The sequence below is a fragment of the Treponema sp. genome, assembly GCF_045641405.1.
GTDB lineage: Bacteria > Spirochaetota > Spirochaetia > Treponematales > Treponemataceae > Treponema_D.
In genome coordinates this window covers 1-57,671 of sequence record NZ_JAZUGX010000062.1, presented here as the reverse complement: position 1 = coordinate 57,671, position 57,671 = coordinate 1, and the positions used below count along the sequence as shown (strand labels likewise).

General features: G+C 40.6%; 55 protein-coding genes. 41 read left to right on the top strand and 14 right to left on the bottom strand.

Features of this window, described 5'->3' with window-relative positions; genetic code table 11:
* The first annotated feature begins 148 nt into the window (after positions 1-148).
* Entirely contained in the window at positions 149-1,189 is a 1,041-nt protein-coding gene (locus ACKI39_RS09600) for a helix-turn-helix transcriptional regulator (RefSeq protein ID WP_407399956.1), read from the top strand.
* Positions 1,190-1,238: 49 nt separating this feature from the next.
* Here the strand turns inward: ACKI39_RS09600 and ACKI39_RS09595 are convergent, their stop codons facing one another.
* Together ACKI39_RS09595 and ACKI39_RS09590 are read right to left on the bottom strand one after the other, a co-directional pair.
* Positions 1,239-2,168, bottom strand: a complete 930-nt coding sequence (locus ACKI39_RS09595) for an Rpn family recombination-promoting nuclease/putative transposase (RefSeq protein WP_407399954.1) — start codon at positions 2,166-2,168, stop codon at positions 1,239-1,241.
* 149 nt (positions 2,169-2,317) lie between these two features.
* Positions 2,318-2,671, bottom strand: coding sequence for a helix-turn-helix domain-containing protein (locus tag ACKI39_RS09590; RefSeq protein ID WP_407399952.1), 354 nt, complete (start codon positions 2,669-2,671; stop codon positions 2,318-2,320).
* 106 nt (positions 2,672-2,777) lie between these two features.
* Between ACKI39_RS09590 and ACKI39_RS09585 the strand changes: the two genes are divergently transcribed.
* The 8 genes from ACKI39_RS09585 (at position 2,778) to ACKI39_RS09550 (ending at position 11,559) form a co-directional block, all read left to right on the top strand.
* The gene (locus ACKI39_RS09585) at positions 2,778-3,434 is read left to right on the top strand and encodes a RipA family octameric membrane protein (RefSeq protein WP_407399950.1); all 657 of its coding nucleotides are present in this window, start codon (positions 2,778-2,780) and stop codon (positions 3,432-3,434) included.
* A gap of 76 nt (positions 3,435-3,510) precedes the next feature.
* Positions 3,511-4,089 carry a leucine-rich repeat domain-containing protein gene (locus ACKI39_RS09580; RefSeq protein ID WP_407399948.1) on the top strand — a complete coding sequence of 193 codons (579 nt, stop codon included), beginning with the start codon at positions 3,511-3,513 and terminating at the stop codon, positions 4,087-4,089.
* Positions 4,090-5,655, top strand: a complete 1,566-nt coding sequence (locus ACKI39_RS09575; RefSeq protein WP_407399946.1) for an SEL1-like repeat protein — start codon at positions 4,090-4,092, stop codon at positions 5,653-5,655.
* A 160-nt stretch (positions 5,656-5,815) separates the two neighbouring features.
* Positions 5,816-9,238, top strand: a complete 3,423-nt coding sequence (locus ACKI39_RS09570; RefSeq protein WP_407399945.1) for an ATP-binding protein — start codon at positions 5,816-5,818, stop codon at positions 9,236-9,238.
* Between the two features lie 19 nt (positions 9,239-9,257).
* The gene (locus ACKI39_RS09565; protein ID WP_407399943.1) at positions 9,258-9,827 is read left to right on the top strand and encodes a hypothetical protein; all 570 of its coding nucleotides are present in this window, start codon (positions 9,258-9,260) and stop codon (positions 9,825-9,827) included.
* A gap of 297 nt (positions 9,828-10,124) precedes the next feature.
* Complete coding sequence (locus tag ACKI39_RS09560) at positions 10,125-10,442, top strand: hypothetical protein (RefSeq protein ID WP_407399941.1); 318 nt, start codon at positions 10,125-10,127, stop codon at positions 10,440-10,442.
* Between the two features lie 220 nt (positions 10,443-10,662).
* On the top strand, positions 10,663-11,238 hold the full coding sequence (locus ACKI39_RS09555) for a hypothetical protein (protein WP_407399939.1): 576 nt from the start codon (positions 10,663-10,665) through the stop codon (positions 11,236-11,238).
* A 114-nt stretch (positions 11,239-11,352) separates the two neighbouring features.
* Positions 11,353-11,559, top strand: coding sequence for a hypothetical protein (locus ACKI39_RS09550; RefSeq protein ID WP_407399937.1), 207 nt, complete (start codon positions 11,353-11,355; stop codon positions 11,557-11,559).
* Positions 11,560-11,675: 116 nt separating this feature from the next.
* On the opposite strand, the gene ACKI39_RS09545 is transcribed toward ACKI39_RS09550, so the two are convergent.
* Positions 11,676-11,819 carry a hypothetical protein gene (locus ACKI39_RS09545; protein WP_407399935.1) on the bottom strand — a complete coding sequence of 48 codons (144 nt, stop codon included), beginning with the start codon at positions 11,817-11,819 and terminating at the stop codon, positions 11,676-11,678.
* Between the two features lie 139 nt (positions 11,820-11,958).
* Between ACKI39_RS09545 and ACKI39_RS09540 the strand changes: the two genes are divergently transcribed.
* The 5 genes from ACKI39_RS09540 to rpsU all read left to right on the top strand — a co-directional run bounded on the left by ACKI39_RS09540 (position 11,959) and on the right by rpsU (position 14,169).
* Positions 11,959-12,402, top strand: coding sequence for a hypothetical protein (locus ACKI39_RS09540; protein WP_407399933.1), 444 nt, complete (start codon positions 11,959-11,961; stop codon positions 12,400-12,402).
* A 53-nt stretch (positions 12,403-12,455) separates the two neighbouring features.
* A complete protein-coding gene (locus tag ACKI39_RS09535; protein WP_407399931.1) occupies positions 12,456-13,103 on the top strand; it encodes a P-loop NTPase family protein in 648 nt (215 codons plus the stop codon).
* Between the two features lie 83 nt (positions 13,104-13,186).
* Complete coding sequence (locus tag ACKI39_RS09530; RefSeq protein WP_407399929.1) at positions 13,187-13,474, top strand: type II toxin-antitoxin system Phd/YefM family antitoxin; 288 nt, start codon at positions 13,187-13,189, stop codon at positions 13,472-13,474.
* Positions 13,471-13,893, top strand: coding sequence for a type II toxin-antitoxin system VapC family toxin (locus ACKI39_RS09525; RefSeq protein ID WP_318717891.1), 423 nt, complete (start codon positions 13,471-13,473; stop codon positions 13,891-13,893). The genes ACKI39_RS09530 and ACKI39_RS09525 overlap by 4 nt, the downstream gene beginning before the upstream one ends.
* Positions 13,894-13,962: 69 nt before the next feature.
* Positions 13,963-14,169 carry a 30S ribosomal protein S21 gene (gene rpsU, locus ACKI39_RS09520; RefSeq protein WP_318688974.1) on the top strand — a complete coding sequence of 69 codons (207 nt, stop codon included), beginning with the start codon at positions 13,963-13,965 and terminating at the stop codon, positions 14,167-14,169.
* 50 nt (positions 14,170-14,219) lie between these two features.
* Here rpsU and ACKI39_RS09515 read toward each other — a convergent pair whose 3' ends face one another.
* From ACKI39_RS09515 to ACKI39_RS09505, 3 genes are read right to left on the bottom strand one after another with little or no spacing between them, the layout of a single operon-like run.
* Positions 14,220-15,518, bottom strand: coding sequence for a uracil-xanthine permease family protein (locus tag ACKI39_RS09515; protein WP_407399926.1), 1,299 nt, complete (start codon positions 15,516-15,518; stop codon positions 14,220-14,222).
* 20 nt (positions 15,519-15,538) lie between these two features.
* Positions 15,539-16,129, bottom strand: coding sequence for a xanthine phosphoribosyltransferase (locus ACKI39_RS09510; RefSeq protein WP_318689925.1), 591 nt, complete (start codon positions 16,127-16,129; stop codon positions 15,539-15,541).
* A gap of 48 nt (positions 16,130-16,177) precedes the next feature.
* A complete protein-coding gene (locus tag ACKI39_RS09505; RefSeq protein ID WP_407399924.1) occupies positions 16,178-16,618 on the bottom strand; it encodes an META domain-containing protein in 441 nt (146 codons plus the stop codon).
* A gap of 118 nt (positions 16,619-16,736) precedes the next feature.
* On the opposite strand from ACKI39_RS09505, the gene purB reads away from it, so the two are divergent.
* Together purB and ndk are read left to right on the top strand one after the other, a co-directional pair.
* Positions 16,737-18,173, top strand: a complete 1,437-nt coding sequence (gene purB, locus ACKI39_RS09500; RefSeq protein ID WP_318689923.1) for an adenylosuccinate lyase — start codon at positions 16,737-16,739, stop codon at positions 18,171-18,173.
* A gap of 522 nt (positions 18,174-18,695) precedes the next feature.
* A complete protein-coding gene (gene ndk, locus ACKI39_RS09495; protein ID WP_318689922.1) occupies positions 18,696-19,142 on the top strand; it encodes a nucleoside-diphosphate kinase in 447 nt (148 codons plus the stop codon).
* Positions 19,143-19,261: 119 nt separating this feature from the next.
* On the opposite strand, the gene ACKI39_RS09490 is transcribed toward ndk, so the two are convergent.
* Both ACKI39_RS09490 and ACKI39_RS09485 read right to left on the bottom strand, forming a co-directional pair.
* Positions 19,262-19,645: a PIN domain-containing protein gene (locus ACKI39_RS09490; RefSeq protein WP_407399922.1), complete on the bottom strand. Its 384-nt coding sequence runs from the start codon at positions 19,643-19,645 to the stop codon at positions 19,262-19,264.
* A complete protein-coding gene (locus ACKI39_RS09485) occupies positions 19,642-20,043 on the bottom strand; it encodes a type II toxin-antitoxin system Phd/YefM family antitoxin (RefSeq protein WP_318689920.1) in 402 nt (133 codons plus the stop codon). Before ACKI39_RS09485 ends, ACKI39_RS09490 begins: the two co-directional genes overlap by 4 nt.
* A gap of 218 nt (positions 20,044-20,261) precedes the next feature.
* On the opposite strand from ACKI39_RS09485, the gene ACKI39_RS09480 reads away from it, so the two are divergent.
* From ACKI39_RS09480 to ACKI39_RS09440, 9 genes are all read left to right on the top strand, one after another.
* On the top strand, positions 20,262-23,069 hold the full coding sequence (locus ACKI39_RS09480; RefSeq protein ID WP_407399920.1) for a glycoside hydrolase family 3 protein: 2,808 nt from the start codon (positions 20,262-20,264) through the stop codon (positions 23,067-23,069).
* Positions 23,070-23,211: 142 nt separating this feature from the next.
* Entirely contained in the window at positions 23,212-24,846 is a 1,635-nt protein-coding gene (locus ACKI39_RS09475) for a class I adenylate-forming enzyme family protein (protein WP_407399918.1), read from the top strand.
* A 2-nt stretch (positions 24,847-24,848) separates the two neighbouring features.
* Positions 24,849-26,399, top strand: a complete 1,551-nt coding sequence (locus ACKI39_RS09470) for a sodium:solute symporter family protein (RefSeq protein ID WP_407399916.1) — start codon at positions 24,849-24,851, stop codon at positions 26,397-26,399.
* A 144-nt stretch (positions 26,400-26,543) separates the two neighbouring features.
* Entirely contained in the window at positions 26,544-28,634 is a 2,091-nt protein-coding gene (locus ACKI39_RS09465) for a methyl-accepting chemotaxis protein (RefSeq protein ID WP_407399914.1), read from the top strand.
* 91 nt (positions 28,635-28,725) lie between these two features.
* The gene (locus ACKI39_RS09460; RefSeq protein ID WP_407399912.1) at positions 28,726-29,418 is read left to right on the top strand and encodes an FAD-dependent thymidylate synthase; all 693 of its coding nucleotides are present in this window, start codon (positions 28,726-28,728) and stop codon (positions 29,416-29,418) included.
* Positions 29,418-31,163, top strand: coding sequence for an indolepyruvate ferredoxin oxidoreductase subunit alpha (iorA, locus tag ACKI39_RS09455; RefSeq protein ID WP_407399910.1), 1,746 nt, complete (start codon positions 29,418-29,420; stop codon positions 31,161-31,163). Before ACKI39_RS09460 ends, iorA begins: the two co-directional genes overlap by 1 nt.
* Complete coding sequence (locus tag ACKI39_RS09450; protein WP_407399908.1) at positions 31,160-31,726, top strand: indolepyruvate oxidoreductase subunit beta; 567 nt, start codon at positions 31,160-31,162, stop codon at positions 31,724-31,726. The genes iorA and ACKI39_RS09450 overlap by 4 nt, the downstream gene beginning before the upstream one ends.
* Positions 31,723-32,343, top strand: coding sequence for a polysaccharide deacetylase family protein (locus ACKI39_RS09445; protein ID WP_318689906.1), 621 nt, complete (start codon positions 31,723-31,725; stop codon positions 32,341-32,343). The genes ACKI39_RS09450 and ACKI39_RS09445 overlap by 4 nt, the downstream gene beginning before the upstream one ends.
* Before the next feature lie 52 nt (positions 32,344-32,395).
* On the top strand, positions 32,396-33,709 hold the full coding sequence (locus tag ACKI39_RS09440) for a cyclic nucleotide-binding domain-containing protein (protein ID WP_407399906.1): 1,314 nt from the start codon (positions 32,396-32,398) through the stop codon (positions 33,707-33,709).
* A 74-nt stretch (positions 33,710-33,783) separates the two neighbouring features.
* On the opposite strand, the gene ACKI39_RS09435 is transcribed toward ACKI39_RS09440, so the two are convergent.
* The 4 genes from ACKI39_RS09435 to ACKI39_RS09420 form a co-directional block, all read right to left on the bottom strand.
* Positions 33,784-34,713, bottom strand: a complete 930-nt coding sequence (locus ACKI39_RS09435) for an O-methyltransferase (protein ID WP_407399904.1) — start codon at positions 34,711-34,713, stop codon at positions 33,784-33,786.
* Positions 34,710-36,707 carry an EAL domain-containing protein gene (locus ACKI39_RS09430; protein WP_407399902.1) on the bottom strand — a complete coding sequence of 666 codons (1,998 nt, stop codon included), beginning with the start codon at positions 36,705-36,707 and terminating at the stop codon, positions 34,710-34,712. Before ACKI39_RS09430 ends, ACKI39_RS09435 begins: the two co-directional genes overlap by 4 nt.
* 94 nt (positions 36,708-36,801) lie before the next feature.
* Positions 36,802-38,043 (bottom strand): phenylacetate--CoA ligase family protein, encoded by a 1,242-nt coding sequence (locus ACKI39_RS09425; protein WP_318689902.1) that lies wholly within the window; start codon positions 38,041-38,043, stop codon positions 36,802-36,804.
* A gap of 133 nt (positions 38,044-38,176) precedes the next feature.
* The gene (locus ACKI39_RS09420; protein ID WP_318689901.1) at positions 38,177-38,611 is read right to left on the bottom strand and encodes an RrF2 family transcriptional regulator; all 435 of its coding nucleotides are present in this window, start codon (positions 38,609-38,611) and stop codon (positions 38,177-38,179) included.
* A gap of 227 nt (positions 38,612-38,838) precedes the next feature.
* Between ACKI39_RS09420 and ACKI39_RS09415 the strand changes: the two genes are divergently transcribed.
* The 13 genes from ACKI39_RS09415 to ACKI39_RS09355 all read left to right on the top strand — a co-directional run bounded on the left by ACKI39_RS09415 (position 38,839) and on the right by ACKI39_RS09355 (position 51,478).
* Positions 38,839-39,831 (top strand): uroporphyrinogen decarboxylase family protein, encoded by a 993-nt coding sequence (locus ACKI39_RS09415; protein WP_407399899.1) that lies wholly within the window; start codon positions 38,839-38,841, stop codon positions 39,829-39,831.
* A gap of 47 nt (positions 39,832-39,878) precedes the next feature.
* Positions 39,879-40,718: a transporter substrate-binding domain-containing protein gene (locus ACKI39_RS09410; RefSeq protein WP_318689899.1), complete on the top strand. Its 840-nt coding sequence runs from the start codon at positions 39,879-39,881 to the stop codon at positions 40,716-40,718.
* Between the two features lie 69 nt (positions 40,719-40,787).
* The gene (locus tag ACKI39_RS09405; protein WP_318689898.1) at positions 40,788-41,489 is read left to right on the top strand and encodes an amino acid ABC transporter permease; all 702 of its coding nucleotides are present in this window, start codon (positions 40,788-40,790) and stop codon (positions 41,487-41,489) included.
* Positions 41,486-42,214, top strand: a complete 729-nt coding sequence (locus ACKI39_RS09400) for an amino acid ABC transporter permease (RefSeq protein WP_407399896.1) — start codon at positions 41,486-41,488, stop codon at positions 42,212-42,214. The genes ACKI39_RS09405 and ACKI39_RS09400 overlap by 4 nt, the downstream gene beginning before the upstream one ends.
* 14 nt (positions 42,215-42,228) lie before the next feature.
* Positions 42,229-42,981: an amino acid ABC transporter ATP-binding protein gene (locus tag ACKI39_RS09395; RefSeq protein WP_407399894.1), complete on the top strand. Its 753-nt coding sequence runs from the start codon at positions 42,229-42,231 to the stop codon at positions 42,979-42,981.
* Positions 42,982-43,001: 20 nt separating this feature from the next.
* Positions 43,002-43,781 carry an SDR family NAD(P)-dependent oxidoreductase gene (locus ACKI39_RS09390; protein WP_407399892.1) on the top strand — a complete coding sequence of 260 codons (780 nt, stop codon included), beginning with the start codon at positions 43,002-43,004 and terminating at the stop codon, positions 43,779-43,781.
* Positions 43,782-43,877: 96 nt separating this feature from the next.
* A complete protein-coding gene (locus tag ACKI39_RS09385) occupies positions 43,878-44,924 on the top strand; it encodes a methionine ABC transporter ATP-binding protein (protein WP_407399890.1) in 1,047 nt (348 codons plus the stop codon).
* Positions 44,925-45,605, top strand: coding sequence for a methionine ABC transporter permease (locus tag ACKI39_RS09380; protein WP_407399888.1), 681 nt, complete (start codon positions 44,925-44,927; stop codon positions 45,603-45,605). It abuts the gene before it with no gap.
* Positions 45,602-46,564, top strand: a complete 963-nt coding sequence (locus tag ACKI39_RS09375; protein ID WP_407399886.1) for an L-lactate dehydrogenase — start codon at positions 45,602-45,604, stop codon at positions 46,562-46,564. Before ACKI39_RS09380 ends, ACKI39_RS09375 begins: the two co-directional genes overlap by 4 nt.
* 18 nt (positions 46,565-46,582) lie before the next feature.
* On the top strand, positions 46,583-47,428 hold the full coding sequence (locus ACKI39_RS09370; RefSeq protein ID WP_407399884.1) for an alpha/beta hydrolase family protein: 846 nt from the start codon (positions 46,583-46,585) through the stop codon (positions 47,426-47,428).
* 313 nt (positions 47,429-47,741) lie between these two features.
* The gene (locus tag ACKI39_RS09365; RefSeq protein ID WP_407399882.1) at positions 47,742-48,587 is read left to right on the top strand and encodes a MetQ/NlpA family ABC transporter substrate-binding protein; all 846 of its coding nucleotides are present in this window, start codon (positions 47,742-47,744) and stop codon (positions 48,585-48,587) included.
* 102 nt (positions 48,588-48,689) lie between these two features.
* On the top strand, positions 48,690-50,063 hold the full coding sequence (locus tag ACKI39_RS09360; RefSeq protein ID WP_407399880.1) for an FAD-binding oxidoreductase: 1,374 nt from the start codon (positions 48,690-48,692) through the stop codon (positions 50,061-50,063).
* A 239-nt stretch (positions 50,064-50,302) separates the two neighbouring features.
* A complete protein-coding gene (locus ACKI39_RS09355) occupies positions 50,303-51,478 on the top strand; it encodes a pyridoxal phosphate-dependent aminotransferase (RefSeq protein ID WP_407399878.1) in 1,176 nt (391 codons plus the stop codon).
* 20 nt (positions 51,479-51,498) lie between these two features.
* Here the strand turns inward: ACKI39_RS09355 and ACKI39_RS09350 are convergent, their stop codons facing one another.
* Positions 51,499-51,894 carry an RrF2 family transcriptional regulator gene (locus ACKI39_RS09350; RefSeq protein WP_407399876.1) on the bottom strand — a complete coding sequence of 132 codons (396 nt, stop codon included), beginning with the start codon at positions 51,892-51,894 and terminating at the stop codon, positions 51,499-51,501.
* A gap of 198 nt (positions 51,895-52,092) precedes the next feature.
* On the opposite strand from ACKI39_RS09350, the gene cysK reads away from it, so the two are divergent.
* Positions 52,093-53,028 (top strand): cysteine synthase A, encoded by a 936-nt coding sequence (gene cysK / locus ACKI39_RS09345; protein WP_407399874.1) that lies wholly within the window; start codon positions 52,093-52,095, stop codon positions 53,026-53,028.
* 82 nt (positions 53,029-53,110) lie between these two features.
* Here cysK and ACKI39_RS09340 read toward each other — a convergent pair whose 3' ends face one another.
* On the bottom strand, positions 53,111-54,439 hold the full coding sequence (locus ACKI39_RS09340; protein WP_407399872.1) for an MATE family efflux transporter: 1,329 nt from the start codon (positions 54,437-54,439) through the stop codon (positions 53,111-53,113).
* A 370-nt stretch (positions 54,440-54,809) separates the two neighbouring features.
* Between ACKI39_RS09340 and ACKI39_RS09335 the strand changes: the two genes are divergently transcribed.
* Positions 54,810-55,484, top strand: a complete 675-nt coding sequence (locus ACKI39_RS09335) for a hypothetical protein (protein ID WP_407399871.1) — start codon at positions 54,810-54,812, stop codon at positions 55,482-55,484.
* Between the two features lie 16 nt (positions 55,485-55,500).
* Positions 55,501-56,961, top strand: coding sequence for a chitobiase/beta-hexosaminidase C-terminal domain-containing protein (locus ACKI39_RS09330; RefSeq protein ID WP_407399870.1), 1,461 nt, complete (start codon positions 55,501-55,503; stop codon positions 56,959-56,961).
* Positions 56,962-57,671: the final 710 nt, after the last annotated feature.

The window sequence follows — 57,671 nt, the reverse complement described above, 5'->3', positions numbered from 1 at the left end:
AAACATATGACATAGCATTGCAATAATAAAAAATTAGAAAATTAAATTGGGAAATTTTGGGATTATAATTGCTCCAGTCCTAGGCTGGGGCTCTTTTTGATGAAAATCGATATGATGTATAATGTCAGCAGAAAATTGCGAGGCGCGTATGAATAAAGAAAAGAAAGGTAATGGTGAATTTGCGATATACAGAAGAATTCTCAGAATCGATGAACTTATAGCAAGCGGCTGCTATCCAACAATTGAAGAGTTGATGGAAGATCGTGAAGAACTTGGAAGTCGCGCCACAATCTACAGGGCAATTGAACTCATGAAATTAGAACTGAATGCGCCAATTAAAAGAGAACCAAAATCAAAAGGATTTTATTATACCGATAGAACCTATAGGCTACCAACGGTTTTTACCACGGAACAGGAAATGTTTGCCGTTTCAATTCTCCAGAATATGGTAAGCAATCTTAAAGGAACACCAGTCTATGAAAGTGCAAAAAAAGTTCTCGATACAATTCAGAAAAGTACGATAAAAAATCCAAATGAAGTAAAGTGGAATGCAGAGAACATATTCTCAGACGATACCGACCTGGAATGGACACACAACAAATATGTTTTTCTTGATGACTGTAGAATCGATATTTCGGAAAAAAACTGGAATATAATTGGAAAAGCATTAAAGGAAAACATAATCATAAAATTCGATTACAGCGGAATCTGGAAAACTGAAAAGATACAGCGCAGAGTTCAGCCGTATCAGGCAGTGTTTTCAAACGGAACCTGGTATTTGTGGTGCTGGGATCTTTCAAAAAAAGCATTTAGGCTTTTCCAAATTCCAAGGATGAGCAATATAAAACTCTCAAAGGATAATTTTACAGTTCCACCTGATGCGGATTTTAAAATGCATTCCTCTGGTGCTTTTGGTGCATTTAGCGGTGAAACAAAAAAGTCAGTTGAATTCAAGGCTCAGTTTTATGATGAAGCATGTGGATTCATCTGTGACAGAAAATGGGGCGACAATCAAAAAATTGAAGAACAGAAGGACGGCAGCATAATTCTTTCTTTCAGGGGCAACCAGCTGTATCCATTTTTAAAACTGATACTCGGTTTTGGCTGTAACGCAAGGCCATTGGCGCCTAAACAACTGGTTGATGAATGGGAAATTCATGTGAAGAAAATGGTAAAGAATCTGAAATAGGACCTGTGACAAACATATTGTGGTCGAAAAGTAAAGCTGTTCCTGTAGTTCAGATTTCTGTCTTACCTGTTTTTCTTAAAGCTTCTTCAAGTTCATTCAGGGAGATTCCAAAATCTGCGGCTGCGGTTTCTGGCGTCTGATTGTATTTTGTCACGAGGAGAACTGCACCTGCCAATGCAGATTGTTGGATTCCAGCTTCCTTACCTTCGTTGAAAGCTTCTTCCTTTTTTACTGCGATATCTTCGTCGTAATCGTACTCTGCAAGAAACATGTTCACCACCTCTATGGAATGAGTTTTCAGGTATTCAGGTAGATAGCCTTTGGAAATTGCGGTTTCAATTGCAAGCCTGTATGATTCAAAATCATTTGGAACTGCCAATTCCCTTATGCATTCAACAAAACCAACGTACTGTTTTAAAATATCACAGTCTTGAAAATTCTGCAATTGCGATTTGATCTGCATAAAATCTGAGGATAATGATTCTGTGGAATTATTTTTGCCTGCATTTGGCCCGATGTTGAATACTTTTACTTTCAGCTCCAGTGGTAGACATTCAAGCTTTTCAAGAAAAGCATCGCTTAGGTTAAGTGAGGTTTCCAGTGGGTATGATTTAAGTCCATTGTAAAATACATAGAATTCCGGCGTTGGTATTTTATAGATTGTATTTTGATATCTCGCTCTGGACGGAATCATCGCATTGTACAGTTTGACTAAATATTCAAGAAACCTGAGAGGCATGTTCTCGTTGATCGTAGACTGGTGTTCGACCATGACAATCAGCCTGCCGTTGACCAGCATGCTTACATCATTGTTGAAAGTCTTGTATACCGACTGTGGAATTTCTTTCAGTTCCATCTGTGTGTCTTCCAGCTTCAAATTTGTTTTATGAATTGAATTGTAAAGACTGAGGAAATTTTCCTTGCGCTTAAAAAGATCCACAAAAACTGAATCCTTGTATGTTCTGTTGAATAGAGCCATGTTTTTCTCCGCCAATAAATTTGTGACAAAGCTGTCATATATTTAATAATCGAAAAAAAACAAAAACATGCACTTTATTAAAAACTTTTTTATAAAATTCTTACTACATGAGACGGAAATGTTGTAGGTTTACCAGCATAGAAGGATTTCTATTTTGCGGCGGCTAGATGTTCAGCAAGGGAGACTATGGTTCCCTTGTCTCTGGAAGATAATTTAGAGAAGGCCTTGATGAGCTTTTTTTCTTCCTTTGAATCGAACTGCTGCAGGTGCTGCAATTCCGGAGGTGTGGGAGTAGGTTCAGATGTTTTTCCTGTCACAAGATATTCAACGGAAGTTTCAAGAACTTGTGCAAGCTTAACGGCAACTTCGGCACTGGGAATGCACCCCCTGTTGCCCACATAGCTGTCTATGGCCCGTTTTGAGATGCCTGCCTTGTCCGCAACTTCCTTGTCAAGAAGTCCAAGAAAATCAATCTGATCCCTAAGTCTTTCTCTAAAACCCATGAACTGAATGATATCACTATATTGGTACTGAAATTTTGACAGTGCTAAATTAGTGATATATAATTGGGAATACTAAAATAGTGGGAGTCAAGGGATTTTGAGGCAAATGGAAGACAAACTGTCTTATAAAGACATTTACAATGAATTGTGGAGATGCAGAGATTTTGAAATTACAAATCTATGGCAAAGATCAATATTTCTTGTAACTTTTTTGACTGCTTGTGCTGCTGGTTATGGCACTGTTGTTTTGAAATGCTTAGAAAACAGCGAGATTTTAACAAAATTATCCTTTAATTTCATTTGTCTTGGAATTTCATATTTAGGTTTAATTTTTTCTATCCTCTGGATTATGATGGCAAAAGGATCAAAATATTGGTATGAACGATATGAAAATTCAATTTGTGAAATGTTTGAATATCCTGATGAGTTACTGGAGGAAAATTTAATAGAAAAAATCAACTCTATCCCTTACTATGGAAATCTAAAACAGCCTAAAAAGACATCTTTTTTTCTCATATCTTCTGATCCAGGAGAATATTCAGTTTCAAGAATAAATTGCTTTATTGGAGTTATCTGTTTTATCTGCTGGTCAATCATTTCGATTTTTCATAGTACATTAATTTATCGAAATTCAAATTTCAGTTTTTGCCCTACTGTATACAAACAAATAATTTTTGCTCTTATCCAATATTTTGTTTTTTACTTGTTTATCAGACTGATCAGTTTTCTATTTTGTTATTCTGGGGATATAGATAATGAATAAGAAACTGTGTTTATTTGTTATTACTCTTGTAATTAGTTACCTTTTAATAATTTTCCTTTTAATTGAGGTTTTGTTTATGAAATCATTAACTTTAGGAAAAGTTTTTTTCATTCTTGTTGGTTTAATATTTATTTGTGCTTTATTATGTTCGCCAATCATTTGGGATTCTTGTTTCAATCGTAAAAAAATCACATCAAAGAATACTATACTCATTGGTGAAGATACAGTTTTTGTATTCTTTGATGATGAAATAAGTAATAAAACATTCTCCGATTTTAAAGAAATAAAAAAACTTTCACTCAAAAATCTCAATAAAATAAAAAAGATAGATAAAGCTGCATTTATAGGGTTTGATAACCTTAAATCTATCGAATTACCAGAAAGTATTGAAAGAATAGAAGATTATGCTTTTGCTGGCTGTAGGTCACTAACTGAAATTACTATACCAGAAACAACCAAATATATCGGCGAAAACTGTTTTTTAGGCTGTGATAACTTAATCACAATCAATTTTCAAATACCAGAATCAAAAGTTACGAATTGTGAGGTTGATATATTAAATTACGATAATAAAAAAATATCTTACCTAGAAAATTGTCAATTAATATTTAAAGAAGAAAACAAAGAAAGAACTCCAACAAGTGAGGAAAAATAAATGGCAGAATTTAAAATCATTGCAAACGAAGAAGAACAGACAATTCAGTATCTTATTGTAGCTGAAGGAAAAGAAACCGAAATAGACCGCAATAATCCCTTAAGAAAATATGACTACAATTCATTCTTTTCTGATTTAACGGGAGCAATGGATATAATCAAAAAGAATTATGACAAATTGAAGTTTATTGGTACTGAAGAAGAATATGAAAAGGTCAAAGATGTCATCGATGATTATTATGAAGATGAAATAAAACTTGCGAAGATGAAAAAAGTTAAAAAAGAGCAAGTTCCTGTAGAAGAAAATTCAAAGGAGATAGTTTCGGTAAATGAAGACGAACAGGTAAAAAAACTATTGGATGAAGGAAAAGAATATCGTAGCAAAGGGGATCTTGTAGAATCTTTTCTTCGTTTTAAGCATGCAGCTGACTTAGGCTCTGATGAAGGTGAAAGTTTTGTTGGCCGGTCATATCTTCTTGGAGAAGGAATAGATCAAAATGTGGATAAAGGGCTTAAAATATGTAACAAACACCTGGACTCATCAATCGTTTTATGTTCTTTAGGAGAATACTATGAATCAATTGATGATGAGGACAAAGCTTTTGAGTTTTATAAAAAATCAGCAGAAAAGGGGTATTCTCAGGCGGAATATATGCTCGGAAAATGTTATCTATATGGAATTGGAACTGATATAAATGAGCGTGATGGTCTAAATTTACTTGAAAAAAACAATACAAACCTTAATGCAAAAGTTTGTCTTTGTGAGTATTACGAAACGAAAAAGAATTACAAAAAAAGTTTTGAAATCATTAATGAACTTCAAAATCTGACTGAAGAAAAAATCTCTTTTATTAATTATAAGATGGGAGAATACTATTATTACGGCTATGGTTGTGATACTGATATTTCTAAAGCTATTAGCTACTTAATGATAGCAATTGATGAAGAGGAAACAATAGATATTGGAGAAACTGGTAGAGCTTATGCAAAAAGTCTTTTGGGCTGGATTTTTTGTACAGAACCTGAAGAATCTATAGATTATGAAATTCGCATGGAATTTGATTTTGATATTAAATCTATCCATGAACTTGGATACAATCTTATTTCAGAAGCAGCACAAGAAATTAATGATTCTAACACTTATGCCTACTTAGGTTTCTGTTATGCACAAAAACTGGGAAATATTGGAAATAGCAATCAATTCAGAGATATGTTTAAAATTGCTTTAGATGCAGATCCTGAAAATGGAGATGCTTATTTTTTATTGGCAATATGTGAAGACAATAATGCTGATGATAAAATAGATTATTTTAATGACTTTGAAAAACTTAATAACTCTACGGAAATAATAAAAAGAAAGGTGTATGAATATTTATATAGGATTAGTAAAAAAAATCATAAGGATGATGTCAATACATTATGCTCATTGGCATATTTATGTCTGAAAGGTATTGGTTGTGATGAAGATTCATACAAAGGAAATGAACTACTTAAGAAAGTGGAATCGCGGGGTGGTTTTGCGAAAAAATTTACAAAACAGCTAAAAAATTATAACTTCAGCAAATGATAAGGTAAGTGTTAAAAAGTATCAGTGACATAGAATTTCAAACGATAGTCATTTTTTTTACATGACACTTGCAAAATCAATCTATGAAGGTCGTTATATGTTTCATTGGTATTTTTTAACTCTTACATAATAAAACTTAAACTTTCACGGAGAATTAACTATGGGCATCATCTCATCAATTAAACAAAAAATATCAAATTGGGCTGAAGATAAATATAATAAAGTCGGAGACAAGGTTGCAGCGCTTTCAAAACTTTCTCAACAACAAACTGAGGATATTGAAAAATTAAGAACACAATATCTTTCAGAAGTTCCTTCAATGGACAGTGCTGGTGTTGCCGAACTTACAGCTCGACTCATAGCTTCTAGTTCTGTTGAAGTATTTAATTCCTATCTACCACAGATAAAAGATGTTTACCTTGTAAAAGAAGACAATACTAAATTTGAAAAAGATATAAGAGTCAGATACTTTGATGTTACAAGGTGGGTCTTTGACAGGCGGGAAAACAATCTTGAGAAACTTATAAATGTATATGAAGTTCTTTCAGAAGAAGATTGTAATATTGGTCTTATCTTTAATCGCACTAAAGAGTCGGTAAAATGTTATTTGGCGGTTACGGTTACAAACGAAGAAAAAGTAGATCCAACCGTAGTTGATGGATTTAGCAAACTTCTTGCTTCCTCTATAAAAGGAAATTTTCCTGGTTCCGAAATACTAGTTAATAAAGATGGAGAAGGGCAAAAAGGAACACCTGACTGCCTGACTGCTGGAAATTATTCGGTTGCTTCAATGTCAAACATACCTTCTGAAAAATCAGAAAAATTCATCAGCCAGACAATGGAAAAATTACTGGATGGTATTGTTCCAACAGATAAAAAAGGTGACGATGAATATACGATAGTTCTTCTAGCAACTCCTGTGCATGACATCGAAGAAAGAAAAAATCGTCTTGCTCAAATTTATACAGCTTTGTCTCCATATTCTGCATGGCAAACGAATTTTACATTTACACAATCAGATTCTACAAATTCCCTAGCCAATTTTGGTGTGAATGCAGGGATGAGTGCTGGTTTACAGTATGGACACAATCTAGGTGTTAATAATTCAAATACACATACAGATTCTAAAGGCAATCAATCAGGTTCTTTTGAATCAAGAACAGGTCATCAAGGAAATGCTGTAAAAACGTTAACTAGAAATTTCGGCGGTCTCTTGTCACTTGTTCCTGGAGGAAGATTAATTCGTACAGGATTAGAAGTCGCTTCTGATTTAATTGGCGATAAGACAAAAGGAAAATCTCATTCGGAAACAACAGGAACTTCTGATTCCATTACATCAGGAAATTATTCTGGTTCAAATAATGGTATTCATGCAGGAGCAAATTTGGGTGCAAATTTCGCACGTTCTTCAAGTGTAACTGCAACCATAGGAAAAAATGAAGGGATTACACAATCTTTTACAAATTATAATATCAAGCATCTTCTTGAATACCTTGAAAGCCAGATGAACCGCTTAGATCAAAGTTCTGCTCTTGGCATGTGGGACTTTGCAGGTTATGTTCTTTCTAAAGATTCAAATACGGCAAATAGTGTTGCCCATACGTATCTCGCACTTACACAAGGTGAGGATTCTTATCTGACAAAATCATCAATCAATTCTTGGCACAATGGATATAATGATGAAGAAAGTGAAGAAGCAAATGAAATTTGTAGCTATGTGACAACACTTAGACATCCTGAATTTGTTCTTGCTAAATCAGTTGTGGATGAAGATAAAACATTCCTTGTATATCCACTACAAGTCACTCCTACTACGGCATTATCTGGTAAAGAACTTGCATATTCTCTGAACTTCCCATCTAAATCTGTTGCAGGTCTCCCCGTTCTTGAAACTGCATCTTTTGGACGAAATGTGTCTTCCTATAATTTGAATGGCAATAAAAATGATAATGACGCAAAAGAAATTTGTCTTGGCAACATAGTTCACATGTACCATGAGGAAAAAAATATTCCTGTAAATTTATCACTGGATTCATTGTGTTCACATGCTTTCATTACTGGTTCGACAGGTTCAGGTAAATCAAATACAGTCTACCAAATCCTTTCTGCCTTAAAAAAAGAAAATATTAAATTCATGATTATTGAACCTGCAAAAGGTGAATATAAAAATGTTTTTGGAAATGATAAGAATGTAAAGGTTTATGGAACAAACCCTCAATTGACAGATGTTCTTAGAATTAATCCGTTCAGTTTCCCGGATGAGATACATATTCTTGAACATCTTGATCGTCTTGTCGAAATTTTTAATGTTTGCTGGCCTATGTATGCTGCCATGCCGGCTATTTTAAAGCAAGCAATAGAAAAATCATATGAAGATGCAGGTTGGGATTTAACAACTGGAAAAAACAAATATGATAAAAATTACTATCCAACATTTGAGGATGTTACAAGGAGCATACGCAATGTAATTAACTCTTCAGAATATGAAGGCGAAACACGAGGGAATTACAAGGGTTCACTTCTTACAAGATTATCATCGCTAACAAATGGAATAAATGGCCAGATTTTTACAACAAATGAAATAGAGTTTGAAGATCTTTTTGATGAGAATGTAATAATTGACCTGAGTCGTGTAGGAAGTCAAGAAACAAAATCTCTTCTTATGGGCATTATTGTCTTGAAACTCCAGGAATACAGGATGGCAACTGGTGACATGAATTCGAAATTGAAACATGTAACTATCCTTGAAGAAGCACACAATATATTACGAAGAACATCGACAAATCAATCCTCCGAAATTGCAAACTTGGCAGGGAAATCAGTTGAAATGCTCACAAATGCAATTGCTGAAATGCGAAGTTATGGGGAAGGATTCATAATTGCCGATCAAGCACCTGCCTTGCTTGATATGGCTGTTATTAGAAACACAAACACAAAAATTATTATGCGTCTACCAGATTTGGGCGATAGAGATCTTGTTGGAAAAGCAGCGAACCTAAATGATGATCAGATAAATGAACTTGCAAAACTTCCAACAGGTGTTGCTGCAGTCTATCAGAATGAATGGTCGGAAGCTGTTCTTTGTAAGGTGACAGAATTTACGGAATATAAAAAGGATTATCGTTATAAAAAAGAAGATGACAAAATCAATACTGCTCCGGATACAAAATCCGTCTCAACAATTACAAAACTTTTATGTGAAAACAAAAAAATGACATTGAAAGATGAAAAAATTGTTGATAAATTGGATATCAGTGGAACTGCGAAGGCAAAAATTATTGATATGTTAAAAAATCCTTTAACTACTCAACCAGCACCACGCTTTACAAAACTTGGAGAAGTATTAAGTTGCCTATATCCAGAAACATTCAAATCTGTAAAAAGAATTTGTGATAGCAATATCAATAGAGCTGAACTTTGGACAACTGCTATCAGATCAGAACTTTTGGCAGAAATTGGAGAAAATTCTCTTGATGTGCAACTTCAAAATGATGTTATCCAAGCATTGATAACTCAGTATATTTTCAATGATTTAGGGAAATCCGTCGAATTTAGAGAATGGCAGATTCACAACGGTTTCTAATTTATGATAGGAAGAAATTATGATTGATGGAATAAATGAAATTAATACTTCGACTGAAACATTCAGAAATTTTCTTTTTGATCCTGACAAAAGAATCGAAAGCAAACTAGATTCTTTCGATAAAAAAAATGGAGAAAATCTGTTTGACCCAGATAAGAGAATAAATCCTGATATTAAACCAATAGTTGTTACTGATAAAAATGGGAAAGAACCGTATGAACTTGGATCTTTTGATGGTGGACGCTATGGTGATATTATAGGATCTTGGGGATGGGGCGGATACGAAAAAGAATACGGACTTGAAGTTCATCACATGCCTTCAGGAGATTCAATTCCATTTGATTACAGAGATGGACCTGCAATTACAATGCTTGAAGAAGATCATAAATTAACTGCAAGCTATGCCTATTCTGAAGAAGCTATCGCTTTTAGAGCCAAAGAAGCTGAATTAATAAAACAAGGAAAGTTCCGTGATGCTTTGCAAATGAACATTGATGACATCCATTCCAAATTCGGAAGTAAATACGATATCCAAATTAATTCCATGCTCGAATATGTTGATAAATTAGAGCAGACAGGAAAGATTTAAGCATTATCTATTTTTTTTCTCACCCCATGAGACAAAGCCATGGTATCTTCAAGACATTACTTGGAGGTAAACATGGATTTTGTTGCAATGCACTTAAAAAAGCAAATATTAAATGTCTTTGAAAATTCGATTTTAATGTACAACCTAAGATATCTAAACACTAATTCTAAACATAATTCTATCTGGTTGTGTTAACTATGATATGATGGAAAAGAATATGAACATATAATAGTGATTCGGCATAGTTGTATGAATCATTGCCTGAGATTAATAAATCTTTAATTATGGAGGATGTATATGTTGGCAGAAATTCCAGAAGAAATTTACGACAAAGGGTATATCTGTAATGGCGAAGATAGCTATCTAGTCTGGGATAGAAAGAAGTGGCAAAAAGATCACCCAAATATGGAGTTATGTAGTCGATCTGAACATGAAAGGTATGAAAGAGAACGTAATGCAGAAGTAGAAAGAAATATTCGAATAGCTGATTATAAAGCGACACGATCTGCTGAAAGAATCGAAAAAATGAAGGATGAAATAATATCTAATGTCATGGAGACTATTAGAGAAGTGTCCGAGAGAGTGATAAAAATAGTAGAACTCAATCAAAGATAGGAATAGAAAGCAAAAATGCCAGTACCTAGTCTTCTTGTGCGGGCGACCGCCTTGCGGATATTGGCGTTTTTGAAACAATTAATTTACTGTCATCTCATGGAATTCATAACATTCTTTCCGGCACAGTAAATTTAATTTCAGTAACTATATAACATAAAACCAAATTCTCACTCCATGAGACAAAGCCATGATATCTTCAAGACATTACTTGGAGGTACATATGGATTTTGTTGCAATGCACTTTGAGAAGAGTGGAAGTTCTGCCAAGCTTGCTTTGGTCAAGTTTAGAAATGGCAGAAGGCTATGGAAAAAGATTAAAATCACATACCATACTGGACATACATACCCTGGGTATGCACTAATTCACGAGACAAATGAACTGCTAGAGAAAGTTTCATCCTTTGTCGGAGACCTGCCTGTTTTCTGCTGCAATGCAGAAGTAAAAACCAAAGAAATTTACAATACCTTTTGCGGCCCGTCCATCTGGTATCCTACAAGTAAGCGACTATGTTTCAATCTTTACGACATCAAGACTGCTGCAAAAAAGCTGGTTCAAGATTTGAATAATACCGCGATAAAAACGATAACAAAATACTTTGGCATTTCCTACAATCCAAAATCCCCAGTTTCAATTGCTACGGCTGTTGGATACATTGCAAATAAACTCATGGAGTTGAATTCAAGCGATCCAAGCATTTTAACCTTATGCAGCTGCCATCAACTCTATTTATCTTGCAGAGAGACAAAACCCATCTCATACGAGAATATTTATGATGTTGGACATGTAGTCCTATAAATTGTCAACTCTAAGTTTCTCATTCCATGAGACAAACCTATGATACCTTATTCATGGGTTTCAAGTTTAGGACCTTAGGTTCTATAAATATCAAGTTTAACAAGGAGGCATTTTATGCTGTCACTAATCGGTGCAATCACAATCGGAGTTGGAACTGTGTACGGTTACTACCGTCACAAGAACAATCAGTCTGCAATCAATATTCAGGAGAATGCTGAAGACCTTGCAAAGACTGTTGCAAGCGATGTAGCAAATCAGGTTGGCAAGCTTAAGGACAAGTTCTGCGGAAAAACGCCGGAATCATTCTGTTGTGAGCCATAAGATTCAGCAGAAAATTGGAAAAGCAGCAGTTACACAAAATCAGTGGCTGCTGCAATCAACTAAAAATCATTCTACTATCGACTACGCAGAAACAAGAACCATCTCTGCAAGTTCCTTTACTTTTTCCACAGGAAGCCTGAGCATGTCTGGGTCAACTGCAATCTGGTTTTCAAGACCATACAGGGCAATCCGTTCACGATGTCGGCAAAAACATCGTTATAGGATTCAAGAGTTTTTTCTGCAATATTTTTTTCTGCCATGAAACCTCCAGTAAAGAAAATATTAATAAAATCCTGATAATGCAAATTTATAAGCAAAAAATTCTCATTCCGTGAGACAGATTTTTGATATTTCTACTACAAATATCAGTAATAGTTATGACAGATTTTGGGAGGAATTATGATCGACTATAGCAAATTATGTCAGAAAGTTCGCGAAGCACTAAAAGCATCGATTGAGAATTTAGAAAAAGATAATCAGGCTGCTAAAAAAATTACATGGGAGGATTTCTCCAAGAGGCTAAAGGCCGAGATGAAAATAGAAAACACATTGGATGAATGTATTAAAGGTTCCCATCATTATGAAATGACCGTCAAATTACACGCTGGATTTGAACTTCTGCTTATAGAGAAAAAAGGATTTGATGAAGCGTTTGTATATCTTGTGTACAATAAAAGTATAAGAATCTCTTTGGGAAAAATGATTGTTTCGGAAGAAAATATAAACCGCCTTACTCAGCTTGTAGCTTCATGCCTTGTTCAGTGTGGTGATTTCCTTGATGACTTTTCTCAGGCTTATGTAGAAAGAATAAATACAGAGCGTCAAAAAGAGAATATGCCTTAGGAAAGTTCAACGAGATAATTGCTTTCATTGAATCAAACAAGTTGAACGGGCAAGTGTGTTTAAGCGAACCAGATGAATCAAGTGCATGTGTAAATTCCAAAATCGAAAGGCTGAATCAAAAGGTATTTTTCTTTTGCGGTCCGACGGGTAGTGGCAAGACTTCCGGGATAGCAAAGATTCTTGCACCATATGTTTTGAATAGAAAAGCACAGGGATTATTCAAGATAATAACCATGGACACCATGAATGTTGGAGCAAGGGATGTGTTCTTCAATTGGGGAGAGACCCTTCATGTTGAATCAGCTGCATGCAGTTCAAAAGAGAAGTTGATTGAAGAACTGTCATTTAGTGCAAATAAAAAAATTATTTTGGTGGATCTGTCCGGCTATTCAATGTTTGAACTAGAAGACCTTTTGTATATCAGGGATATCTGCCGTAGTGTAGAAAAAGGAAAGCTGCTGTTCGTTGTGTCTTTGGCAACTCCCGAGGATCTTCTTGAACATATGATGTCTTACCATAAAAAGGCGGATCTTGAATTCAGTGGAAGCATAGTAACTAAAATCGACGAATCTTGCAGCAACAGCATTTATAAGATTCTGTCGGCAAATAAACAGTATAAGCCTGTTGGTTTCATCGATGGTCGGGAAATCATCGATTCTGCAAAGCTGTCTAAGGAGCTGATTTTTGATATGTCAAAGTGAACCTGAAATTTGACAGAATCTAAAATTGTTTTTATATTAGTCATATATTGTACAATATGACTAATATAAGCCAGGGGGATTTTATGACAGCACCACTTTTTGATGTTAAGGCAAGGTTCAGCGAATATGTTGCCATGGTGGAAAACGGTGAGATTGTTGCCGTCACAAAGCATGGAAAGACATCCGTTCTTTTAATCAGCCAGGAAACTCTTGATCAGTTGACTAACGGAACAGAAAAATTTTCCGACCACTATAAAAAATGGCTCAAAGATTGTGGGGAAGAAATGGATGATTCCTTTGCAGAAATTCTTGAAAATTGCAGAAAATCAACTGCTGCTGAAATGGAAAATCCTTTTGGCGGTGAAGAATGAACAAAATATACCTGCTTGATACGAATATTGTTTCTGAGCCGACAAAGAAAATTCGTGATGAAAATGTTCTTGTTCAGCTTGAATCAAAAAGCCATCTTTGTGCCATCAGTTCAGTTACCTGGGCTGAATTGATTTACGGAATTGAAAAACTTCCCGCTGGAAAACGCAGGTTGAATTTGCAGGACTATGTAATCAACCATATCAATTCACTTTATGAAAAAATCCCCTTTGATGAGCACGCATCAGGAATTTACGGAAAAATTTATTACCAGTATGAGAAGGCTGGCTATGTTCCAAAAATTCATGACCTTCAGATAGCTGCTACGGCAATGGCAAACAACATGATTCTTGTTACGCGAAATGTGAAGGATTTTGAGCCTATAAACGGACTTATGGTGGAAAACTGGTTTGCCTCTTGAACAATCACCCCAAAATATGAGATAATCAATCCACTTACGAAATCCTCGTATTTAAGGAGGTGAATTACAATGGCAACAATCAACGTAGACGATTCAGAAAACCTTGAAAAGGCAATCAAACGTTTCAAGCGCATGGTTGAAAAGGAAGGCATTATCCGCGAATACAAGAAGCGCGAATATTTCGTAAAGCCTTCAGCTATTCTTCACCAGAAGAACACTTCTCTCGAACGCAAACTTCTTAACAAGAAGCGCAAGACAGACAAGAAGGACTACTAAGATTATCTCTTAAGTAGAAAGCCCATGGAAAACTCCATGGGCTCTTTTTTTTATTCCGCCTTTTCGTCCTTCATGCAGAGGGAAAGAACAAGGGCGATTACGAATACTACAGCAACGCAGTTTCCGTTGAATACTGTCTGAACGATCTGTGGGAAAGCGTTGAACATTTCGTTGATCTGTGTAAAGCCAAGGCCAATGCTCAAAGAAAGGGCAGTGATTGTTGTATTTTTTGCAGAAAGACCGCATTTGCCCAGCATCTGGATTCCGCTTGTAACGATTGAACCGAACATCATGATTGTACATCCGCCAAGAACTGCGTCAGGCAATGTTGCAAGAACTGCTCCGAATACAGGGAAGATTCCGGCGATTACAAGGACAGCTGCACCTGTTGCGATTGCGATTCTGTTTACAACGCCTGTCATGGCAACAAGGCCAACGTTCTGGCTGAATGATGTGATAGGTGAGCAACCGAAAAGTCCGCCGAGGGCACTGATGAATCCGTCGCAGGCAATCGAGCCTGAAGCTTCCTTTGTCGTGATGTCACGATGAAGACCTGATGCGCACATTGCCGATGTATCACCCAAAGTTTCTGTTGCTGAAACAAGGTAGATCAAAATGAAAGAGATGATTGCGCCTGCATTGAAAGTTGGCTTGAACATCATGAAGGCTGGAAGTCCAACGATTGGGCTTGATGCAACAGGAGCAAAGTTTACCTTCCCAAAACAGATTGCAAGAATGTATCCGACGATGAGTGCAAAAAGAACTGAAAGTGACTTGAGGTAGTTCTTTGCAAAGTGGGAGAAAAGAAGTCCGCTTACAAGTGTTACTGTTCCGATTGTCCAGTTTTGCCATGAACCAAAGTCCGGAGCATAGCCGCCGCCGAATGAACGGGCACCTACACCGAGAAGAGAAAATCCGATGGCGATTACAACGTTTGCTGCAACGATAGGCTTGATGAAGCGGATCCAGTATTTTCCAAAGAGACCAAGGATGCCTTCAACGATACCGCCGACGATAACTGCACCAACGATTGCGCCGTAGCCAAACTGTGCGCCGATTCCGCAGGCAATACCTACGAAAGTAAAGCTGATTCCCATTACGATTGGAAGACGTGAACCGATTTTCCAGAGTGGGAAAAGCTGGATGAATGTACCGATACCGGCGATGAGCATTGCAGACTGAATGAGGCGGGCAACGTTTTCCTGACCTATTCCACATGCACCTGCGATGATCATGATTGGTGTGATGTTTGCAACGAACATTGCGAGAACGTGCTGCAATCCGAATGGAAGTCCCTTGAGCGGATTGATCTTTCCGTCAAGTTCGTAGATTTCCTTCATCTGTTCCATATTATAACTCCTGTAAAAAATTATTTTCTGAAATTGATTTTCTTTGGTTCAACTTCCATTGATTCAACGATGGCGAGGGATTCAAGATGATATCCCAGGTTGCGGATGAACTGACCGCCAGGCTGGAATCCCTTTTCAATTGCGATACCTATTCCTGCAACAGTTGCTCCTGCCTGGTTCAGGATGGAAATAAGTCCCTGAAGTGCTGCACCGTTTGCAAGGAAGTCGTCGATGACAAGTACACGGTCATTTTTGCTGATGTATTTTTTTGTGACTACAACGGTGTTCTTTGTTTTGTGTGTAAAAGATTCAACCTCTGCTGAATAGACGTCATCACCAAGGTTGAGAGATTTTGATTTTTTTGCGAATACTACTGGTACCTTGAATTTTGCAGCGACGAAACAAGCGATAGCAATTCCTGAAGCTTCGACTGTAAGTACCTTTGTGATTTTTTCTGACTTGAATCTCTTGTAGAATTCTTTTCCAATTTCTTCGAGAAGTTCTACATCGAGCTGATGGTTAAGGAAGCTGTCAACGCGGAGGACATTTCCTTCCTTGACAATTCCGTCTTTAAGGATTCTCTGTTCCAAAAAATTTAATTTCTTTTCCATAGAAAGATTATACATTCTATGGAAAAAAGAATAAACAATAAAAAATGGTTATTTTACAAACACTGCAGATGCTTTTCCGTTTGTGATGACAAGCTTTCTGTTTTCGATTTTCCAGGAACCTGAGGTGGCGATGATCTTGATGAGTTCATCCTCAAATGCCATGTCCTCTGGTGCTCCCATCATCTTTGTTGAAGCAAGATTGTTTCCGATAGGGAAAGCTTTTGGTGTGTCGGAAAGAGTTGCAAAGAAACTGTTTACCCCAGAAAAACCGTTGAGTGAATATTCATCTTCGTCTTTTGCAATTATGGAAAGTGTTGCGTCTGTCTGATCGGCATTCTTAAAACCTGTCAAAGACTGAATCTTCCATTCGCCGCAGAGTGCTGAAGGTGTAATTGCTTTTCCAGAAGTTTTTGTTTTTCCCTCTGTGGATTTGCACCCAAAGATGATGAATGAAAGCGCTGCTGTGATGATCAAAAAAATCTTTTTCATATGATATCTCCTTCAAATGTTGATGTTATCATTATAGCAAAATCTGTGACATTTTCATTTAAAATCACTATAATTCTGCTTAATTATTTCTAATAAACTTTTTGAATACGAGGTTACTATGGCATTGACTAGCGTTTCACCAATTGACGGTCGCTATGAAGGAAAGACAAAGTGTCTTCAGGGTTATTTCAGCGAAATGGCTCTCATGAGATATCGCATTTACACTGAAATCAATTATCTTATAAAGCTTCTTGAAACTCCAATGCTCAAGGAACGCGTAAAGATTTCTGTTGATGCTGCTAAGCTTCGTTCTATCATCGAAATCACAGAAGAAGATGCAAAAATCATCAAGGCTTTTGAAACAACTGGTTATGACGGAACTCCTGCTACAAACCATGATGTAAAGGCAATTGAATATTTCATCAAGCGCAAGATCAAGGAAATGAAGATGGACGAAATTCTTGAATACGTTCACTTTGCCTTGACTTCAGAAGATATCAACAATATTTCTTACGGACTTATGATCCGCGACGCAGTGAACAATGTAGTTGTTCCAGAAATTCTTTCGATCTATGGAAAGCTTTATAATCTTGCAGTTCAGCATAAAGACCTTTCAATGCTTGCACGCACACACGGTCAGCCTGCAACTCCTACAACTTTCGGAAAGGAAGTTCTCGTATTCGTAAACAGAATGAAGGAAGAACTTGCACAGCTTGGCAATATCGACATTCTTCTTAAGCTCAATGGTGCAACTGGCGGATTCAATGCACACAATTTCGTATTCCCTGAATTCGACTGGATCAATTTCAGCCACGAGCTCATCAATTCTTTCAACGCAGAAATCACTCCGCTTGAAAATGAATACATGCACACAAAACCACTTAAGGTTCGCTTTAACCCAATTACAGCTCAGATTGAACCACACGATTCTTACCTTCGCGTGTTTGACGGCGTAAAGAGAATCAACAACATCCTTACAGACTTTGCTATGGACACATGGCGCTACATTTCCGACGGATGGATCAAGCAGCGTGCAGTTGCAGGTGAAATCGGCTCAAGTGCAATGCCACACAAGGTCAACCCAATCGACTTTGAAAATGCAGAAGGAAACTTCGGTATGGCAAATGCAATGTTTGAATTCTTTGTTCGCAAGCTTTGCATCAGCCGCCTCCAGCGCGACCTTACAGACTCGACTGTAGAACGCAACATGGGATGCGCATTTGCACACTCAATGATCGGTTACGCTTCACTCCAGAAGGGTCTTGGAAAGATCGAAGTCAACGCAGACAAGATTACAGAAGCTTTGGAAACAACACCTGAAGTTCTTGCAGAAGCATATCAGAACCTTCTCCGCATGAGCAACGTTGATAAGCCTTACGAACGCCTTAAGGAAATCACACGTGGTAAGAAAGTTACAATCGAAGACTTCCACAACCTTGCAAAGAATCTTGAAGTAAGCGACGAAGTTAAGGCAAGACTCCTTGCTGCAACTCCACTTACATACACTGGTTTGAGCGGCAAGATCGTTGAACAGTTTGTAGCTAAGATCAACTAACTAGAACATATGAGTCCCTGTTTCTGAAAAATGGAACAGGGATTTTTTTATTCTCCCCCCAAAAAAAAAACATAGGTGAAAATCAACAGCAGCAAAAATGCAATTTGAAAACATTGATTAAGGCATGCCTAAAACAAAGCAGCTGAAACCTGCGTAGCAGAGGTTCGAGCCAAAATGCGACTAGCAACTGAAAGTTGCACTGGTGCAGTTTGTCACGGTTCCGTGCGAGAGCAGAATTACAAAGAAATCAATTATGTTTTTATTATGTCCCTCAAAGCGAGCATAGGTGAAAACCAACGGCAACATAAAATGCAATTTGATAGGTTGATTAACAGATGCAAGCAAAACAGCATGAAACCTGCGTAGCACGGGTTCGAGACAAATGCGACTTGCGACCGAAGGGCGCACCGGAGCAGGTTGTCACGGTTCCGTGCGAGAGCAAGTTTCATATATTTAATGGCATTTATTAAGCAACAAATTCCCAAATTGAATTTTATAATTCATTCTGATATATTTTCACCTATGGGAAACAGATGTTATACAATGCTTAAGCCTGGGGTTCTTAACCGCAGGATAGTTGGCGAAGTTATTACTCGCCTTGAAAGAAAAGGCCTCAAGCTTGTTGGCCTTAAGATGATTCAGATTACAAAAGAAGTTGCAGAAAAGCACTATGCAGAGCACAAGGACAAGCCTTTCTTTGGTGAACTTGTAGGCTATATCACAAGCGCACCTGTTGTTGCAATGGTATGGCAGGGTGACGAATGTGTTACTCTCGTTCGCAAGCTTGTTGGTGCAACAAAGGTGACAGAATCAGCTCCAGGAACAATCCGCGGAGATTTTGGCCTTCACACAAACTGCAACATCATTCACGCATCAGACAGCGATGAAAGTGCAGAACGCGAAATCAACATCTTCTTCAAGCCTGAAGAAATCATCGACTGGGAAGACAAGACAGCAGCATATCTTTAATACTTTGCTGCACTAGTTTTCTAAATCAACCGTAGACCAAAGCTGTTCTGATAAGGGCTTAAGCTGCGGTTGATTCGGGCCGATGAGGTACATACCCCGATGCTTGCATCGGGGTTCATTCATTCCGATTCGTATAGTCTGAGTTCAGGATAGATTGACTGGATGATCTTGAAATGGTGGTCTTTTGTCCATACGGGAATATCGTATTTCATTCCAAGGTATGCAATGAGTGCATCTGTTACTGGAATGCTGAATCCCTGCGAACGGATTGTCTGTAGCATGAGCCCTGAAAATTCCCAGTCGTATTCGTCGATTGTAATCAAATTGAACGATGGGAATGATTTTATCATATTGTCTGCTTCATCATCGCTTCTTGCGCCATGTAAAAGTTCTGATTTGACAATTCCACAAATTCCAACCTCTATGGAATCAAATTTCTTATTTAAGCTTGAATTGGTTCCACGAAAATAATCAATAAAAATATTTGTATCGCAAAGAATCATAATGTGCTTATTCTCCTCAATTCGGCAACAGCTTCTTCATCAACATCTATTGGACCGCAGTTTTCTAGAAAAGCTTTGCGTTCTTCAACGCTCATGGTTGGAGGGAGTGGAGGCTGAACATTGGCACGGATTTTTTTGATGAATGCCTTGCGCTTTTCTTCGGCCTCTTTTGATGTGTCCAGTTTTGCCGTATGATTTGCCGCTTCATTGAGTGATTTGTAATCCTCTAGAGAAATGATTACGCATTCCGGAACATTGTTCTTTACGATAATGTGAGGCCCGCCTTTTTTTACTTCATCAATTATCTTGCCAGCTTCACCTTTATTGAATCGGGTGATAGAGATGATGGCACTGACGAAAGCCAATACATTGTTTGCGTTTCTTTGGGCTGCAAGCATGGGAACCTCCTGATATGTTTCTGTGTATTTATATCTAGAAATTAATATAATATATGTCTATGTATTTATCAATGTTTTTATCAGTTTAAAAGTAAGTGTATTCAGTGATGGATTATCTGCTTTCTGGGTGATAAGGTAAGGTCTTTTATATTTTCTCTTTATTTATCTTTTTTCTTCAATATTGTATAAAATATAGCGTTTGATTAGTGGAGGTCATAATGACATTTGCAGATAAAATTCTTGAGGCTGCCCAGGAAGGCATTGTCCTCTTGAAAAATGAAAATGATACTTTGCCTTTGAAGGCAGGCGAAAAAGTTGCCGTTTTTGGACGCGGCCAGATAAATTTCATAAAATGCGGTCTTGGTTCTGGCGGATCCGTTCATGCACCGTACTCTACAAACCTGATAGACTACCTTCCAAATGCTGATGAAGAACTTGTTGCAATGTACAAGGCTTTTGTAAAGGAAAATCCTTTTGACAACGGCGGTGGAGCTTGGGCTGCTGAACCTTGGAATCAGAAAGAAATGCCAGTATCGGCAGAGCTTGCGTCAAAGGCTGCTTCCAGATGTTCAAAGGCAGTCATCGTAATAACACGAAATGCAGGCGAGGACAAGGACCTTGTTAATGAGAAGGGGTCATGGTCTCTTACTGATGACGAGTACGACAACATTCGCAACATCTGTTCAGCATTTGAAAAAGTATGTGTTGTCTTCAATACCTGTGGAATCGTTGACAACAGCTGGCTCGACAATGAGGATCTTAAGGGACACATTACTTCTGTTGTCTATGCATGGCAGGCAGGACAGGAATGTGGAAGGGCTGCAGCCTATGTTCTGCTTGGAAAATCAAATCCAAGCGGAAAGCTTTCGATTACTGTCGCAAAAAAAATCGAAGACTATCCTTCAACTGCAGGATTCAATACAGGATTGGACAGCATCTATCTTGAAGACATTTATGTCGGCTACAGATATTTCAATACCTTTGCAAAGGAAAAGATCCTTTATCCTTTCGGTTATGGTCTGAGCTATACAACTTTCAGCGTTGAATTCTCAAAGGCAAAATTCAACGGAAAGGAAATTTCGGTCAAGGCTCTTGTAAGAAACACTGGAAGTGTTGCTGGTAAGGAAGTCGTTCAGCTTTATGTTTCTTGTCCTCAGGGAAAACTTGGTAAGGCAGACCGTGAACTTGCAGCTTTCATCAAGACAGGAGTTTTACAGTCAGGACAGGAAGAGCTTGTGGAACTTTCGTTCAACATTGAAAATCATGCATCCTATGATGACAACGGTGCAACAGGAAATGCTTTCTGCAAGGTGCTTGAAGAAGGTAAATATTATGTCTATGGCGGAACTGATTCCTTAAGCGCATCCCTTGTTCAGTTTGAGGACAGCGACTGCATTGAGCTTGCTGAAACTTCAGTTGTGGAACAGCTTACTTCTGCCGCAGCCCCTGTAGTTGAATTTGAACGCATGACAAACGATGGCAATGGTTCCGTTAAGATGGAAAGAACTCCAGTGAGAAAATATGATCTTCGTAAGCGTGTGGAGGAATCCATTCCTGAAGAAATTCCATACACTGGAGACAAGGGAATCAAATTTCTTGATGTAAAGAAGGATCCTTCAAAACTGGACGCTTTCATCGGACAGCTTGACGACACGATGCTCATGACGCTTTGTCGTGGTGAAGGTATGATGAGCCGTAAGACTACTCCAGGTCTTGCAAGTGCAATGGGAGGCTTGAGTGAAGACCTTTACCAGTTTGGAATTCCTGTTGCAGGCTGTGCAGATGGTCCTAGCGGAATCCGTATGGATACAGGAACTGAGGCGAACCTTATGCCAATCGGAACCCTTCTTGCTTCCACATGGAACCTTGACATCGTAAAGGAACTTATGGAATTCGAAGGAGATGAACTTAATGAGAATAAAATTGATACTTGTCTTGGACCTGGAATCAACATTCAGCGCAATCCGTTGAACGGACGCAACTTTGAATACTTCTCGGAAGATCCATTGCTTACTGGTGCCATGACCTGTGCTATCCTTGAAGGAATCCAGAGTCGCGGTGTCTGGCCAACGATCAAGCATTATGCCTGCAATAACCGAGAGAACGGTAGACGCATGAACAACGCCATTGTTTCTGAGCGTGCCTTGAGGGAAATCTATCTTGCTCCTTTTGAGATGGCTGTAAAGAAGGGCGGTGCAAAATCCATAATGTCCAGCTATAACCTCATCAATGGTGTTCAGGCTGCAAGCAACTATGAACTCTGCCAGACAATCCTTCGCGAGGACTGGAAATATGAAGGTCTTGTGATGACTGATTGGTGGGCAACGGTAAATGATTGTGTTGAAGGTGGAGACAGTGATGTTGAGCAGGTTTCTCAGATGATACGTTCCAGAAACGATGTCTACATGATCTGTCAGAATGATAAGGCGGAAAAGGATGGAAACGGCGACGATCTTAGGGAAGCCCTTAAGTCTGGAAAACTCAAGCGCAGCGAACTTCAGCGTTGTGCCCGCGATGTGGTGGCCTTTATGATAAATGCCAAGGTTTCGGAAAGACCTTTGCGTGGGCTAAATGATGTTCCAGGATTTGTTGCAAAACATGAAAAGCAGCCTGCAGGTCAGCTTGCCTATGGTGAGGACATCAAGTTCATGAAGGATGGAACTACAAAGGCCTACATAGAAGTTCTTGAAGATGATGTGTACAATTTCCTTGCAATGTTCAAGAAGGATTCGGATGGAACTGTTTCACAGTCCGTTTGCAACCTGAATATTGACGGTGAGAATGCAGTTTCCCTCAATTGCCGTACGACGGAAGGAAGAACAGAAGGCGCCATCATGGGTCTTCTTAAGCTTACAAAGGGCGTGTACGAGGTTGAGCTTGTCCACACAAAGCCAGGTATTGTTATTGATTATGTTGGCTTTTCAAGAACAATCTCAACTTCTACAGGAATGAGATATTTCCGCGAGTATGGAGAAGCTCCAGTTGAGCATCCACGCTTCGGTCGCAAGAAGAAGGTTCAGCACTAAACATCATAAGCTGATGAGATTTTAAGCCATTGCAAGGATGAGGATTCTTGCAGTGGCTTTTTAATTTGTCAATTCCGTATTTGTCATTTATAATTTTAATGATTGAAATATATCTTTCATGGATGAATTAAGGAATGCAAAAATGATTGTTACAGAACTTCTTGAACGCAATGCAAGACTATATGGCGATGAAGTTGCCCTGGTGGAACTTAATCCCGAAGAAAAAGATAACCGCCGTGTTACCTGGAAAGAATTTGATTTGATAGAAAGCGATAAGACTGATCCATATCGCCGTGAAATCACCTGGAGCGTATTTGATGAAAAAGCAAACCGTTTTGCCAACATGCTCCTTTCCCGCGGAATAAAAAAAGGCGACAAGATTGCCATCATCATGTACAACTGCCTCGAATGGCTTCCAATCTATTTTGGAATCCTTAAGACCGGTGCCATCGCCGTGCCGTTTAATTTCAGATATGACGCAGATGAAATCCTTTACTGTGCAGAACTCGCTGAAGTCGATGCCATTGTATTCAGTTCGTCTTTCATCGGGCGCATCGAGCAGAATGTGGAAAAACTGCGCAAGGGAAGACTTTTGATTTATTACGGTGACGGATGTCCAAGTTTTGCCGAAAGTTACCGTGAGCTTGTAGCCGACTGTTCTAGCAAGGCACCTGAAATCAAGCTGACGGAAGAAGATGACGGTGCCATTTATTTTTCAAGCGGAACTACAGGATTCCCAAAGGCTATCCTCCACAAGCATTTGTCTTTGATTCAGGCTGCGGAAATGGAGCAGAAGCATCACGAGACAGGACGCAACGACGTGTTCCTCTGCATTCCTCCTTTATACCATACAGGTGCAAAATTCCATTGGATGGGATCCCTTGTTGCAGGATCAAAGGCCGTTCTCCTCAAGGGAACTAAACCTGAAATCATTCTCGATGCAATTTCAAAGGAAAAATGTACTATTGTCTGGCTTCTTGTACCTTGGGCTCAGGACATTCTGGACAGCCTTGATAACGGTTCAATCAAAAAGAAAGATTATGAACTTGACCAGTGGCGATTGATGCATATCGGTGCTCAGCCAGTTCCTCCTTCTCTTATAAAAAGATGGAAGGATTATTTTCCACATCATCAGTACGACACAAACTATGGTCTTTCAGAATCTACAGGACCGGGTTGCGTTCATCTTGGCATGGAAAACATACACAAGGTTGGTGCCATCGGTGTTCCTGGCTACAGGTGGGAATGCAAGATTGTTGATGAGCACGACAATGTTGTTAAGCAGGGAGATGTGGGTGAACTTTGCGTAAAAGGCCCTGGAGTAATGACCTGCTATTACCGAAATGAAGAAGCAACAAAAGAATGCCTTAAAGACGGATGGCTTTATACAGGTGACATGGCAATGCAGGACGAGGACGGCTTCTACTTCCTTGTTGACCGCAAGAAGGATGTAATTGTTTCTGGTGGTGAAAACCTCTATCCAGTTCAAATCGAAGACTTCATCAGAAAAAATGACAAGGTAAAGGATGTTGCTGTTATCGGTCTTGCAGACCGCCGCCTTGGAGAAAAGGCAGTTGCAATCGTTGAAGTAAAGGATGGCATGTCATTGTCCCTTGAAGAGATCACTGAATTCTGTGAAGGCATGCCACGCTACAAGAGGCCTAAGGAATTTATCTTTGCAGAAATTCCTCGCAATGCCACAGGTAAAATTGAAAAACCTAAGCTCCGTAAAATGTACGGTGCAGATAAATTAGTTGAACAGGAAAACAGAGGTTAATTATGGTTAAGTTGTTCATTCTGGTTGTTTACTTTGCAGTGCTTGTTGCCATCGGTCTTTACTGCCGCAAGCATTCAACAGATGTAAACGGATTTGTTCTTGGGGGCCGATCCGTTGGTCCATGGCTTACAGCTTTTGCTTACGGAACTTCATATTTCAGTGCCGTTGTTTTCGTTGGCTATGCAGGTCAATTTGGCTGGAGATACGGTCTTTCTGCCACATGGGCTGGAATCGGAAACGCAATAATCGGTTCCCTTTTGGCTTGGGTTGTCCTTGGAAGAAGAACTAGAATCATGACCCAGCATCTGGACAGTGCAACAATGCCGCAGTTCTTTGGCCGCCGTTTTGATTCAACTGCCCTCAAGATCTATGCTTCCGTGATTATCTTCATTTTCCTCATTCCATACACAGCATCCTTGTACAACGGACTTTCGCGCCTCTTTGGAATGGCATTCAACATCGACTATTCAGTCTGCATCATCCTTATGGCTGTCCTTACTGCCATCTATGTCATTGCTGGCGGTTACATGGCTACAGCAATCAATGACTTCATTCAGGGCATCATCATGCTTGTAGGCATCAGCGTAATCATTGCAGCGGTCCTCATGTCAAAGGGTGGATTCATGGCTGCCCTTGATGGTCTTGCCCGCATCGAGGATGCAAAGGTTGCAACAACACCTGGAATCTTCGCAAGCTTCTTTGGTCCAGATCCTCTTAACCTTTTCTTTGTTGTAATCCTTACTTCACTTGGAACATGGGGACTTCCACAGATGGTTCAGAAGTTCTACGCAATCAAGAATGAAGAATCAATCAAGAAGGGAACTATCATCAGCACTCTCTTTGCTTTCGTTGTTGCAGGCGGATGCTACTTCCTCGGTGGATTCGGTCGTCTTTTCTCTGACATTCTCAATGTAGGTCCTAACGGTGTTCCTGCAGGTGGATTCGATGCAATCATTCCTGCCATGCTTTCAACCTTGAGTCCAGTACTCATCGCTCTTGTTGTGATTCTTGTTCTTTCAGCTTCAATGTCTACTTTGTCTTCACTTGTAATTGCATCAAGCTCTACTTTGACAATCGACTTCCTTAAGGACAACTTCATCAAGAACATGTCGGAAAAAAAGCAGGTTCTCATGATCCGTTCCCTCATCGTGGTGTTTATAGCAATCTCGGCAGCCATCGCCCTTGTTCAGTACAAGTCAAACGTTACATTCATCGCTCAGCTCATGGGTGTTTCTTGGGGTGCCCTTGCAGGTGCTTTCCTTGCACCGTTCATGTATTCCCTCTATTGGAAGAAGGTTACCAAGGCTTCCTGCTATGTAAGCTTTACATTCGGTTCGGTGCTCATGATTCTTAATATGTTCCTTCGACCATACTTCCCTGCAATCATGAAATCACCTATCAACAGCGGTGCCATCGCCATGTTTGCGGGGCTTGTAATCGTTCCGATCGTAAGCTTCATCACAAAGAAACCTGACTCTACACTTGTAGAGGAAACCTTTGCCTGCTATGAGAGAAAGGTTCCTGTAACCCAGAAAACTTCTCTTGAAGGCTAAAATCGGTTGAAATTCTCCAAAAATATGAAAATGGTCCTTTGTGTGATTTTGTTTGCGCTAAAGGACCTTTTTTTTTACTTACAAAAGGATTTCAAAATTGAATTCTGGGAATCCTTAAATTATAATGTAGATGAGGTTTAAATCATGAAAAGAAAGATTTCTTTAAAGATTAAATTGCTTACTGTAATTGTAGGTCTCATCGTTGCCTGCTGTGTCATTCAGGGAATTGTTGTGCACAATATTGCCGATATGGCTCTTGAAGATGCCGTATCTAAAGGTGTTTCTTCAATGACCGAAAAAGTTGCTTTGGACATAAGTATCCGTAATGCTGAAGAAATGAGGTTTGCCCGAAATCTTGCAAAGCTTTCTGTGATTACAGGTGATGAATATACTACAGAAGAAAAATGCAATCTCCTTCTTCCAATCGTAAAGGAAAGCAATGGAAGATATGTAAACATCGCTTTTTACGATAAGGATGGTTATTCTTATATTCCTGAAAAGCCTGGTGTTCCTGTTTATTTTGGAGACAGAAGTTACATTAAAGCTCCTCTGAGCGGAAAAGAGTACATCCGTGATCCTTTTGTAAATACCATCACAGGACAGCTGATCATGTGCTATTGTGTTCCTGTTTATAAGAACGGAAATATTGTCGGTGCCCTTTGCTGTGTAAGGGATGGTAACTTCATTTCTGAAATCATTGAAAGCATGGATGTTGGTGGTGGAATGCACCCTGGAATCATCAACATGAAGACAGGTGAAACTGTCGGCAATGCAAACAAGGATACAGCAAAAGGAAATTCCGTTGATGACCTTGATCCAAATTCCGACTTGGCAAGAATATTTAAAAATGCCATGTCAGGTAATGTTGCAATCGAAACCTTTATAGATCCTGCAAATCATCAGAAGATGCTTGCAAGCTATCAGCCTATAGCAGACAGTGATTGGTTTGTTTTCTGTGCCGCTCCATATGATTTCTATTATGGCTCTCTTACCCATCTGAACAAAACAATTACAATCATACTTATAGCAGCAATTGTTTTGGGTGCTGTCGTTGGAATCATCTGTATCTCTGGCCTTATCAAGCCATTGTTCTATGTCAAGAATTCCATTGCCCAGATTTCTACAGGACATGCAGACCTTACAAGCCGTATTCAGCAGTCTTCAAATGATGAAGTCGGAGAAGTTGTTGATGGATTCAATACCTTTGTAGAAAAACTCCAGACCATCATTACTCAGCTTAAGACTTCTAAAATGGAACTTTCATCGGCCGGTGACAATCTTATTTCAAGTTCTGAAAACACAAGTGCTTCCATAAATGAAATCATTGAGAATATTGAGTCTGTCCACAGTCAGATCAACAACCAGGGAAACAGTGTTACAGAGACAGCAGGTGCAGTTAATGAAATTGCATCGAATATTGAGTCCCTTGAAAAGATGATTGAAAACCAGAGTGAAGGAATCAGTCAGGCTTCTGCAGCAGTTGAACAGATGATTGGAAACATTCGTTCAGTAAATGAATCTGTTGATAAGATGGCATCTTCTTTTGAGACTCTTTCTTCTAGTGCAAATTCTGGTGCTCAGATTCAGCTTGATGTGAATGAAAAGATTGAAAGAATCAAAGTCCAGAGCGAAACACTTCAGGCTGCAAACATCGCTATTTCTGCAATTGCCGCCCAGACAAACCTTCTCGCCATGAACGCTGCCATTGAGGCTGCCCATGCTGGTGAAGCAGGAAAAGGATTCTCGGTTGTTGCCGATGAAATCCGTAAGCTTTCGGAAACTGCTTCTGCACAGTCAAAAACAATCGGTGAAGAGTTGAATAACATCAGGGATTCAATTGATGGTGTTGTAACGGCATCAAGCATGTCCAGTTCTGCATTCCAGAATGTTGCCTCAAAAATCAACGAGACTGATGAACTTGTCCGCCAGATCAAGGCTGCGATGGATGAACAGACACAGGGATCTCAGCAGATTAACGAAGCTCTCCACAGCATGAATGACAGTACTGTTGAGGTTAAGAATGCTTCCCGTGAAATGTCTGAGGGAAATAAGCAGATTCTTTCTGAGGTAAAAAATCTTCAGGATGCTACTGAGGTTATGAAACTCAGCATGGAAGAAATGTCTGAAGGTGCAAGAAAGATCAACGAGACAGGTGTTGTTCTTTCTGACATCTCAGCAAACATGAAGGATTCCATCGAAAGAATTGGTGCAGAAATTGACCAGTTCATTGTTTGATGAATTTCTTTAATCTGTAAAATGACGCGCCTGACCAGGCGCGTTTTTTGTTTTTTGATAAATTGTGCTTTCTCTGATATAATGAAAAACTATGATTACTATCTTACCTGAAACAACTAAGAACCCTATTACAAAAATCGGTCTCATGGCAGGTGTCTGCTGGAATGGAGACACTACAGATCCTGAAAAAAATTACAAGCGTGGAATGGACTGCATTCTTTGCGAACACGGTAGAACCTTTGAATATCCTGATGTGGAAATGGTAATTGACGGTTATTCCGCACGCTGCATCCGTGAATGGTATACACATATAGCTGGAGGACCTACACGTCTTCAGTCATCCACAAGATACGTTAAGTGGGAAGGTGAAAATTTCGCCGACAACTTTGTGATTCCTCCTAGTGTGGAAAAAGCAAAGGCAAATGAAGATGCAAAAACTGCTCTTTCTGATTTTGAAAAATCCTTCATGACACTTCTTTCGACAATGGAAAAAGCAGGAGTTCCAAAAGAAGACATCGCCATGTTCTATCCACTTGGAATGAAGACAAAAATCGTGGACAAGCGCAACATGAGGAATCTTGTTGAAATGTCCCATCAGCGTCTTTGCACAAGAGCCTACTGGGAATACAGAAAATTGATGAAAGATATCTGCGATGCCCTTTCCGAATATTCTGAAGAATGGAAATGGATAGTGGACAACCTTATGAAACCAAAATGTGAGGTAACAGGATTCTGCAAGGAAAAGAAATCCTGTGGTCGCAAACCAAAACTAGAGGAAAAATAATGAAAAAACTTATGTTGGGAAATGCAGCTTTGGCCCGTGGATTTTACGAAGCTGGCTGCAAGGTGTTCTCTAGCTATCCTGGAACTCCAAGTACAGAGATAACGGAAGAAGCTGCAAAGTACAAGGAAATATATTGTGAATGGGCTCCGAATGAAAAGGTTGCCGTTGAATCTGCCCACGGTGCAAGCCTTGGTGGTGTTCGAGCTGCAAGTGCCATGAAGCATGTTGGTCTTAATGTTGCAGCAGATCCAATCTTTACGATTTCGTACCAGGGACTCAATGCAGGTCTTGTAATTGTTGTTGCCGATGATCCAGCCTTTCATTCATCACAGAATGAACAGGATAGTCGCCACTATGCAATTGCTTCGAAGATTCCAATGCTTGAACCAAGCGACAGTCAGGAATGCCTTGATTTCGTAAAAACAGCTTATGAAATTTCTGACAGGTTCAATACGCCTGTTTTCATCAGGACATGCACGCGAGTTGCCCATAGCCAGAGTGTTGTTGAAACTGGAGAACGCAAGGAAGTTCCTCAGGTGCCTTATGTTAAGGACCAGATGAAGGTCATGATGACAAAGGCCGTAAAGCTTGCCCATGACCGTGTTGAACAGCGCACTCTTGATCTTGCTGAATGGGCATGTACATCTGGAATCAACCGCATTGAAATGGGCGGAACAAAAATCGGAATCATTGCAGATAGCACAAGCTATCAGTATGCAAAGGAAGTTTTTGGCGATGAAGTTTCAATCCTGAAAATCGGAATGGTTTATCCTCTTCCTGAAAAAATGATCCATGACTTTGCTTCAAAAGTTGATGAACTTTATGTCATGGAAGAACTTGATCCTATCATCGAGACCTATGTTAAGTCTCTTGGCATCAAGTGCTACGGTAAGGACAAGTTCCCTATCTGCGGTGAGTTCAGTCAGAATCTTGTACGCAAGGTGATGGGAAAATCTGTTCCAGAAATTTTCTCTCTTTCTGAAGAAATTGAAATTCCTGCACGTCCACCTGTCATGTGCGCAGGATGTCCTCACCGCGGAATTTTCTATACTCTTAAAAAGAACAAGTGCAATGTTTACGGTGACATCGGTTGCTATACTCTCGGTGCAGTCGCTCCCCTCAATGCAATGGATTTGAATGTCTGCATGGGTGCAAGCTGTTCTGGACTCCACGGTTTCAATAAGGCTATGGGAAAAGACGGCGAAACGAATTCCGTTGCAGTCATCGGAGACAGTACTTTCATGCATTCGGGTATGACAGGCCTTTCTACGATTGCATACAATGGAACCAATTCTACAGTTATTATCCTTGATAATTCCATAACTGGCATGACGGGTCATCAGCAGAATCCTACTACTGGAAAAAATCTTTACGGAGATCCTGCCAATAAAGTTGATCTTGAAGCCCTTTGCCGTGCTCTGGGTGTGAATCGTGTTAAGGTTGTCGACCCTTATGATCTTGCTGCCGTCGAATCGACACTGAAGGAAGAACTTGCCGCTGAGGAACCAAGCGTAATCATCAGTCGTCGTCCATGTGTTATGATCAAAGGAATCAAGCATAATCCTCCTCTCAGGATAGAAAATGAAAAATGCAAGGGATGCAAAAGCTGCATGAAAATCGGTTGTCCAGCAATCGCCTTTAATAAGGAAACAAAGAAAGCAAGTATAGATCCAACCTTGTGTGTTGGATGTAATGTTTGCAAGCAGCTGTGTTCCTTTGATGCAATTACAGGAGGAGCAGAATGAATATCATGATAGTTGGTGTTGGCGGACAGGGAACTCTTCTTGCTTCAAAACTCCTCGGACATGTTCTTCTTAATGAAGGTCATGATGTAAAGGTTTCTGAAGTTCACGGAATGAGCCAGCGTGGTGGAAGCGTTGTTACTTATGTTCGCTTTGGAAAGAAAATATATTCACCTGTAATCGACAAAGGGGAAGCAGATATCATCCTTTCTTTTGAACAGTTGGAAGCTGCCCGCTGGTTTGAATTCCTCAAGAAAGATGGACTCATCATTACAAATACTCAGCGCCTTAATCCAATGCCTGTAATCACAGGTGCTGCAGAATATCCTGAAGGACTTGTTGAAAAAATGAGGGCTGCCGGTGCAAAGGTTATTGCGGAAGATTTTCTTTCTGCTGCAGAAAAAGCCGGAAGTTCAAAAGCTGTAAACATTGCTTTGCTAGGATGCCTTTCAAAATATTTTGATGAAATTTCAGAAGATAAATGGAATGCCGCCATTGATGAAGTTGTTCCAGAAAAATTCCGAGAGCTTAACCACAAGGCTTTTGAAAACGGAAGGAATGTATGAAAAGCTATTGTTCCCTGACTTTTGACGACGGTCCAAATCTTACTACCAGTATCCGCATGATTGAAGTGCTGGAAAAACATGGGGTTGCAGGTTCCTTTTTTGTGTGTGGTAAAAACATAAACGAAGAAACTGAAAAAGTTATGCTCAGGGCGCAGGGTATAGGCTGTACCATAGAAAACCATTCCTTCAGTCATAGCCACATGACAGAGCTTTCTGAATTCCAGATAAAAAATGAATTCGACATGACTTCGGATTTGATAGAAAAAGTTACGGGTCGCCGTCCTGAATTTTTCCGTGCGCCATATATTGATGCCGATGAAAAGGTTTTTGGTTCAATACCTGTTCCTTTTATTGAAGGGGAAGGGTGTGAAGATTGGCTTTCTGAAATTGATGCAGATACCCGTTATGAAAGAATTCTTTCTACAATCAGCAACGGTTCAATTCTTCTTCTTCATGATTTTGAAGGCAATGAGGCGACCGTAGAATGCATCGATCGATTGATTCCTGTTCTAAAGGAGCGAGAGTTTGAATTTGTTTCTGCACCTGAAATCTTCCGAAAACTTGGAGTAAATCCAGACAGACATGGACATCAATGGAAGAATGTTTGCAAAATCTAAATCCATATTGTAAAATTATTGCTAGAACTATAAAAAATGTGGAGCCACACTCATGAAAAAGATTCTTACTGCATCAACCAATCCAATTGTTATTGAGACAGTCAGAAAGGCTTGCAAGACTTATGCGGCATATTTCTCTGCTGAAGTTTTTGGTGCGACAGAGCCTGTCATAAGCTATATCAATTACGAAATTCCAGAGATCAAGGTTCTAGACTATACATCGAAGGAAATTCGCTGCGAGGAAATTCTTGATGCGATCAAAAGTGATGCATGGCTTCATTACGGTGGAATCATTGCCGTCTGCTCTGGTGCCCGTCAGGTAGAAGCGCTTGAAGAGCTTAAAGACAACAACATGATTGCGATCCTTACAGTTCAGAATTTCAAGACACACTTTACCCGTGTCCTTAGAATCCTTTGGCAGAATCAGCAGTTCCTGTTTAACCGCGGTATGCAGGATATTATCGGAGGCATGGAAAATGGATCATTCAACTGTTCAAATGATCCTATGGATATCCGTTTCTATACGAACTTTCTTGTAAGCTATCTTTACAACACAAACAGAATTTCTGCAGATGACAGATACAAGCTTCAGATGACATTGATGGAATTCCTAACCAATGCCCTTGAGCATGGAAACCTTGGCATCACCTATGAAGACAAGACAAAGTGGCTCAGCTCAGGAAAGGATATCCTTCAGCTTATTGCTGCTAGAAATCAGGATCCAAAATACAAGGACCGCAGAATTCATATCAGCTACACCATAGGCAAGTCAAAGTCCATGTTTACCATCAAGGATGACGGAAAGGGATTCGACTGGCGTAAATACATTGAGTCAGAAACAAATGAAGATTTCCATGGCCGTGGAATTTCCATCAGCCGTGATCTGGTTCAGCGTGTTTCCTATAATGAAGCGGGAAATCAGGTTTCCTTTGAACTTCCAACAATCAGGAATCAGGTAAATACAATTCCTGGAATCATGGAGCCTTTTGCAACTATTGAATACAAAAACAAGGACATCATCTGCCGTGAGAATGAAGTTTCAAGCGACCTTTACTTCATCGTTTCAGGACGTTTTGCAGTTTATGTTGGAAAAAAACTTGCCGCTGTTCTTACACCTAACGACATGTTCATCGGAGAAATGGCATTCCTTTTGAATGAGCGACGTACAGCAACTGTTCTTGCCGTTGGGGACTGTCGCCTCATAAAGATTCCAAAGACAGCTTTCCTTACGCTCATCAGAAAAAATCCTCATTATGGTATCTTCTTGAGCAAGATGCTTGCGTTAAGGCTTCAGCGTCAGACAAAGAATTCAATTGAATTACAGAAGCGTCTTTCTGCAATTGAAAATCTTGATATCCTGGATTAGGAAGCATTCAATTAGTTTTTGAAAAAATAGATTGTCGGATCAAAACTGGTAATGACATTGGATAGGATTTTACATTACAGTTTGTGGATATAGGTTCCGTCTTCCGTATATGTAAGTCCTGCTTCTTTTATTCCGTTGAATCTGTATTCTTCCGGCAACTTGATTTTTATCAGGTGAATGCCGCTGTCTATGGCATCCTTTCGGACAAACATGAGCATGTTTCGCACAGTGATTTCAATTCTCTCCGTTGCGCTAATCTCGATAAAGTTGATGACAAAGAAATCTTCCTTTCTGTAAAAAGAAAAAACGCCGGTTTCAGTTTCGTTTTCAAAAATGGAAAAAATTTTATGGCCGTATTCAATTTCTTTTGCGATGGTTTCATTTCTTGCTTCAGTTACGGCTTTATATTCAGGCTGAATGAAATCTGGATTCAGCATGCTCAATGAAACTCCGTCGCCCTTGTCGTAAATGGTTGTGTTGAATTCAGGATTCAACTGGAGAAATGAGACGAACTTTCTTATTTTTCGGATCAGCTTGATGGTGCTGTAGTTGTGGGTAAGACTTGGGTTCTCAACCATTCCGTGAAAGAAAAGATTATCCGTAATTATTACGCCCTTTTCACTCAGGTTGTGCTTGAACTTCTCAAAGAATTTTTCGTACTGTGCCTTTGCCGCATCGATGAAAATCAAATCGAATTTTTCGTCAATCTTTGCGTCAAGGGCATCTTCGTTTATTATTTTGATTCTGTCCTGCAGTCCGCAGTTTTTTATGTTGTCTACGGCGCGGCTGTAGCGGTCTATGTCTATTTCAATTGTGCGGACATAAATATCAGGCGAAAGGTTTGCAAAGTTGATTGCGCTGTATCCGATGGCGCTTCCTATCTCAAGGATTTTTTTACACCCGCGGTTCACTATTGTGTCGCAGATGAATTCTCCCCCCTTGTCCAGTACGATCGGGATGGAATTTCTTTTTGCGTATTCTTTGATTTCTGAAATTTCGTTCATCGGTTCAGCTTGAGGCCTTCCAGACTGATGTTGTTTTTGTCAGCCAGAAGACTTTCATATTCTTTAATTGGGATAGGCTTATAATAATAGAAACCCTGAACATAGTTAAGACCCATGCCTTTTAAAAGGACAATCTGTTCTTCTGTTTCTACGCCTTCCGCGATTACAGGAATCTTCATGTTGTGTGAAAGGTCTACTACACTCTTGATGATGCTTACGCCCTTGTCATAGTTTGTATTGTCCAGGTCAAAGAACTTCATGTCCATCTTGAGTACGTCTGCCTGAACGTCTTTCAGCATGTTGAGTGAAGAATATCCGCTGCCAAAATCGTCGATGAGGATGGTGAATCCTTTTTCCCTCAGCCGCTGGATGACTGTCTTTAGAATTCTTGTGTCGTCAACAAAAGCGCTTTCAGTGATTTCAATTTCTATCAGCCTTGGGTCGATGTTGTAGATGTTGATGAGGTTGCTGAAAACTGTCGGAACATCAAGTGAGAATATATCGATGCGGGAAACATTTACTGAAATTGGAACTGGTGAATGGCCTTTGTCTATCCACTTACGGATTGATTTGCATACTTGTTCCCAGATGTAGACATCAAGCTTCATGATGTTTCTGTTCTTTTCAAGGGCAGGAATGAATTCCCCAGGAGAAATGAAACCACGCAGCTTGTTGTTCCATCTTACCAAAGCCTCGGCGCCGACTATCTTGTTGTCAAGGATTGAACATTTAGGCTGAAGATAGAATGTAAATTCTTCTTCTTCAAGACCTCGTTCGATTTCAGGGATGATCTGAAGGTCGTGTTCCAGTTCCTTTACCATTTGAACATCGTACCAGTTGATTTCAATTTTTGGATTTTCAAGTGCACGTCTGCAGGCGGTCGTTGCATAATCCATGGCATCAAGAATTTCTTCGTCTGGATTCTTTATTTCATATCCGCCGAATACCATGCGGAATCCTTCTATGCCGTCAAAGGAAGACACAAGGGCTGAAAGATTTTCTGTAAGGTATTTGAGGACAGATTCGTGCTTGTCCATAAGGATAAAGAAGTCATCACCTCCGCCATAACCAGAGACCGTATCAAAGAGCCTGTCCATCTCGTGTAGGACATAGGCTATGCCTTTTATGAGTCTGTCTCCCTGCCATCTTGAATACCACTTGTTGAAGAAACGGAAATGTTCTATGTCCATGGCTATGAGACAGAAACTGTCGTGTGGTTCCTTGAAGAATTCCACTGCAGCTTTTCGGAAGCTCTGTTTTGTCAGCAGCCCCGTAAGATCATCCTTTTCAAAATCAGTTTTGTTAAGTTCGTCAGGGAGTGCATAGTTGATTGAGAAGAATGCAAAAACCAGCTCCTGCCCGTCAAGCCTTTCTTCTTCCGGTACCAGACGTATGGTTACTTCATCCCATGCACCCCGGGCGCTTTTTTCCCTTATGGTTGCTGTTATCGGCTCGTTTGCAGTCTTGAGTCTTTCCGACATATTCTGCAGGTTTAAAAGTTCCATGAATTTTTTGTGGTCGTCTGGATGAACCATAGTCGCACAGGTTCTTTTTATGAGCTTTGAAAGAGGTTCTTCTGAAATCTGGATTTTCTGACCGAAATTCTTTTCTGAGATGAGGGAATATCTGTCGATGGTCAGATTCATGTCGAGGGCAAAGTTGAAGGTGTCCATGAGCCTTGCACGGGACATAAGTTCTCGAATCATGCTGTTGTAGAGGCTGCCTGTAAAAAAGTAGCATTCCCCGTGTTCAGGATATTCCATCGTGGAAATGGAAACATTTATCCAGCGTGAAAGATTCATGTTGAATACCGTCAACGAGGTGGAATCCTGCTCCGAAAGGTTTTCTGTATTTTTTGTAAGAATTTCTGTTGCTTCGGGACATTCCTTGCCTATCTCCAATGCTGGAAATGCAACCTTTGCGTTTTCGTTGAAGGCAAGGATTTTAAGAGAACGATCTGCAATGTATAGCAAATTGTCGCGTATTTTATTCATGTCACCATCATTTAGGCTGAATCTTAAAATTTTTTAAGATTCCTTCCTTTAAATTATAACACCTAAATGATGGAAATCAATCGAAATCGGAAAATTATGATTCTCTGTGGTCAAAGACGCGTTTTGTCTTTTTTTCGCTTCTTGGCAAAGTTCCAACAGGAACAACTGCAACCTTTGGGTTTACGCCGATCTTTGATTTGAAGAGGTTTGCTATTGCCTTGCCTGTCTCCTCAAAGTTTACGCGGCCTTCGACTTCAACCGTAAGAACCATTACGTCCTTGTTGTTTTCGTCGTCGTGTCCGATGGCGATTGAGTATTCACTTGTTGCGCCGTCGATCTGGTGGAGGACTTCTTCAACCTGTGCAGGGAACATGTTTACGCCGTGTACCTTGAACATGTCGTCGCTTCGTCCCTTGATGATGTCCAGACGAGGGTAGCATGATCCGCAGGAACATTTTTCAGGAATGATTCTTGAAAGGTCGTGTGTGCGGAACCTGAGGAGTGGAGCCCCTTCCTTTACTAAAGTCGTGATTACAATTTCACCTTCTTCTCCGTCTTCTACAGGTTTTCCTGTTTCTGGATTGATGATTTCGATGAAAAGGTAGTCGTCCCAGTAGTGGATGTATTTTTCTTTCTGACAGTTGATTCCGATTCCAGGTCCGTAGATTTCTGTAAGGCCGTAGATGTCGTAGAGTTCGATTCCAAGTCCGTCCTGAATGCTCTTGCGCATTTTGTCAGACCAGCGTTCGCTTCCGATGACTCCTTTTTTCAATGCAACCTTGTCCTTGAGTCCTCGCTTTGTGATTTCTTCCGAAAGCAAAAGGGCATAGCTTGATGTTGCGCAGATTACTGTAGACTGAAGGTCCTGCATCATCTGGAGCTGTTTTTCTGTATTTCCAGGTCCCATTGGAACTGCCATGGCACCGAGTTTTTCACAGCCTGCCTGGAAACCGATTCCTGCTGTCCAAAGTCCGTAGCCAGGAGTGATCTGGATGCGGTCCTTCTTTGTTATTCCTGCCATCTCGTAGCAGCGTGCAAACTGGATTGCCCAGTCGTCAACGTCTTTTTTTGTGTATGGAATGATTACAGGTTTTCCTGTTGTTCCGCTTGATGAATGGATGCGGACTACATCTTCATCAGGAACAGCTTGAATTCCAAGGGGATATGCGTTTCTAAGGTCATCCTTTGAGCTGAAAGGAAGCTTTTCAAAATCTTCCTGGCTTGCAACTCCAGTGATTCCTTTTTCGCGGTAGAGTTTTCCGTAGTAGCTGTCGCCTGCGATGAGGCGTTTTACCTGTGCGTCTACAAGTTCAATCTGTTTCTGTGTAAGTTTCATAAATATATCCCTTTATAATGTTTCTTGTTATAGAAACAAGTATAACAGAGGATATAAAAAAATCAATTGAAAATGAGGTTGCATCCTGAATCGGACGGAACTATAGTCCCAGTGTTTTGGGGGTAGAAAGCTGTCAGATTACATAGATGTAGGAATCGTCAGCCTTGCTTCGCTGGACAATTTGCTCCAGTGTTATTCCATCTACATACGAATTGATTGACTGTTCGAATCCTTTCCAGAAATCTATGTTGCCGGAATTTGTTACGGGGTGACAGGGAAGGTCTCCTTTTGGATTCAGGTCGCCTTCCATTGCCCTTAAGATTTCTCCAGCCGTATATTCTTTTGCGGATCTGTTCAGCTTGTAGCCGCCGGAATTTCCCCTAAGGACATCGAGAAGTTCATTTTTCTTGAGCAGGTTTACTATCTGTTCTGCGTATTTTGCGGAAATGTTGTGGCTGTGGGCAAGGGATTTTAGCGGCGTATATGCTTCAGGATTTGATTCCGCAGTCTTTGCCAGTGTTGTCATGAGCAGCAGTCCGTACTGACCTTTCGTTGATATTTTTAGCATTGAAAGCCTCCCTGTGATGAATTAAAACCTATTAAGTTAATAGGAGTATAATCAAGGGTAGTATATCAATATTCACCTACTATGTCACTAGGAATAAATTTTAATTATTTTCTTAAAACCTATTGACATAGTAGGAATATGAAAGTATATTGCAATCATACTCCTACCAAAGAGGTAGGAATTAAAGCGCATTAAATTAAAACGATTTATTTCTGGAGGAAATTAAAATGGCAGTAAGCAAGAAACAGCTTGTATTGGATACATTCGATAACAAAACAACAGAAAGGGTTCCTGTTGGATTCTGGTTCCACTTTGCAAAGGATGAGATGGCAGATGGCCTTGCTGATCCAAGCGTAATTGAGGCAAACATTAAGGGACACGAAAAATTCGTCAATTCTTTCAAACCTGATTTTGTAAAGCTCATGAGCGACGGTCTTTTCAACTATCCGAATGAGGCATTGAAGAACCTAAATTCGGCAAAGGATTTTGCAAACATAAAGCCACTTGATCCAAATCACGAATGGTTCAAGAAAAATGTGGAGCTTGTTAAAAAGCAGATTTCACTTTTGCCTGAAGATGTTGCAACTTTCTACAATCTTTTTGCTCCATCAACGACAATTAAGATTGCCTTTGGGTTCTATGGTGCTGACAAGAAGTTTGCGGATTTCATCAAGGAAGATCCTGAAGCTGTTGCCGCAGGACTCAATGTGATTGCTGATGACATTGCGAAGGTTGCAAGAAGCGTAATAAAGGAAGGCGGTGCTACAGGTATTTACTTGAGTGTTCAGTCAATTCAGGATTGGAGAATTGGAGAAGACCTTTACAAGAAGGTTATTGCCCCTGCAGAAAAGAAGATCCTTGAGGCTGCAAAGGCAGAAAGCGAATACAACATTCTTCATGTCTGCGGATACGAAGGCAGTCGCAACAAGCTTGAATGGTTCAAGGATTATCCGGCAAAGGCAGTCAACTGGGCCGCAGTTGTTGAGAAGGTACCTCTTTCAGAAGGAAAGAAGATTTTTGAAGGCAAGGCAGTTATCGGCGGTTTCGGCAACACTGTAAACGACCTGCTCTACAAGGGAACAAAGGAAGATATTCAGGCGGAAGCAAAGAAGCTTATCGCAGAAGCAGGCAGAACTGGTGTAATTCTTGGTGCTGACTGTACTGTTCCAAGGGACGTTTCTCTTGACCATCTTGAATGGGTTCGTGAAGCGGCAGAATAAATTGCAGGACGGAGAGAGTAAATAAAACTTTTTTAAGGAGAATAATTATGAAAAAGATTGCTGAAAATATTGTATTTGGTTTGGTTGCCGTAGCAGCATTGGCATTGTTTGCTTCATGCTCAGGAAAGAAATCTTCCGGGGCAAGAAAGATTCAGGTTGCACATACAAACTACTATGTGCCTTATGACTTTGTTGATGAAAAAGGAAATTCAGACGGCTTTGAAGTTGCAGTCCTTAGGGAAATTGATGCACTTCTTCCACAGTATGAATTTGTTTTCCACGGCGTTTCTGATGATGAACTTCTCATCGGCGTTCAGACTGGAAAGTATCAGGTAGGAACAAAGGGAGTATGGAAGACGGAAGAAAGAAAGACAAAGTACATCTTCCCTGAAAATCCTATCGGTGCAAGCATCATCGGCATCACTTTCAGAAAGGCTGATGAAGATAAAATCAAGGATCTTGAATCCTTCGCTTCAATCGGTGGAAAGCTTGTTCCAATCGCACCTCAGAATGCCCAGTACAATGTTGTTGTTGAATACAACAATGCGCATCCTGACAATCAGGTAAAGCTTCTTCCGTCTGAATCATTCGTTCTTTCCGATGCCTACAGCTGGGTTCTTGAAGGAAGATACGACGGCTTCTTTGACATCAAGCTTGCCTATGAAAACAACATCAAGAATGAGGATGCACCATACCACAAGTTTGCAAAAGATCTTGCCTATGTTCCACACAAGGGAATTCCAACATGGCCATTGTTCAACAAGGGTGAGCAGGAATTTGCTGATGCCTATGACGGCGCAATCAAGATTCTTAAAGAAAACGGAAAGCTCAGCGAACTTTCAAACAAGTACTTCGGTGAGGATGTGTTCACATTCATAACTGACTAAAAATGGTTTCAGGCCTGCTGGATTCAGCGGGTCTGTTTTTTAACTGAATAGAAAAAGGGATTTGATGAAATGGAAAGCAGAATTTTTTATCCATCTTATATTCTAACGGCATTCAAAAAACTCCTACCGTTTTTGGGAATGACCTTCGGCATTGTACTCGGAACCATTGTGATTGCATTGCTTCTTTCCATTCTCATCGTGAAGGGAAGGCTCAGCAAAAACAAGGTTGCCGTAAAGATTGCCTCAGGCTATGTTGGTGCCTTGCGCTGTACGCCTTCAATCGTACTGCTTTTTATCGTGTTCTACGGTCTTCCAAGACTCTTCCTTGCTTTTGGAATTGACCTGAACTTCTGGCCAAAGGCTTTTTTTGTAATCGTTGCACTTTCACTTTTGTATGCCGCATCCCTGAGTGAAGTGATTCGTTCCGCCTATCTTGCAGTTGGCAAGGGACAGTATGAAGCGGCAGTAAGCGTAGGACTGACTGAATTCCAGGCAATCAGGAGAATCGTTTTTCCACAGGCCTTTGTAGTTGCCCTGCCTAATCTTGGAAACAGCCTTGTGTCGCTTCTTAAGGAAGGGTCACTTGCATATACAATCGGACTTATAGACGTCATGGGCGCCGGAAACCTTTTGATTTCAAGAAACATGGGAGCCTATGCCATAGAGACATATGTTGCCCTTGCGCTGATCTATTGGATCACTACGATAATTCTTGAAAATCTTTTCAAATTCCTTGAGAAGAAATTTTCAGTTGGGAGGGAAGTAAAATGATAGACTTTCATTTCTTGATAAAAACATTCTGGCTGTCCATAAGGGCAATACCGGTTACTCTGGAAATCACTGTCGTTTCACTTCTTCTTGCGGTGGTTCCAGCTTTGATAATCGCTCTGGTAAGAATCAAAAAAATAAAGGTGCTTTCACAGCTTGGTGCAGTCTATGTTTCCTTCATAAGGGGAACTCCTGTGGTCCTTCAGATTCTTGTGATCTACAGTTTGATTCCAAGCCTGCTTAATGTGGTGATTCAGAAGACGGGCAGCAGCTTCAATGTTTTTGAGCTTAATCCCATCATCTATGCCTTCATCGTGTTTGCTTTGAATTCCACGGCAACTTTGTCGGAAGTTTTCCGTTCGGCACTTCAGACGGTTCACAAGGGACAGATGGAAGCGGCATTGAGCATCGGTCTTACAAAGTTCCAGGCATTCAGAAGAATTCTGTTTCCGCAGGCATTTAATTCCGCCCTGCCAAACATCTGCAACCTGACTGTGGGACTCATAAAGAATACTTCACTTGCTTTCATGATGACGGTCAAGGACATTACGGCAGTTGCAAAAATCGAGGCGGCATACGGATACAACTACATCGAGGCATATCTTGATATCTTTGTGGTTTATCTTATTGTCTGCTCTGTGGTTCAGGTTCTGTTCAAGTTCACTGAGAAAAAATTTGAGTTCAAGGGAACAAAGAAAACAAGGGCTTCAAAAGCTGAAGCGCTTTAACGGGGGAAAGAAAAATGCTTAAGATAACAGGAATAAAAAAATCATTCGGAAAGACGGAAGTGCTTAAGGGCGTTGATATTACTGTAAATAAGGGAGATGTTGTTGCAGTTCTTGGACCATCAGGAAGCGGAAAGACAACAATGCTCCGCTGTATAAATTTTCTTGAGACTGCTGATTCCGGAGAACTTGAATTTGATGAGATCAAGACTTCATTGAATTCCGCATCAAAGAAAACCATCAACGACATAAGAAAAAAGACTGCCTTTGTTTTTCAGAACTACAATCTGTTCAACAACAAGACGGCTTTGGAAAATGTAATGGAAGGTCTTGTAATTGCAAGAAAGGTTCCGGTCAAGGAAGCAGAAGAAATTGCAAAGAAAGCTCTTGATAAGGTTGGATTAAGCCACAGGTACGACTACTATCCTGCAAGCCTTTCCGGTGGTCAGCAACAGCGCGTTGGGATTGCCCGTGCCATTGCCGTAAATCCTGACGTAATCCTTTTTGACGAACCTACAAGCGCATTGGATCCGGAACTCATCAACGAAGTTCTTTCAGTAATGAGAAAGCTTGCAAAAGAAGGAACAACAATGATTGTCGTTACTCATGAAATGAGTTTTGCCCAGGATGTTGCAAACCACGTCATCTTCATGGACAAGGGCGTAATCGTAGAGGAAGGTAATCCAAGGGATTTCTTCTCTCATCCAAAGGAAGACCGTACAAAGCAGTTCCTCAAGCGTGTACTTCCTGTTGATGATTATGTAATCTGATTTGCTGGCGGGAGGTTTCTATGGATTTGGGATTCAAAGGTAAAGTTGCAGTCGTTACAGGCGCAAGCAAGGGAATCGGTTATGCCGTAGCAAAGGAATTCCTTAAGGAAGGTGCCAGCGTGGTAATTTCCGCAAGAAATGAAGACGGTGTAAAAAAGGCTGTTGGTGAACTTTCTGAATTTGGAAATGTTTATGGATATGCCATTGATGGGAATTCTCAGGAGAACATGAACATTCTTGCGGAAAAGGCAGCATCCATTACAGGTTCAATAGATGCCTGGGTAAACAACATCGGCACAAACAAAAAGCGCAGTGGAAAGTTCTATACTGAAGATGAACTCGATCATATTATTTCCACCTGCTACAAGTCATGCGTCTATGGCTGTCAGGCCGTTTTCCCATACATGAAGGAAAATGGTGGAGCCATAGTCAACATTTCTTCCCTTGCGTCCCATGCGGCAACTGCAATCCGTTCAAACATTTATGCCTCAATGAAGGCTACGGTCAACGGATATACAAGAACTGTTGCAAGCGAGTACGCTCCATATAACATTCGCGTCAATGCGGTTCTTCCGGGGTACACGGAAACTCCTCTGCTCATGGGCGGATTTTCACAGAATCAGCTAAATGAACTTCTTAGAAACAATATTCTTGGTCGCCTTGCACAGCCTGAAGAAATCGCAAAGCCTGTCGTGTTCCTTTCAAGCCCAGGGGCAAGCTACATAACCGCTTCGGAAATCGAGGTTACGGGTGGCCATGTAAAGGTTCTTAACGCCTGGGAATCTTTTGAGCAGATATAAAAAAATACAAATACCTATTGACTTTGTAGGTTAATCGCCGTATCATCCAATTATCTAAACCTACTAACTTAGTAGGAATTAAAATTGGATATGCGTATGGAAAACATAATTGAATTAAAGAACATCTACAAAACGTTCCAGCAAAACGGAAAAACATTTAACGCCGTAGAGGATGCAACCGTCTCCATCAGAAAAGGTGAAATCTACGGAATCATAGGTTTTTCTGGCGCTGGAAAATCTACACTGGTCAGAACCATAAATCTGCTGGGGCGTCCTACAGCTGGAACGGTTACTGTAAAGGAAAAAGATTTCCTTGCCCTTTCCGCAAAGGAACTTAGGGAAGAGCGCAAGAAGATTGGAATGATCTTTCAGCACTTTAACCTTATGCCAAGCCGTACAGTCTTTGACAATGTTGCTTTCCCTTTGAAAGGTTCGGGACTTTCAAAAACACAGATTTCAGAAAAAGTTCACGAACTTCTTGATCTTGTTGAAATTGGCGACAAGGAAAAAAATTATCCATCCCAGCTAAGCGGCGGTCAGAAGCAGCGTGTTGCCATTGCCCGTGCCCTTGCAAATGATCCGGACATCCTTTTGTGTGACGAAGCAACTTCTGCTCTTGATCCTACGACAACAAAGGCAATTCTTTCTCTTTTGAAAAAACTCAACAAGCAGCTTGGTCTTACCATCGTCATAATTACCCATCAGATGGAAGTCATAAAATCAATTTGTGATCATGTTGCCGTAATGGAGCATGGCAAAATTGTTGAGCAGGGTGAAGTTTTCAGTATCTTTGCAAATCCTCAGAATGAAGTTACAAGGCGGTTCATCAGATCAACTTCAAGCCTTACAAAAATCGAAGACCTGATAAAGGAAGACAGTCCTGTGGTTCATCTGGAAAAAGGCGAAAGGCTGGTGCGTTTTACCTACATTCAGAAAAATGTCAGCGAGCCTTTGATTTCCGCAACTTCTAGAATCTACGACATAACCATGAACATCATCTTTGCGGAAATTGAAATCGTTCAGGATGCTCCTATAGGCGGAACAGTTGCAATCATAAGCGGTCAGCCGGAAGCAATTGACCGTGCCCTGGAACACATCAGGGGAGAAAACGTTGGAGTTGAAGTTTTAAAGGAGGCAAACTAAATGTTGGAAATCATACAGAAAATCATACCTAATGTAACATCTCATCCTGAAAGGTTTTTTAATGGCCTTCTTGAAACTTTTGTAATGACCTTGTGGTCTGGTGCCATAAGTTTTGCCATCGGAATTGTTTTTGGAATTATCCTTACGGTTACAAAAAAAGACGGAGTTCTTGAAAACAAAGTTGTCTTTCAGTTTTTGGACAAGGCGATAAACCTGTTCCGTTCCGTGCCATTCATCATTCTGCTTACAGGTGTAATGCCATTGAGCCGTTTGATAATGGGAACTGCCATCGGGGTCAAGGGTGCCATTGTTCCTCTGGTATTTGGAACGGTGCCTTTCTTTAGCCGCCAGATAGAAGCTGCCCTTGCTGAAGTGGATGGTGGACTTGTGGAAGCCGCATTGAGCATGGGCCTTTCTCCGGTGGATATCATCTTCAGGGTGTATCTTAAGGAAAGTGTAGGTCCAATCGTCAGAGGCACCATGATTACAACTGTTAGCCTTATTGGTCTTACTGCCATGGCAGGGGCTGTCGGTGCGGGTGGTCTTGGAAACTATGCCATCATGTACGGTCACGACAGGAACCAGCTTGATGTTACTTGGGTGACAATTGTAGTACTTGTAATTTGTGTGAACCTCATTCAGTGGGGCGGAAATAAAATTGTAAAAGGAGCAAAAAAATGAGTTTGAACAGAAGAAAAATCGGAATCATCGGTGCAGGTCACGTTGGAAGTCATGCAGGATACGCCTTGATAAGCCAGGGGCTTGTAGAAGAAATTGTTTATATTGATGTGGATCAGAAGAAGGCTGAAGCACAGGCCCTTGACCTCTATGATTCGTCAACCTACCTTACAAAACATGTCAATGTATATGCCGGAAACTACAACGACATAAAAGATGCTGACATCCTCGTCATTGCCGCAGGTCCTCTTCCTGATATGGCTGCAGGTCAGACTGACAGGCAGCAGACCCTTGGTGCCACAGTAGCAATACTAAAGGATATTATTCCGCAGATAAAGGCAAGCGGATTCAACGGTATCATCGTAAACATTTCAAATCCTGCCGATGTTGTTACCCACTACCTGCAGGAAAAACTTGGTTGGGATCCTCAGCGCATTTTTTCAACTTCAACAACACTGGACAGCGCAAGACTCCGCCGTGCAATCAGCGAAGCAACGGGATATGATCAGAAATCAATCGTTGCCTATGCCCTTGGAGAGCACGGAGAAAGCCAGATGGTTCCGTGGAGCACCGTATCTGTTGCGGGAAAATCACTTCTCAAGCTGATGAAGGATCAGAGTGAAAGGTTTGGAAATCTTGACCTTGAAGGAATTGCAGCCAAAGGAAAAGGCGCAGGCTGGATAATTCTTGGCGGAAAGGGAAGCACTGAATTCGGAATCGGCGCAAGCATTGCTCAGGTGGTTCAGGCTGTCTATGGCGATGAAGACCGCATTCTTCCGGTTTCAACTTTGCTTAACGGCCAGTACGGACAGAAAGATGTCTATGCTTCCGTTCCATGCCGTCTTAACAATAAGGGAATCGCAGAAGTAATTGAGCTTGATTTGACGGAAGAAGAACTTAAGAAGTTTGCTGCCAGCTGTGAGACAATGACTGCAAACTACAAAAAAGCATTGAGCCTGTAGATAAAAAAAGGAGGGAGCATGTCTTCGTTGAAATTAAGATATCTTTTCAAAGATCCGCACAGCTTGAAGAAAGGCATTCTTCCTGATTATACGAGCCTTGATTTTGTAAGCAACGGCAGCCACATTTACGGAGAGATCATGTGGCCGTCTCAGGATTTTCCAAAGCCACATCCATGTGTGATCATGCTTCACGGTTATCCTGGATCTGCACGCAATGACGACATTTCCCATGCCCTTTGCCGTGCAGGTTGTGTCGTTCTTGTTCCACATCACCGCGGTGCCTGGGGAAGCCAGGGAAAATATCTTGTAACCCATTGTGTGGAAGATGCATGCAATCTTGCGGAATATGCCCATTCAAAGGAGTTCACGGAAAACTACAACGTTGACCCGGACAGCATTTTTCTTCTGGGACACAGTATGGGCGGAAATTCTGCCCTGAATGCGGGAAAGAAACTGTCATGGCTCCGTGGAATCATCATGCTTGCACCATACGATCCGACCTGTCTTTTGCCGGAAGGAAAGGAAGCCTATCTTGAAGCTTTGCTGAATGAAGGAAAGATTTTGAATTCAGACGGAACGGATGCCATCTATGAAGACATACTTTCCAATCAGGATGAGCTGCGTTTTGAAAATGCCTTTGACGGTGTAAAGGATAAAAACATTCTGATTTTTGCCGCTAAGTATGATTCGGTTTCAATCAATGACAGGATGATAGGTCCCTTGTGGAACAGGTTGAAAGCCCATGAAACAAAGGCAGTCCAGAAGCTTGTGGAATATCCGACGGAACACGGATTGCTTGGCCGCAGGATTTCAGTAATCAGGGACATCGGCCGGTTCATAAAAAATCGCAGAAATAATTTATAAACCTATTGACTAAATAGGAGTTAAAAAGTATAACTGACTTAGCTTTAATTCCTATTAGTTTGCTAGGTAATACCTGAAGGAGGTGCATGAAATGAAGTTCTATTTTGAAAAATTAGTGCGTGAAAATTTCCGAAATGGAGTCATGCGCCTCTGTGTATTCTTCTAATGCAATGTCACCAGGTGTTTTGAATTTGGGTCTGCAGTTTGGCAGGCCCGGTAAACACCGCAGAGAGGGTAGCGGAAGACAGCGTAGCTGGCTGAAGCGAGGGGGAGACTTCCCCCTTCAAAATACACATAAAAGGAAATTACCATCATGAAAAAAATAATCACATCAATTCTTGCTGCAGCTGCAGTTTTCGGTTTTGTATCTTGCAATAAGTCTTCGGGAAAATCTTCTGAAGTCGTAGTTAAACTTGGCGTAACTGGATCAGTCTATGAAGACTTGTGGGAACCTGCACAGAAGGCTCTAAAGGAACAGGGAATCAACCTTAAGATCGTTCAGTTCACAGATTATGTAACACCAAACAATGCACTTGCCAACGGTGAAATCGATTTGAACGGATTCCAGCACCGCATTTTCTTTGCAACTGAAATCAAGAACAAGGGATATGACATCAGCCTTATTGGAAATACATTCCTTACACCGCTTAACGTTTATTCAAACAAGATAAAATCAATTGACGAACTTAAGGATGGTGACGTTGTTGCAATTCCAAACGATGTTACAAATGGTGGACGCGCAATCAAGGTTCTTGAATCTGCAGGACTCATCACATTGAAGGAAGATGCAGGCTTCAATCCTACTGTAAATGATATTGTTGGAAATCCAAAAAACATTGTGATTAAGGAACTTGCAGCAAATACAATTCCTTCCGCTTTGAATGATGTTACTGCAGCTGCCATCAACGGAAACTATGCCCTTGATTTCAACATCGATCCTAAGACAGCAATCGTAAAGGACACTCTGGAAGACAAGGAATACTGGAACCTTATTGCCGCACGCACTGCTGACCTGAAGGATAAGGAAAAGGTTGCCGTGTATGACAAGATTGTAAAAGCTTACCAGTCGGCAGCAACGGAAGACGTTTACAACAACAAGTTCAGCGGATACTACATCAAGACCGGCTGGGGAATTGATGAGCTTGAACAGTATAAATAAACGGACAATCAATATTCTTAAATAAATTGCTGGCATCTTCTGGATGCCAGTTTTTGCATATGGACCTGCAGTTTCTTGCAGTCGTCTGTTTGGGAAAATCACATGTACGACATAAAAGAACTTTCAAAAATTATTGGTGATGATGATCGCGTCATCTATGGTGATGGAATTGAACACAAATATCTTTCGGATACTTTGGGACGAAAAAAAGGTTCCGCCAGTGCCCTTGTTTTTGCAAGGTCCACGGAAGAAGTCAGCGCCGTCCTTAAGTTTGCCAATGAAAATGATATTCCGGTAACGCCAAGAGGTGCCGGTACCAACCTTGTCGGTTCTACCGTTCCGCACAATGGAGCAATCATCCTTGACCTTTCCCTCATGAACCGCATACTTGAAGTTGACGCTGAAAACTTTACCGCAACTGTGGAACCTGGAGTAATTCTTCAGGACTTTCAGAAGCATGTTGAAAGCCTTGGACTTTTCTATCCTCCTGATCCGGGTGAAAAACTTGCATCCATCGGTGGAAACATCAGCACCAACGCAGGCGGAATGCGCGCCGTAAAGTACGGTGTTACAAGGGATTATGTAATGGGCCTTGAACTTGTTCTTGCCGACGGAACGGTTGTCTGGACTGGATCAAAGAACCGCAAGGATACAACTGGACTCGACATCAAGAACATGGTGGTTGGCAGCGAAGGAACACTGGCAGTAATCACCAAATGCCTTTTGAAACTGATCGGCAAACCTGAGTTTTCAAAATCCCTTTTGATCTGCTTTGGTTCGCTCAAGTCAGGAATAGAAGCTGTTCCGGTTATCCTTAAGAAAAACCTTAATCCTACGGCAGTTGAGTTCATCGAAAGAAAGGTTGTTGCCCTTGGTGAAAAATTCCTTGGCCTGGAATTTCCGGACAGGGAAAGTGAAGCCTATCTTCTTTTGACTTTTGATGGTGCAAAGGATGAGATTGAAAACAATATTGCTCTGCTTAAGGAGACTGTAAAAGATGTTTCAGGCAAGGTCATTGTTCTTGATGATCCGGAACTTAGTGCCAATGTATGGAAAATCAGGGGCTGCCTTGTGAAAGCCGTTGAAGCAACAAGCGAGCAGGAACCTTTGGACATTGTTGTTCCGATCAATCAGATAGATAGGTTCGTCAACTATGTCAATGAACTTGAGTCTGAAAGCAAAATGCAGATGATAAGTTTTGGCCATGCAGGAGACGGAAACGTTCACCTTTGTGTTGTTCGCGGCGACCGTGATGAAGAAACCTGGGAAAAGGAACTTCACGCAAATCTTGAAAAACTTTATGCAAAGGCGCACAATCTTGGTGGACTCATAAGCGGCGAGCACGGAATCGGGGTAAGCAAAAGGGACTTCTTCTTCAGTGAAATTCCCGCCGCAAACGTGGCCCTTATGAACAGCATAAAGAATGCCTTTGATCCCAAAAGGATTTTAAACCAAGGTATCAGCTATACGAAATGAAGCGAAAGTTTCCCTTTACGGACAGCAAATGTTTTTATAAAAATACGGGAAGGAAGGCAGAGACTGACAAAAACACTCGCAGGGCGGAACAATAGTTTCCTTGCCGGCCTGCGCGTGTAGCGACGCTAGCTAGCGGTTTTGGCAGGAACGGACTGACTGGCAGTATTTTTATAATGATATATGTTTTATCCGTGAGTGGATATTCTTGAAATGAAAAGACTATTGGCAGGAAAAAGAAAATGAAACCATTATCACACAGAACAGCAACTTTCACCGACAGTGTAATCCGCAGAATGACCCGCATCTCAAATCAGTATGGTGCCGTAAACTTAAGCCAGGGATTTCCTGATTTTGAACCGCCAAGACCGATTCTTGACCGTCTTGCGGAAGTAACAAAAGAAAACTTCCATCAGTATTCGCTTACATGGGGTGCCCAGAATTTCCGTGAGGCACTTGCAGAAAAGCAGTCAAAACTCATGGGGCTGAACATCAATCCAAACGAAGAAATCGTTGTAACCTGCGGTGGAACGGAAGCAATGATGGCTGCCATGATGACAATATGCAATCCTGGCGACAAGGTTGCAATCTTCAGTCCCTTCTATGAAAACTATGGTGCAGATACGATTTTAAGCGGAGCGGAACCTATCTATATTCCTCTTGTTCCTCCAAGCTATACTTTTGATGCAAACTTGATTGAAGATGCATTCAAGGCAGGTGCCAAAGCTCTTATTCTTTGCAATCCGTCAAACCCTTGCGGAAAAGTATTTACCCTTGAAGAGATGACTGTCATTGCCGATCTTGCAAAGAAATATGATGCATACATTGTGACGGACGAAGTTTATGAGCATATAATCTACGCACCACACAAAATGGTGTACATGGCTTCACTTCCCGGAATGCGTGAGCGAACCATTGTGTGCGGTTCACTTTCAAAGACCTATTCTTTGACCGGATGGCGCCTTGGATATACAATTGCTCCTGCAGAAATCACGGAACGCATCAAGAAAGTACATGACTTTTTGACGGTAGGTGCTGCTGCTCCACTTCAGGAGGCTATGGTTACAGGATTGAAATTCGGTCAGGATTATTACGACGAACTTACGGCAAAGTATACCCACCTTAGGGATCTGATGGTAAAGGGACTTGATGACATCGGTCTTGTACACAATGTTCCTGAGGGAGCCTATTACATCATGATTGACTTTAGTCAGCAGATGAAAAAACTTGGTGTTGAAAGTGACCTTGAATTTGGAGAAATCCTCGCACGCGATGTTGGAGTCGGAATGGTTCCAGGTTCAAGCTTTTTCAAAGAGCCTGTAAATGATTACCTCAGGATTCACTTTGCAAAAAAAGATGAAACGTTGAATGCTGCCCTCGAGCGCCTTGCGGACATAAATAAGAAACTGAAGATTTAGTGCTTTAAGAATGGTCAGGACTACATCAAGTCTTTGACTGTTCTTCCCTTGAAAAAATCAAAAATCATCTTGTTGAAATCCTTCCACATCGGAAGGGTTTTGCATTTTGATTCGCTGTCGCATTTTGGAGCGCCATCATCAAGGCATGCAACGACGGAAAGGGTTCCTTCTGTGACAACGAGAATTTCATAGATGGTGTATTCTTCAGGCTTTCTGATCAATGAATAGCCGCCGCCTTTGCCACTTACGCCTTTTACGAGTCCTGCCGTTACGAGCATTTTTACGATGCTTTCAAGATACTTCTTGGAAATGTTCTGCCTCTGTGCAATTGAATCAAGTGAAACAGGTTTGTCGGAATTCTGTTCCGCAAGGTCGATCATCAGTCTGATTGCATATCTTCCTTTTGTTGAAATCATAGGTACCTCTTATAACTGAGTATAGGAAAAGAATGAAAAAAAATCAATAAATCCTATTGACATAGTGGGGAGGTAGGTATATCTTGTAACTATTAAAACCTAGTATAATGATAGGAATAAACAGTTTGAAGTCATTGCAGACCTTGAAAATGGATTTTCTGCAATCAAATAAGTATACTAAGTAAAGGAGCAAAAATTATGAGTGAAGTAAAATCAAGTGCATTGGATTTGATCGGTGAAACACCGGTGGTAGACATTTCAAGATATACAAAGGCAGCAGGCATTGAAGGCGTAAAGATCATCGCCAAGCTTGAATACCTTAATCCGGCCGGATCTGTAAAGGACAGGGTTGCCCTTTCAATGATCGAAGACGCAGAGGCTAAGGGAATATTAAAGCCTGGTGCAACAATCATCGAGCCTACATCCGGAAATACTGGAATCGGTCTTGCATCAGTTGCAGCCGCAAAGGGATATAAGGCAATCCTTACTTTGCCTGACACGATGAGCGTTGAACGCAGAAATCTTCTTAAGGCATACGGTGCAGAAATTGTTCTTACAGAAGGTGCCAAGGGAATGAAGGGTTCCATTGAAAAGGCTGAGGAACTTAAGAATGAAATTCCTGGAAGCGTGATCCTTGGCCAGTTTGTAAATCCTGCAAACCCTGCGATCCATAAGAAGACTACAGGACCTGAACTTTACAGGCAGCTTGATGGAAAAATTGATTTCTTTGTTGCCGGTGTCGGAACTGGCGGAACTGTCAGCGGAACAGGCGAATACCTTAAGGAAAAAATTCCTGGAGTAAAGATTGTTGCCGTAGAACCTGCCACAAGCCCTGTGCTTTCAAAGGGAACTGCAGGTCCACACAAGATCCAGGGAATCGGTGCAGGCTTTGTTCCAGATACTTTGAATACAAAGGTGTATGATGAAGTAATTGCAATTGAAAATGATGATTCATTTGTAGAAGGAAGACGCTTTGCACATACGGAAGGTGTTCTCGTTGGAATCTCTTCTGGTGCCGCACTCAAGGCCGCAACTATCATTGCTTCACGCCCTGAAAACAAGGGAAAGACAATCGTAGTTCTTCTTCCAGATTCTGGAGATAGATATCTTTCAACACCATTGTTTGCAGACTAGAATAATATAACCTCATATAAAGATTAAAGGCTGTCCACTGGAAAAGAAATCCGGCGGGCAGCCTTTTTGTTTTATTGACCTTCTAATCTTTCCTTCTGCTTATGATGATGTATACAAGTACGCAGATGATGACAGAAGCAAAAGATCCTATAGGCGCCGCAAGTCCCATGGGTGTCAATGTTTCAGGCCAGAATCTTGATGCAATCCAAGCACCAGGAATACGGAAGAAAATTACTGAAATTGAATTGTGCATGAACGATATGATGGATTTTCCCATTGCACAAAAATATCCGCTGAAGCAGAAATGGATTGCGGCAAAGAAACAGTCGGTTACATAAGCCCGTAAGTACTGAGTTCCAAGAATTTGTACTGTCTCATCTGAAGTAAAAAGTTTAACTGTAGGTCCAGACAAGAACTGGAATATGACTGCAAAAAACAGACCCATGCCTGAAGCTATAAGGATTCCGTCCCACAATGTTTTTCTTGCCCTGTCCTTAAGCCCGGCACCAATGTTCTGTGCTGCGATGGCACTGATTGTTGAAAGCATTGCCGATGGAATGAGGAACAGGAAGCAGATTATTTTTTCAACAATTCCAACTGCGGCTGAAACTTCTACTCCACGGCTGTTTGCAATGGCAGTGATTACAATGAAGGAAATCTGAATGAATCCATCCTGGCATGAAACTGGAACTCCGATTTTTAGAATTGAACTCATTATTTCTGAACTGATTTTCAAATCAGTTTTTTTAAGCGTGAGGCCATTTTTGCTTTTGAACATATTGAACAGACCGAATGCAACACTTACTGCCTGTGCGATTACTGTTGCAATGGCGGCCCCTTGGGAACCCATTTTCAAATTGCCCATGAAGACAAAATCCAGAATGATGTTTATGGAACAAGCGATCATCACAAAATACATTGGACTTTTTGAGTCGCCCATTCCGCGGTAGATTGAAGCGATTACATTGTATGCAATGATGAAAGGAATGCCCACAAAACAGATCCGAAGATATGAAACAGTCTGCTGCAGGCTTTCTGGTGGAGTCCGTATTGCTTTTGCTATTGGAACAGAAAGTGCCAGGAGAGTAAAAGTTGCAATCGCCGAAAAGATTATGAAAAGGGTGATGGTATTTCCAATGACCTTGGAAGACTGTTCTTTGTTTCTTGCTCCCACAGCCTGTCCGATCAAAACCGTAGCGCCCATTGCTAGCCCGGTGATCATTACTGTAAGCATGTGCATTACCTGGCTTCCAATAGAAACTGCTGAAATCACCTGTGCACCGTTGAATTGACCTGCAATGAATAAGTCTGCCATACCGTATAGGGTTTGTAAGAAATTAGAAAGTAAAAAAGGTAGTGAGAACAGAAGTATGTTTTTTAACACGCTACCCTGTGTAAGGTTCTTTTCCATGAATTAGTTATATCCGAAATATGAAAAAAAATCTCTCACCAAAACATCGTCTGACACAGAATGCAGTTCAAATATGCAGCGATTTCACCATGTTTTCCTGACATATGCCGTGAGTCAATTTGTTTTTTTTTTTTTATCATAACGAATAGTAGAAAAATAACTGGCAACATGTTATCATGGGCCCATGTTGACTAAAGTTTTATCAACGAATATCCTCATTTCCTCATTTCCTCATTTCCTCATTTGCTCATTTGCTCATGGGTAAATAGTCTTTCGTCAGCAAAATTATATTTATTAAATAATAAGGCACAGTTTTTTACGCAAAAAAATTTGCGTGAAAGACTGTGCCTTTTTTTGTTTAGGAGAAAAGATGAATATAAAAGATGGTAGCAAAGAAAATTTCAAACAGGATTTTTTTGACGGATTTTTCAATGAATTTACAAAATATCCATTTGGAAGTATGTCAAAACGGGATTTGGAATGTTTGATTTTTTCACTTATGGATGAGAATGGTCTTATTGAAGGAAGTAATAATCGTGACAAGGCTTACAATCTTGGCATAAATACAACCCGTCTGAATTCCTATATGGTTGATGCTAATGTGAAATTTGGAAAAAAAGCGGATGAAAATTCGATTACGGAAATGATTCTCAACAAACTGTTGTCAAATAGTGTTACTTATGAAGATAACTATTTTATCTTTGCGGAAGAGAATCCTGTTCTTCGGGAAGACTTCATTCAGGCAATGAAAAATAAGGGATACTACACGGATACAAGCCATAATAAGGAAATTATAAAAGTAAAAGCAGTTGCCATCTTAGATTTTTTAACAGAGTCAAAAGAAACTAAATTATTGAAGAGAATGAGTGATAAAGCGGATTTTGAAAATCAGAAATTGAAAGATTTTTTTATCAGTCAAAAAAGTTGGAAAGATATTGCAAAAGATGTTTTTGGAATACTAAAAGACTCAGAAGGTGATGCCATAAAATTGTTAACGGCAGCAGCTCAATATAGTTCGGAATTTGTAAAAGCAAAAAATAAATAAAATTCGGAGGAATATGATGAAAAGTATTTTGAAAAGAGTTGCAGGAGTTGCAATTGCAGCAGTTCTTGCATTGGGAATGTTAGGCTGTTCTAGTGGCAGCAATGATGATCCTGTTTTGCCACCAGCTTCAAACAAGGAAAATGTTGCAACCACAGCATTCAGCGTTGCATCAGGTGACGTTGCAAGCGGTACAAGTGTAACAATTACTTGTGCAACAGAAGGTGCAAAGATTTATTACACAACAGACGGCTCAGCACCAACAGCATCAAGCACAGAGTACACAGCTGCAATCAGTATAACAGAATCTGTGACAATTAAGGCAATTGCTGTAAAAGACGGAATGAACGATAGTGCAGTTGCTAGTGCAAGTTATACCATAAAAGCTGCTTCAAACAAGGAAACTGTTGCAACCCCAGCATTCAGTATTGCATCTGGTGAAGTTGTTAGCGGAACAACTGTAACAATTACTTGTACAACAGAAGGTGCAAAGATTTACTACACAACAGACAGTTCTGCACCAACAACAGCAAGCACAGCGTATACAGCTGCAATCAGCGTAACAGAAGCTGTAACAATCAAGGCAATTGCTGTAAAAGACGGAATGAATGACAGTGCAGTTGCAAGTGCAAGCTATACAATAAAAGTTCCAGCTGCAGCAGCAGATTTTGTTCTGCTTCCAGCAGGAGACTTCCAGATGGGAAGCAACCAGGGATATGATGACAACAAACCAGTTCATACTGTAACAATCAGCAAAGCATTCTATATGTGTGACCACGAAGTAACACAGGCAGAATATGAAGCAGTAATGGGAGAAGGTTCAAATCCAAGTTATTTTAAAACCAGAGCTGCTGCTGAAGGGGAAGTTCAGGAAAACCGTCCTGTAGAACAGGTAAGCTGGTATATGGCAATCGTATATTGTAACAAACGTTCTATTAAAGAAGGTTTGACACCATGCTACACAATCAGCGGAAAAACAGATCCAGCAGAATGGGGAACAATTCCAACTTCAAGCGATGCAACATGGAATGCAGTAGAATGCAACTGGACGGTAAACGGCTATCGCCTTCCAACAGAAGCAGAATGGGAATATGCTGCAAGGGCAGGGGACACAACAGTTGATTCCCTTACATGGAGCGGAACCAATGCAGAAACAAGTCTTGTTGAGTATGCATGGTATTCTTCATATGCAGGATATAAAACTCATGAAGTAAAGAAAAAGAGTGAAAATGCTAATAAACTTTATGATATGAGCGGAAACGTATTTGAATGGTGCTGGGACTGGTGGCCGGCAAGTGATAATTATTCTGCAGATGCAGCAACAGACCCTCGCGGCGACGCGTCGGGCTCCCGCCGCGTCTACCGTGGTGGTAGTTATAGTAACGGCTCGGACGAATGTGCCGTGTCTTACCATTACTACGACGACCCGATCAAACAGTCCTCTTTCCTGGGCTTCCGTGTTGTGCGCAACGCCAACTAACGTTGGCTAGGTCTGTAAGGAAATTATTTAACCACCTCCGCAGTCGCGGAGGTGCGAATCCAGCTCAATGAAAATCAGGGGCAGAGAGTTTCCCGTAATCCTCGCAGTATTTTTGTTAGAACCGGTTTAAACGAAATTGCAAAATGTGTAGTTTCGTTTAACTACAAGTTTACTTCGTAAACTTGCGATTTACTGTTCGCAAGTGTGCGAACGAATTAAAAATCCTCGAAAGTTGAAACTTTCTGCGGTTTTTAATTTAGCTGTAGCTTTTTCCTGCATAAGACGTGGTTTCGACAAGCGCACCCACCGCTGTGTAAATTTATAAGTCAGCCTTGTGCTGGTAGTATACAGTGTCTAGGACACGCGAACGCTTAAGGCTGACGCTTTTTTTTACGCTATGTCCGTAGAAAGTGTTGCTGCGCCGATTGAGCCTGTCGAAATCAAGCAATATCCACAAAATATGTGGTAGTTTCGAGAGCCTCAACCACCACATATCCTATAGCAATACAATTTCCGGATACAGCCTTTTTTTATATACAGAAGAAAAGTCAGAAAATTAGGGCAGCTCAGAGCTGCCTGCCGAGTTTAAAGCCTTGAAATTGCAAGGCTTTAAACATCGCATTTTTAAAGTTGTCTCTAAAAATTGCAATTTTTAGAGACTTCAATTAGATTGATTATTTGACGGAAAAAGGCTGTTGTGGTATATTAAA

Excerpts from the sequence above, each read along its gene's own strand:
- ACKI39_RS09600 (WP_407399956.1), top strand. The coding sequence starts at position 149 with ATGAATAAAGAAAAGAAAGGTAATGGTGAATTTGCGATATACAGAAGA.
- ACKI39_RS09595 (WP_407399954.1), bottom strand. The coding sequence starts at position 2,168 with ATGGCTCTATTCAACAGAACATACAAGGATTCAGTTTTTGTGGATCTT.
- ACKI39_RS09590 (WP_407399952.1), bottom strand. The coding sequence starts at position 2,671 with ATGGGTTTTAGAGAAAGACTTAGGGATCAGATTGATTTTCTTGGACTT.
- ACKI39_RS09585 (WP_407399950.1), top strand. The coding sequence starts at position 2,778 with ATGGAAGACAAACTGTCTTATAAAGACATTTACAATGAATTGTGGAGA.
- ACKI39_RS09580 (WP_407399948.1), top strand. The coding sequence starts at position 3,511 with ATGAAATCATTAACTTTAGGAAAAGTTTTTTTCATTCTTGTTGGTTTA.
- ACKI39_RS09575 (WP_407399946.1), top strand. The coding sequence starts at position 4,090 with ATGGCAGAATTTAAAATCATTGCAAACGAAGAAGAACAGACAATTCAG.
- ACKI39_RS09570 (WP_407399945.1), top strand. The coding sequence starts at position 5,816 with ATGGGCATCATCTCATCAATTAAACAAAAAATATCAAATTGGGCTGAA.
- ACKI39_RS09565 (WP_407399943.1), top strand. The coding sequence starts at position 9,258 with ATGATTGATGGAATAAATGAAATTAATACTTCGACTGAAACATTCAGA.
- ACKI39_RS09560 (WP_407399941.1), top strand. The coding sequence starts at position 10,125 with ATGTTGGCAGAAATTCCAGAAGAAATTTACGACAAAGGGTATATCTGT.
- ACKI39_RS09555 (WP_407399939.1), top strand. The coding sequence starts at position 10,663 with ATGGATTTTGTTGCAATGCACTTTGAGAAGAGTGGAAGTTCTGCCAAG.
- ACKI39_RS09550 (WP_407399937.1), top strand. The coding sequence starts at position 11,353 with ATGCTGTCACTAATCGGTGCAATCACAATCGGAGTTGGAACTGTGTAC.
- ACKI39_RS09545 (WP_407399935.1), bottom strand. The coding sequence starts at position 11,819 with ATGGCAGAAAAAAATATTGCAGAAAAAACTCTTGAATCCTATAACGAT.
- ACKI39_RS09540 (WP_407399933.1), top strand. The coding sequence starts at position 11,959 with ATGATCGACTATAGCAAATTATGTCAGAAAGTTCGCGAAGCACTAAAA.
- ACKI39_RS09530 (WP_407399929.1), top strand. The coding sequence starts at position 13,187 with ATGACAGCACCACTTTTTGATGTTAAGGCAAGGTTCAGCGAATATGTT.
- ACKI39_RS09525 (WP_318717891.1), top strand. The coding sequence starts at position 13,471 with ATGAACAAAATATACCTGCTTGATACGAATATTGTTTCTGAGCCGACA.
- rpsU (WP_318688974.1), top strand. The coding sequence starts at position 13,963 with ATGGCAACAATCAACGTAGACGATTCAGAAAACCTTGAAAAGGCAATC.
- ACKI39_RS09515 (WP_407399926.1), bottom strand. The coding sequence starts at position 15,518 with ATGGAACAGATGAAGGAAATCTACGAACTTGACGGAAAGATCAATCCG.
- ACKI39_RS09510 (WP_318689925.1), bottom strand. The coding sequence starts at position 16,129 with ATGGAAAAGAAATTAAATTTTTTGGAACAGAGAATCCTTAAAGACGGA.
- ACKI39_RS09505 (WP_407399924.1), bottom strand. The coding sequence starts at position 16,618 with ATGAAAAAGATTTTTTTGATCATCACAGCAGCGCTTTCATTCATCATC.
- purB (WP_318689923.1), top strand. The coding sequence starts at position 16,737 with ATGGCATTGACTAGCGTTTCACCAATTGACGGTCGCTATGAAGGAAAG.
- ndk (WP_318689922.1), top strand. The coding sequence starts at position 18,696 with ATGGGAAACAGATGTTATACAATGCTTAAGCCTGGGGTTCTTAACCGC.
- ACKI39_RS09490 (WP_407399922.1), bottom strand. The coding sequence starts at position 19,645 with ATGATTCTTTGCGATACAAATATTTTTATTGATTATTTTCGTGGAACC.
- ACKI39_RS09485 (WP_318689920.1), bottom strand. The coding sequence starts at position 20,043 with ATGCTTGCAGCCCAAAGAAACGCAAACAATGTATTGGCTTTCGTCAGT.
- ACKI39_RS09480 (WP_407399920.1), top strand. The coding sequence starts at position 20,262 with ATGACATTTGCAGATAAAATTCTTGAGGCTGCCCAGGAAGGCATTGTC.
- ACKI39_RS09475 (WP_407399918.1), top strand. The coding sequence starts at position 23,212 with ATGATTGTTACAGAACTTCTTGAACGCAATGCAAGACTATATGGCGAT.
- ACKI39_RS09470 (WP_407399916.1), top strand. The coding sequence starts at position 24,849 with ATGGTTAAGTTGTTCATTCTGGTTGTTTACTTTGCAGTGCTTGTTGCC.
- ACKI39_RS09465 (WP_407399914.1), top strand. The coding sequence starts at position 26,544 with ATGAAAAGAAAGATTTCTTTAAAGATTAAATTGCTTACTGTAATTGTA.
- ACKI39_RS09460 (WP_407399912.1), top strand. The coding sequence starts at position 28,726 with ATGATTACTATCTTACCTGAAACAACTAAGAACCCTATTACAAAAATC.
- iorA (WP_407399910.1), top strand. The coding sequence starts at position 29,418 with ATGAAAAAACTTATGTTGGGAAATGCAGCTTTGGCCCGTGGATTTTAC.
- ACKI39_RS09450 (WP_407399908.1), top strand. The coding sequence starts at position 31,160 with ATGAATATCATGATAGTTGGTGTTGGCGGACAGGGAACTCTTCTTGCT.
- ACKI39_RS09445 (WP_318689906.1), top strand. The coding sequence starts at position 31,723 with ATGAAAAGCTATTGTTCCCTGACTTTTGACGACGGTCCAAATCTTACT.
- ACKI39_RS09440 (WP_407399906.1), top strand. The coding sequence starts at position 32,396 with ATGAAAAAGATTCTTACTGCATCAACCAATCCAATTGTTATTGAGACA.
- ACKI39_RS09435 (WP_407399904.1), bottom strand. The coding sequence starts at position 34,713 with ATGAACGAAATTTCAGAAATCAAAGAATACGCAAAAAGAAATTCCATC.
- ACKI39_RS09430 (WP_407399902.1), bottom strand. The coding sequence starts at position 36,707 with ATGAATAAAATACGCGACAATTTGCTATACATTGCAGATCGTTCTCTT.
- ACKI39_RS09425 (WP_318689902.1), bottom strand. The coding sequence starts at position 38,043 with ATGAAACTTACACAGAAACAGATTGAACTTGTAGACGCACAGGTAAAA.
- ACKI39_RS09420 (WP_318689901.1), bottom strand. The coding sequence starts at position 38,611 with ATGCTAAAAATATCAACGAAAGGTCAGTACGGACTGCTGCTCATGACA.
- ACKI39_RS09415 (WP_407399899.1), top strand. The coding sequence starts at position 38,839 with ATGGCAGTAAGCAAGAAACAGCTTGTATTGGATACATTCGATAACAAA.
- ACKI39_RS09410 (WP_318689899.1), top strand. The coding sequence starts at position 39,879 with ATGAAAAAGATTGCTGAAAATATTGTATTTGGTTTGGTTGCCGTAGCA.
- ACKI39_RS09405 (WP_318689898.1), top strand. The coding sequence starts at position 40,788 with ATGGAAAGCAGAATTTTTTATCCATCTTATATTCTAACGGCATTCAAA.
- ACKI39_RS09400 (WP_407399896.1), top strand. The coding sequence starts at position 41,486 with ATGATAGACTTTCATTTCTTGATAAAAACATTCTGGCTGTCCATAAGG.
- ACKI39_RS09395 (WP_407399894.1), top strand. The coding sequence starts at position 42,229 with ATGCTTAAGATAACAGGAATAAAAAAATCATTCGGAAAGACGGAAGTG.
- ACKI39_RS09390 (WP_407399892.1), top strand. The coding sequence starts at position 43,002 with ATGGATTTGGGATTCAAAGGTAAAGTTGCAGTCGTTACAGGCGCAAGC.
- ACKI39_RS09385 (WP_407399890.1), top strand. The coding sequence starts at position 43,878 with ATGGAAAACATAATTGAATTAAAGAACATCTACAAAACGTTCCAGCAA.
- ACKI39_RS09380 (WP_407399888.1), top strand. The coding sequence starts at position 44,925 with ATGTTGGAAATCATACAGAAAATCATACCTAATGTAACATCTCATCCT.
- ACKI39_RS09375 (WP_407399886.1), top strand. The coding sequence starts at position 45,602 with ATGAGTTTGAACAGAAGAAAAATCGGAATCATCGGTGCAGGTCACGTT.
- ACKI39_RS09370 (WP_407399884.1), top strand. The coding sequence starts at position 46,583 with ATGTCTTCGTTGAAATTAAGATATCTTTTCAAAGATCCGCACAGCTTG.
- ACKI39_RS09365 (WP_407399882.1), top strand. The coding sequence starts at position 47,742 with ATGAAAAAAATAATCACATCAATTCTTGCTGCAGCTGCAGTTTTCGGT.
- ACKI39_RS09360 (WP_407399880.1), top strand. The coding sequence starts at position 48,690 with ATGTACGACATAAAAGAACTTTCAAAAATTATTGGTGATGATGATCGC.
- ACKI39_RS09355 (WP_407399878.1), top strand. The coding sequence starts at position 50,303 with ATGAAACCATTATCACACAGAACAGCAACTTTCACCGACAGTGTAATC.
- ACKI39_RS09350 (WP_407399876.1), bottom strand. The coding sequence starts at position 51,894 with ATGATTTCAACAAAAGGAAGATATGCAATCAGACTGATGATCGACCTT.
- cysK (WP_407399874.1), top strand. The coding sequence starts at position 52,093 with ATGAGTGAAGTAAAATCAAGTGCATTGGATTTGATCGGTGAAACACCG.
- ACKI39_RS09340 (WP_407399872.1), bottom strand. The coding sequence starts at position 54,439 with ATGGAAAAGAACCTTACACAGGGTAGCGTGTTAAAAAACATACTTCTG.
- ACKI39_RS09335 (WP_407399871.1), top strand. The coding sequence starts at position 54,810 with ATGAATATAAAAGATGGTAGCAAAGAAAATTTCAAACAGGATTTTTTT.
- ACKI39_RS09330 (WP_407399870.1), top strand. The coding sequence starts at position 55,501 with ATGAAAAGTATTTTGAAAAGAGTTGCAGGAGTTGCAATTGCAGCAGTT.